The organism is Nitrobacter vulgaris, from assembly GCF_031453995.1.
GTDB classification, from domain to species: domain Bacteria; phylum Pseudomonadota; class Alphaproteobacteria; order Rhizobiales; family Xanthobacteraceae; genus Nitrobacter; species Nitrobacter vulgaris.
This window is the reverse complement of record NZ_JAVDPZ010000003.1, coordinates 56,340-112,531: the sequence shown is the minus strand read 5'-3', so window position 1 is coordinate 112,531 and position 56,192 is coordinate 56,340. Positions and strand designations below refer to the sequence as shown.

The window sequence follows — 56,192 nt, the reverse complement described above, 5'->3', positions numbered from 1 at the left end:
GCCGGACACGCCGAAGCACGTCTTCGTCGATGGTCGCGACAGAATCGAGATCGCCTGCGAGTGCGAGCCGGTGATCGGCGGCGACGGGCTCGTGCTGTCGATTGCCGCCGCCTCGATCGTTGCCAAGGTCACGCGCGACCGGCTGATGTGCAAGCTGGCGCAGGACTGCCCCGGCTACGGCTTCGAGACACATAAGGGTTACGCGGTTCCCGGGCATCTCGAAGCGCTCGGCCGTCTCGGGCCAAGCCCTCATCATCGCAGCTTCTTTGCGCCGGTTGTTGCGGCGCGCGAACGTCACCGCGCGTCACCCACCGGGGAAAGCGTCTCCGCGAGCGAAACGTCGACCCGAGGAGCGGTCGAGGCGGCAATCTGACCTGGTAAGATCTGACGTGGTAGATCTGACTTGGCAGGCTGGTTGCTTCGCCGGCTCATGCGCCGTATCACTCGCAGCCGCCTCACTCCCGCGCACTTCGGAGCCCGGTTCAACTGTGTTGAATCGGACTCTGGCCTTAACTTTTTGATCGAGCATGATCTTATCCGAAAACCGGTTTCCACTTTTCGGGATCATGCTCTAAGAACTCCGCAAGACCCGCCGCCATCAGGTCCTTCATGCGCTTCACATCGCTGGTCGTCGAACTGATCCGCGCCAGACCGCTTTTGGTATTCTGGATCGTGGTGCTGTTTCAGGCAGCGATGTGGCTGCTGGTGCCCTTGCTGCTGTATCCGGCTCCGCCAGGTGATCTTGCGACTGCGCTGGCGTTTGGCCGGGAATATCTGGTCGGAACGGATCTCGGGCCGCCTCTCGCGTTCTGGCTCGCGGACATCGCCTATCGCGCAGCCGGCAACCACATTTTCGGCGTCTACTTGCTGTCGCAGCTTTGCTTCATCGTTGCATTCCGGGTTCTGTTCGAACTGGCCCGGACTATCGTCGGTAGCCAGCAGGCTGTTCTGGCGGTTTTGCTGACCGTGACGGTCACCGCGTACGGGGCGCCCGGCCTGACGTTCGGTCCGTCGGTGCTCGCTCTGCCGCTGTGGTCGCTGTTGTTGCTGCATGGTTGGCGGATCGTCGGGCAAGGCCGCAATGCATGGTTCGCGCTATCGATCGAAGCCGGTCTGCTGCTGCTGACCACGCCGGCTGCCGCCGGGTTGTTGCTGGCCCTCACCGTGTTCGCCTTGGCGACGGAACGGGGCCGAAATGCCCTGGGTTCGGTCGATCCGCTGTTTGCGCTGCTGGTGATCGCGGTGCTCGCGTTGCCCTACCTGATCTGGCTGGTGCGCGCGGACGCACTCGGCGCGCCGCCTTGGCCCGATATTTTCGAACTGCATTTGCGGCTGTTGCGCTGGAGCGAACTGCTCCTCGCGCTCGTGTTCGCGACGGCTGGCCTTTTGCTGCTGGTTGTCCTCAATTCCAGTTTCGTCAATCGGAAGCCTGAGGACGCGCCGGTGATCGTGCGGCCGCCAGTGGATCCGTTGGCGCAGACATTCGTCTATGCCTTCGCCCTCGCGCCGGCCCTCGGCGGAAGTCTGGTGGCGGCCCTGTTCGGGGTCGATCACGTCATCGGCGGCGCACCGATTGCGCTGTCGATGTCTGGTCTGGCGGTTGTCCTGCTTTCCGGCGATCTCATCCATCTACGCCGCCTGCGTGTACTTCGCGTGGCGTGGCTCGCCGTCGTCGTGGCTCCGGCGCTGGCTGTGATTGCGACTGTCATCGTTCAGCCGTGGTTCGCCAACACCGAGGTTGCGACATCTATCCCGGCATCTGCCATCGGCGCTTTCTTTGGCGAGAATTTCGAGCGTCGCACCAATCGCCCGCTGCCGGCTGTCGCGGGCGATCCGCTGCTTGCGGCCCTCGTCGCGCTCGGTCCCTCGCGACCCCATCTCCTGCTCGATGCGAGTCCCGAGCGCACGCCGTGGATAACGCCGGCAAAGTTCAACGAACTCGGCGGGGTCGTGGTCTGGCGAGCGTCCGACACCGCGGGTACGCCGCCCGAAGCCATTGCCAAGCGGTTTCCGGGCATTGTGCCGGAGATTCCGCGCACGTTTGGGCGTCTCGTCAACGGCCGGCTGCCTTTATTGCGGATCGGTTGGGCCATCGTCCGGCCGAAAGCGCTGTAACGCCTTCCTTCAGGTGGATGCCGATTGCTCCGGCGTCTTATCTTCCAGTGCCCCGGCGACGGCGCATAAGTCCAGCCACGCCATCCGCTTGTAGGACGGTGAGCGCAGGAGGTATGCCGGATGGAACGTCGCCATCGCACGGATTGTTCGCATACCGGTGTCGTAGTCGAACCATTTGCCGCGGGTTCTCATGATTCCCTCACGGGTCTGCAGGAGCGTCTGCGTTGAGGGATTGCCGAGGGTGACCAGAACGTCAGGGTTCACCAGTTCGATCTGACGTCGGATGAACGGCAGGCAAATCTGAGTTTCCTGCGGCGTCGGCGTCCGGTTGCCGGGCGGGCGCCATGGAATGACGTTGGCGATGTAGACGTCGCTGCGCTTGAGGCCGATCGCTCCTATCATCCGGTTGAGAAGTTGCCCTGAGCGGCCGACGAACGGCAAGCCCTCGATGTCCTCGTCGCGCCCCGGCGCCTCGCCGACGAACATCAGCCGCGCCTGCGGGTTGCCGTCGGCGAAGACCAGTCGCGAAGCGGTGAATTTCAGCGCGCAGCCCTCGAAGCTCTCGAGCAGGGCGCGCAGAGCGTCGAGTGAGGGGGCGGTGCGGGCGGCCTCGCGCGCGGATTCGATCGCAATGTCTGGCGGCGGGGCAATTCCGGCGCGAGGTGCTGCCGTGGCGGTCTGGCGAGGCGGCTGCCGTGCCGCGACGGGAGCGGTTCCCGCCTCAGCGGCGGCTGGCCGGTCGGGAGGTGTCAGATCAGGCGTGGAGAGGCGGTCGATCGGTTCATCCCCCAGCGCACAGTCGACCCCCGCTTCGAGATAGAAGGTCAGGAGTTCCCGCACAGTGGTCGCTTGATCTGATGTCATGTGGGATCCACGATTTGCCGGACACTAACCTGCAAGGGGGTCTGCGTGGAACGCAGGTGCTTTCCCTGGTTGTTCTCGAGTAAAAAATCGGAAACAACAAGCCGCAGAAGCATTACAAACGCGAAGGTCGCCGGTTGCGGAAGCAGAACATGAGCAGCGACGAATTGCCACCGCGCGAGTCGATGGATTTCGATGTCGTTATCGTTGGCGCGGGACCATCCGGCCTGTCGGCGGCGATCCGGCTCAAGCAGCTCGATTCCGATCTTAGTATCGTCATCGTTGAAAAAGGGTCGGAGGTCGGCGCCCATATCCTGTCCGGCGCGGTGATCGATCCTGCCGGGCTCGACAAGCTGGTGCCGGACTGGCGGAACGATCTCGATTGCCCCCTCAAGACGCAGGTCAAAGACGACCGGTTCTATTGGATGACGCGGGGTAGCGCGATCCGGCTTCCCGGCTTCCTCATGCCGCCGCTGATGAACAATCATCACTGCTACATCGGCTCGCTCGGCAACGTCTGCCGCTGGCTTGCGCGGAAAGCGGAAGCGCTCGGTATCGAAATCTATCCCGGCTTCGCGGCAACGGAAGTGCTCTACAACGACGATGGCGCGGTGCGCGGCATTGCGACCGGCGACATGGGCGTCGCACGGGACGGCTCGCGAAAGAGTTCCTACACACGCGGCATGGAACTGCTCGGCAAGTATACGCTGTTCGCGGAAGGCGCCCGGGGCAGCTTGTCCAAGCAGTTGAATGCGAGATTTGCGCTCGACAAGACCAGTGAACCGCCAGAATTCGGTATCGGCTTCAAGGAGGTCTGGCAGGTCGACCCCGCCCGGCACCGCAACGGGCTGATCCAGCACTCATTCGGTTGGCCGCTGAACAATTCCACCGGCGGCGGCTCGTTTCTCTATCACTATGACGACGATCGCGTCGCCGTCGGATTCGTGGTTCACCTCAACTATGACGATCCGTACCTGTCACCGTTCGATGAGTTCCAGCAGTTCAAGACCCATCCCGCGATCCGGAGCGTGTTCGAAGGCGGCAAACGGCTTGCCTACGGTGCGCGCGCCATCACCGAGGGCGGCTACCAGTCGGTGCCGCGCCTAACCTTTCCGGGCGGCGCGCTGATCGGCTGCGCGGCGGGATTCGTTAACGTTCCGCGCATCAAGGGCATTCACAACGCAATGGGCAGCGGAATGCTGGCTGCGGAGCACGTCGCTGCGGCGCTCGGCAGCGGGCGCGCCAACGACGAGATCGCCGAGTACGAGAATGCCTGGCGCGGTTCCGCGGTCGGCAGGGATCTGTTCAAGGTCCGTAACGTCAAGCCGTTATGGTCGAAGTTCGGCACCCTTGCCGGGGTGGCGTTGGGCGGCCTTGACATGTGGACCAACACTTTGTTTGGGTTCTCGTTGTTGGGAACTTGGCCGCACGCAAAGCCGGACGGTCAGACGCTCGACCCAGCCAGAGCCCATGTGCGGATCGTCTATCCGAAGCCGGACGGCAAACTGACCTTCGACAAACTTTCGTCGGTGTTCCTCTCCAACACCAATCACGAGGAGGATCAGCCGGTTCATTTGAAGGTCGCCGATATGACCCTGCAGAAGACCTCGGAACACGACGTGTATGCTGGTCCGTCGAGCCGTTATTGTCCTGCCGGCGTTTATGAATGGGTGGAGGAAGGCTCGACCGTGCGTTATCAGATCAACGCGCAGAACTGCGTCCACTGCAAAACCTGTGATGTGAAAGACCCAAATGGCAACATCACCTGGGTGCCGCCAGAAGGGGGCGGTGGACCCAACTACGAGGCGATGTGATCTGCGGATGCCTGCGATTATGAGCACGGCCCTGATAACGCCATACTTGGCGATGCAAGCGGTTGGGTCGCCGCCGATCCTTGCCGCGGGAGGTCAAACGCGCCATTGTCGCGCGGCTGGTTGAGGTCAGTGGTGAATACCAGACAACAAATGTCAATCCAGCCCCGATCCGGGCTTGCGAGCGTTCCTTGATTCGCATTTGCAAAGACACTCGCTGAAACGCGGCGCAAATGTTAGAAGCGGATCATGCAATGGTGCCGGCCGGGTTGCATATTGAAAACCCTGATGTTCGTGCCGTGAAATCTGGAGCTACGCGAATCCCGATGTTGTCCATTCGTCTCAATCGCCTGGCGATGATTGTCGCTGCTGCGACATTGTTGGCTCCGTCCGGTCCGGTAGCGGCTCAGACGCCGGACCATCCGACCGAAACCGCGCAATTTCCGAGTGCCAAGGATCTGCGCACCATGACGACGTCGGGCAGCTATCTCGCTGCGCGCCATGCCAGCGTTGAGCGCGACGCCATGTCTGCGGCGACGTTCTATCGTTCGGCGTTGCGTACCGATCCAAAAAACAACGAGCTTCTGGATCGCGCGTTCATTTCGTCGCTGGCCGAAGGCGATATCGCCATCGCCGTGAAGCTGGCCGACCGCATTCTCGCTATCGATAAATCCAACCGGGTCGCGCGGCTGGTTGTCGGCGTCCATAATCTGAAGTTGAAGAAGTACGCGGTCGCCCAAAAAAATATCAAACAGTCCATCCGTGGACCGATCACCGATCTCGTGGCGACTCTGCTGGCGGGCTGGGCCGACTATGGCGCGGACGACACTAAACAGGCCGTCGCCAACATTGACGCGCTGACCGGTCCGGAATGGTACCCGATCTTCAAGGATCTGCATTTGGGGATGTTGCTCGATCTTGCGGGCCGGAACAAAGAAGCCGGCGCTCGTCTCGAGCGCGCTTACAAACTCGACGATTCGGCGCTCCGCGTGGCCGATGCCTATGCGCGGTGGCTGTCGCGCAACAAGGACGGCGCTGCGGCGTTGGCCGTGTATGAGGCGTTCGACAAAAAGCTGGCGCGGCATCCGTTGATTCAGGAAGGCATCAAAGAGATCAAGGCCGGCAAGAAGCTGCCGCAACTCGTCAGCTCGCCGCAAACCGGCGCCGCCGAAGCCCTTTACGGCATCGGCGCGTCTCTGACCCGGCGCGGCGGCGAGGACCTGGCTCTGGTCTATTTGCAGCTCGCACTTTATCTCTCGCCCGATCATTCAATGGCGCTGTTGTCACTCGCCGATCTCTATGAATCAGTGAAGAAGCCGGAGATGGCGATCGGCGTCTATCAGCGTGTACCGGTCGATTCCCCGCTGAAGCGCAATGCCCAGATTCAACTTGCTACTAATCTCGATGCCGTTGATCGCAGCGACGAGGCGATCAAAATTCTCAGGGGTGTCACGGAGCAGGATTCGAGCGACCTGGAAGCCATCATGGCGCTCGGCAACGTCGAGCGGGGCCGCAAGAAGTTTGCCGATTGCGCAAAGACCTACGGCAAAGGCATCGACGTCATCGCCGAGACCAAGGGCAAGCCGAATTGGGTCTACTACTATTTCCGCGGTATCTGCGAAGAACGGTCAAAGAACTGGGGCAAGGCGGAAGCCGACATGAAGAAGGCGCTCGAGATTCAGCCCGAGCAGCCGCATGTGCTGAATTATCTCGGTTACTCCTGGATCGACCGCGGCCTCAATCTCGATGAAGCCATGAAGATGATCAAGCACGCCGTCGATCAGCGGCCGGACGACGGCTATATCGTCGACAGCCTCGGCTGGGCCTATTACCGCATCGGCAATTACGAGGAGGCGGTCAAGACGCTGGAGCGCGCCATCAACCTCAAGCCCGAGGATCCGACGGTGAACGATCACCTTGGCGACGCTTACTGGCGCGTCGGCCGGACCCTGGAAGCAAGATTTCAGTGGGCGCACGCGCGCGACCTGAAGCCGGAAGCCGAAGAGTTGCCGAAAATCGAGGCGAAGATCGAAAAAGGCTTGCCGGCGGACGAAACTCCGTCAGCCGCCTCGGCGGACAAAAAGAAGGATGACGGCAAGGGCGGCTAAGAAGGGCGGCGGCGCACCCCGGCCATCGTGGCGGCGTCGCTTGCGAAAGTTACACCTCCGTCGCGAACCACGCCCGCCGCAATCGCAAAAATCATTTGATTCATGTGCCGTTTTTGGATTTGACATCCGCTATGATCGTCACCGGCGCTACGGATCTGGAAACGGCCACACCGGCGCTGAGCGAGACGGCGCGCGCCAAGGTCAATCTGACGCTGCGGGTCGTAGGCCGGCGCGCCGACGGTTTTCACGATCTCGAAAGCGTGGTGGCATTTGCCGACTGCGTCGATCGTCTCACGCTGACACAGGGCGCGGATCTATCGCTGGTTGCTGGCGGCCCGCGGGCGCAGGAGTGCGGCCAGACAGCCGATAATCTCATTCTTAAGGCGGCGCGGCTATTCAGCGAACGGGTCGCAAATCTGAAGGCAGGCGCCTTCGCGCTGGACAAGCATTTGCCGGTCGCAGCCGGTATCGGCGGCGGATCAGCTGATGCGGCTGCGGCGTTGCGGCTTCTGGCGAGGGTCAACGGCATTGCGATGGGCGATCCGCGATTGCTGGAGACGGCGCGACTGACCGGCGCCGACGTGCCGGTTTGTGTCCGCTCGGCAAGCTGCGTCATGACGGGCGTCGGCGAATCGTTGTTGCCGCTGGATCTGCCGGCGATGCCCGCTGTCCTGGTCAACCCCCGCGTTCCCGTCGCCACAAAGGAGGTCTTCGCCGCACTCGGCCTTCGCAAAGGTGAACTGAATGTCGGCGTCAACGATGTGATCGAGGCTATCGTGTGGCCAAAGGCCGGTGCTCCGATGGACGATTGGCTCACTATGCTGTCGGACGGCACCAATGATCTCGAAGCACCGGCGATCCGCATTCAGCCGGTGATCGGTGAGGTGCTGGCGAGGTTGCGGGCAACCGGCGCGCGGCTGTCACGGATGTCGGGCTCGGGCGCGACGTGCTTTGCGATCTTCAGCGACGAGGCGGATGCGCATCACGCCGCGCAGACGATCCGGCTCGATCGCCCGCAATGGTGGGTTCATGTGGGGATGCTGGGCGGCGGCTCGTGACGGAGCTTGACGGTTCTCATTCCGCGGCACGGGCGGACATCATCGCTCCGGATCGTCAGTGCGACCGTGCCAGGCAGAACGCGACGACTTGTTCCAGCGCGCTCTTCATCGGCGATGGCGGAAACAGCGCTAGCGCATCGACCGCCATCGCGCCGTAGTGCTGAGCGCGATTGAGGGTATCCTCCAGCGCGCGATGCTTGGTCATCAGCCCGATGGCGTAATTGAGGTCGGAGTCGCCTATCTTGCCTTCCTCGAGCGCCCGCACCCAGAATTCGCGCTCGACATCGTTGCCGCGCCGGAACGCCAGCACGACCGGCAAGGTGATCTTGCCTTCGCGGAAATCATCGCCGACATTCTTGCCGAGCTTCGCCGACTTTCCTCCGTAATCAAGCACGTCATCGACAAGCTGGAAGGCGATGCCGAGGTTCATGCCGAAGCTTGCAGCCGCCGTTTCCTCAGCCTTTGGACGGCCGCCGAGCACCGGACCGACCTCGCAGGCGGCGGCGAATAGCTCGGCTGTCTTGCCGCGGATGACCGCGAGGTATTCGTCCTCCGTTGTGGCGGTATTCTTCGCCGCCGCAAGCTGCATGACTTCTCCCTCGGCGATGGTGGCTGCCGCCGAAGACAGGATGTCGAGCGCGCGTAGCGAGCCGACCTCGACCATCATTCGGAACGCCTGCCCAAGCAGGAAATCGCCGACGAGAACGCTGGCCTCGTTGCCCCACACCATGCGGGCCGAGAGCTTGCCGCGGCGCAGCTCGCTTTCGTCGACCACGTCGTCGTGCAGCAGTGTCGCGGTGTGCATGAATTCCACCGAAGCCGCGAGCTTGACGTGACCTTCACCGGAATAACCGGCGAGATTGGCCATCGCCAGCGTTAGCATCGGGCGCAGCCGCTTGCCGCCAGACGAGATCAGGTGGGTGGCGACATCGGGGATCATCGTGACTTCGGACCCGGTCCGCGACAGGATGGTGGCGTTGACGCGCTCCATGTCGGCGGCGACGAGTTCGACGAGTTGGTCAATGGAGCCTGTCGAGTGACTTTCGAAGGGGACGATGACCGCCAAGCATGGATCTCCGGTTTGCGAAATTCGTCTCATTCCAACCGCTGCACCATAGAAAGTGCCGGTCGACCCGGCAAGCGCAGGTAGTGGTTGACATGGAGGTGTTGACATGGGCCACAGGGGCGTGAAGCTGGTTACGCCGGAGAACGTGACGTTGCGGGAATTGGTTCGAACCAACGATCTGGTGTTGGTGTCGGCGATCGGCGCGTTGCTGGACGGCGCCGGGATTTTTCACCTGGTGCTGGATCAGAACATGAGCGTGATCGAGGGGTCGCTCGGGGTGCTGCCCCGCCGCATTCTGGTGAATGAGGATGACAATCGCGCGGCGCGACAGCTTCTCACCGAGGCCGGGCTTGCTCACGAGTTACGCCCCGATGACCGACAATCGACCTGACGTCGGAGAGGATGCGTTTCTCGGCGGACGGCTGCGGTTGTATCAGCCTTCGTCCGGCCATCGCGCCGGCCACGACGCCATGCTGCTCGCCGCCGCCACGCCGGGCAGGCCCGGCGATCGTATCGTCGATTTCGGAGCGGGCGTGGGTGCTGCCGGGCTCGCGGTGGCAACGCGGATCGACAACGTCGATCTGGTGCTGGTTGAGCGCGACGAAACCCTTGCCGTTCTGGCGCGCCGAAACGCGGTTCTCAACAGCCTCGCGGCGCGCGTCTGCACCCTCGATATCACAGCGGAGGCGGAGACGTTCGCACGTGTCGGTCTTGGTCCCGACACCGCCGATGTGGTATTGATGAATCCTCCCTTCAACGATGCCGTACGGCACCGGCCGTCGCCGGACCAGGGTCGTCGCGCGGCACATGTCGCGGAACCGTCGGGTCTGGACATCTGGACTCACGCGGCGCGGCGTATGCTGAAATCCGGGGGCGTGCTCAGCCTGATCTGGCGCAGCGACGGTCTGGCCGAGGTGCTTAGCGCGCTTGATCGCGGCTTCGGCGATATCGCGATCCGGCCCGTGCATCCGGACCCCCGCAAGCCCGCGATCCGCGTTCTGGTTCGCGCGGTCAAGGGGAGCCGGGCGCCGCTCAGACTTTGCCCGGATTTGATGCTCAGCGATGAGATGGGCCGTCCCACCAGAGAGGCTCAGGTTGTTCTCGTGGGCGGTCAGGCTCTTGCGTCCACGGGGCTCCGGTGAAACGGCGGTGCCGAAGGCGCGGTGTCCCTCCGCCCGTCCATTGCAGAGGAGCGCTGGCTGCCTCGCGCGGACTTGACGCGAATTGTCGCAAGAAGGCTACCGGTGAGTGCCTCGGGTAGATAGATGCTATCTTCATCTTAATCAGGCGATTGGATGATGACGAATTGCCGAGGGAAACGCCATGAGCGGACGGATAAAAGCAGCGCTGATAAAACTGGTTCCCAAGCGATGGCAGCGCGGGGCGGTGGTGCCGGTGGTGCGGTTGTCCGGCGTGATCGGCGCGGTCACGCCGCTCAAGCCTGGCATGACGCTCGCCGGCGTCGCCAAAACGCTGGAGCGGGCGTTTGCGGTGGACAACGCCAAAGCGGTGGCGCTGGTGGTCAATTCGCCGGGCGGTTCGCCGGTTCAGTCGCGCCAGATTTACCTGCGTATCCGGCAGCTCGCGCAGGAGAAAGAGCTTCCGGTGCTGGTCTTCGTCGAGGACGTCGCCGCCTCGGGCGGTTACATGATCGCCTGTGCGGGGGACGAGATTTTTTGCGATCCCTCTTCGATCCTGGGTTCGATCGGTGTGGTCGGCAGCAGCTTCGGCTTCACCGAACTGATCAGGAAAATCGGGGTTGAGCGAAGGCTGTATACGGCAGGCGAACACAAGGCGACGCTCGATCCCTTTCTTCCGGAAAACCCCGACGACGTGGGGCGGCTGAAGGCGATCCAGCGCGAGATCCACGCGACCTTCATCGAACTGGTGAAGGCAAGCCGCGGGGAGCGGCTGAAGGGAACGGACGACCTTTTGTTCACCGGAGAATACTGGGCCGGCGAGCGATCGGTCGCGCTCGGCCTTGCGGATGCGGTCGGCGATCTCCGCTCGACGCTGCGGGATCGGTTCGGCGATAAGGTCAGCACGCCGCTGATAGCGCCTTCGACCGGTCTGCTATCGGGGCTGTTTGGCCGCAAGGCGGGAGCTGGAACGACGACCTCGTTTGATGGCATCGCGGGGCTGCCGGACGGGTTGATTTCCGCCCTCGAGACCCGGGCAATCTGGGCTAGGTTCGGATTTTAGGCCGCCGGAGGGCATGCCGAACTCCGGTGTCATCAATTTGAAAACATCGATTGCGGGAACGATCAGGTTGCGCAAGAATATGGGCAATTGGGGGCCGACAACGAAGGAAGAGGATCGACCGATGCCGCCGCTGATTGCACTTGCAGCTACTCTGGGTGGACTAGTTGTGGTCCGCTGGTTCTACAACACCGCCAAGCGGATCAATCAGGAGCTCGAGGAAGCACGGATGACTCGCGTGGCCGAGCCCGTGCGCCGCGATATCCCGACGCTGCGGCGCGATCACACCGGCGCCTATCGGCCTGACTAGGATTCTGCGACACCCCTGGAGGTCGCCGGACTCGTGCCGGTCGCGGGTGGATCCCGTTAACCCTCAGCGGTAAGTGCTCGTCGTCGCCTTGATTTGAGGAACGCGCGCCGATACGGTCGCGTCGCGTAGACCCATTTCGCGAATTCCCAAAAAGACGATGGACTCCTTGCCTCCGCATATGCGCCCGGAACGCTCGTTCCAGGGCCTGATCCTGACCTTGCAACGCTATTGGGCGGACCACGGTTGCGTCATCCTGCAGCCCTACGACATGGAAGTGGGGGCGGGCACCTTTCATCCGGCGACCACGCTTCGCGCGCTGGGTCCGAAGCGCTGGAACGCGGCCTATGTGCAGCCCTCGCGCCGCCCCAAGGACGGCCGCTACGGCGAGAATCCCAACCGCCTGCAGCACTATTATCAGTTTCAGGTCATCCTCAAGCCGTCGCCGTCTGACATCCAGGACCTCTACCTGAAATCGCTCGCCGCGATCGGTGTCGACAGCGCGCTGCACGACATTCGCTTTGTCGAGGACGACTGGGAAAGCCCGACGCTGGGGGCGTGGGGGCTCGGCTGGGAGTGCTGGTGCGACGGCATGGAAGTCAGTCAGTTCACCTATTTCCAGCAGGTGGCCGGCGTCGAATGCGCGCCGGTGGCGGGCGAACTCACCTACGGGCTTGAACGGCTGGCGATGTACGTGCAAGGCGTCGACCGCGTCTACGATCTCAATTTCAATGGCCGCGAGGGCGCGGAGAAAGTCACTTACGGCGACGTATTCCTTCAGGCCGAGCAGGAATATTCGCGGCACAATTTCGAGCATTCCGATGCCGAGATGTTGTTCAAGCAATTCTCGATGGCGGAAGAGGCTTGCAAGAAATATCTCGACGCGGGCTGGCAGGATGATCCAAAGCAGCCCGGCAAGCGCGAAGCGCATCTGATGGCGCTGCCCGCCTATGACCAGTGCATCAAGGCGAGCCATGTCTTCAATCTGCTCGACGCGCGCGGCGTGATCTCGGTGACCGAGCGGCAAAGCTATATCCTGCGCGTACGCGAACTGGCGAAAGCCTGCGGCGAGGCGTGGCTGCATACCGAAGCTGGCGGCGTCTGAACAATGCCTGATCTTCTGCTCGAACTTTTCTCCGAGGAAATTCCCGCGCGCATGCAGGCGAAGGCGGCGGACGATCTGCGCAGGATGGTCACCGACAAGCTCGTGGCCGAGGGCCTCGTCTATGAGGGCGCGAAAGCCTTCGTCACGCCGCGTCGCCTCGCACTCACCGTGCACGGCATTCCGGCGCGCCAGCCCGATCTTAAGGACGAGCGCAAGGGGCCGAAGGTCGGTGCGCCCGACGCCGCCGTGCAGGGATTTCTGAAAGCCGCTGGGCTGAAATCGCTCGAGGAAGCCAAAATCCAGCGCGATCCGAAGAAGGGCGATTTCTACGTCGCGCTGATCGAAAAGCCGGGACGACCTGCGATCGATGTGCTGGCGGAATTCCTGCCCGTGATCGTGCGCACCTTCCCGTGGCCGAAGCAGATGCGCTGGGGCGAGCGTTCGGCGAAACCCGGCGCGCTGACCTGGGTTCGGCCGCTGCATTCCATCATCGCGACCTTCGGCATGGAGACCGAAGAGCCCGACATCGTGCGGTTCGACGTGGCCGGCATCGAAGCTGGACAGACCACGCGCGGTCACAGATTCATGGCGCCGGGCGAATTCGGCGTGCGCCGCTTCGACGATTACGAGGCGAAGCTGCACGATGCGAAGGTCGTGCTCGATCCGCAGCGCCGCAAGGACATTATCCTCGCCGACGCGAAAGAACTGGCGTTCGCGCAAGGCTATGAGCTGGTCGAGGATCAGGTGTTGCTCGATGAGGTGTCCGGCCTTGTCGAATGGCCTGTGGTGCTGATGGGCTCGTTCGATAAGGAATTCTTGTCGATACCGGGCGAAGTGATCCGCGCCACCATCCGCAACAACCAGAAGTGCTTTGTCGTCAACGATCCCAAAACGGGAAATCTCGCTAACAAGTTCATTCTCGTCGCCAACATCGAGGCCTCGGACGGCGGCAAGGCCATCGTCGCCGGTAATGAGCGCGTGATCCGCGCGCGGCTGGCGGATGCGAAATTCTTCTACGAGACCGACCTGAAAACGAAGCTTGAAGACCGGCTGCCGAAGTTCGATCAGATTGTGTTTCACGAAAAGCTAGGCACGCAGGCGGAGCGCATCGCGCGCATCGAGCGGCTGGCGGCCGAGATCGCGCCGCTTGTCGTGCCAACCGCGCAAAGCGCGGAAAAAGAAAAGCTCGTTGAGAAGGCGAAGCGCGCCGCGCGACTGTGCAAGACCGATTTGCTCACCGAGGTCGTTGGCGAATTTCCCGAGCTGCAGGGCCTGATGGGGAAATACTACGCGCAGGCCGCTGGCGAGGATGCTTCGGTCGCTGCCGCGTGCGAGGAGCACTACAAACCGCAGGGTCCGGCCGACCGGGTGCCTAGTGATTCTGTATCGATTGCGGTGGCGCTCGCCGACAAGATCGACACGCTGGTCGGCTTCTGGGCGATCGACGAAAAGCCGACGGGATCGAAAGACCCCTATGCGTTGCGAAGAGCAGCGTTGGGGGCAACTCGCATTTTGTTGCAAAACAACATTAGGCTCAACTTAAAGAAGGCCATTGACGTCGCATACAATCATCTGGACAAGAATTTTCGTGGCCCCTCTGAAATTCTAAGTGTTGACGACACGAGAGAAGACCTTGTTGAATTTTTTGCTGACCGCCTGTCCGGTGTTTTGAAAGAACAAGGCGCGCGACATGATCTCGTTAGTGCAGCACTGCATGTTGGCGTCAGATTTATCGCTGCAAATGAGCCAGTATATGAACAGGACGATCTTCTGATGGTCGTTCGCCGCGTCGAAGCGCTCGGAAAATTCCTCGATACCGACGACGGCAAGAACCTGCTCGCGGGCACCAAGCGCGCGTCAAATATTCTGGCCATCGAGGAGAAGAAGGACAAGCGCAGCTTCGACGGCGCGCCGGATGCCTCGCTCTACAAGCTCGAAGAAGAGAAGGCGCTTGCCGCGGCCATCAACGATGTGAAACGTGAGGCGAGCGCTGCTGTTGCGAACGAAGACTTTGCCGCCGCCATGTCCGCGATGGCGAAACTGCGGCCCGCGGTCGATGCCTTCTTCGAGAAGGTGAAGGTCAACGACGACGACGCGAAGATCCGTGAGAACCGCCTCAAGCTGCTCAACGAGATTCGCGCGGCCACGCGTACGGTCGCGGATTTCTCGAAGATACAGGATTGACGCGCAGCATTCGGCCGTCACGATAAACCGAAGGCCCGTCCCAGGGTACCGGACGGGCCTTCGACCGCGTGACCTCGAAATCGTCGTTGTCGCGCGGACCGATACCCGCGCGACGCACTTTTCGTTATCTGCTTAGCGGATTAATCGATCACCTGCATGATGCGCCGCGTGCGCGGCTCGATCAGCACGGTTTCGCCATTCACCACGGTGTAGCGATAAGGCGTTGCGCCGAAACGCTGCGGTACGTCGTAAAGGGTCACGCCTTCTTCGGCCAGGACCGTGCCGACTGCGATGCGTTGGGAAACGGTATAAGATGGCACGCGCTCGGTTACGACGTATTCGCGAAACGCCGGGCGTTGCTCGATTGTAATTCCCCCGTCGGCGCTCACTTCGACCGGCTGGGTGACGACCACATCAGTCGAGGGTGCCGCGCCGATCGTGGTGCCTTGCGCATGAGCGCTGTATCCTGCGCCGAGCGCAGTTATCAGCGTGGCAAAAGCCACAGCGGTATTCCGCATGGTAGCCTCCATTGAGGTCGGACGCGCTTTTTTACGCCGTCCGTTCGACGTCATGCCAATTCAGTTCGCCAGCGATCGTTCCGCGCGCAAGTTTGGCATTTCGGGGGCGGGTTTGTGGCGCGGCAAAAGACGAAAGTGAGGTGAAACTCGCCGGAATCTCAGACCATGCTGTCAAGAAGCGCCAGCGGCGGATAGAGTTTCTGCGATTCGCAAACAGCATCGGTGGAGGTTTCTTAATGGTCATCACGGCAGCGCATATCCAGCCTATCGTGGCGTTGGTCGCGGGCGTCTTGATCCTGCTGATGCCGCGTTTTCTCAATCTGCTCGTTGCCATCTATCTCATCTTCGTCGGCCTTTCCGGCCTCGGCGTGTTCAAGATGCTGCATTTCTAACTTCTTCGAATACCCACCCGATTGATGCCCTTCGCTGCGGTGAACGCGCGCAATCGTCGCCACGTCAGCGACGTTGAGGTCGGCCGGCTGCGAAGGTGAAAGGCTTTGAGGGGAGGCTGTACAGATGCCGATTGATGCGGCGCGCCGCAGAGCCAGCACGCTCTCTGTATCGCCGAACAGAGCCCAAAGCGATCACGGCGCTCCCGAAGGGCTTATCGTACAAAGCCGCTTGCCTTGCCTTCTGAATGGGTGTTCAGTTTTTCAGCGAGCATGTTCGCGGACTTCGTAGCGGTTTGAAGATGCTGATCTCGCGCCGCTCTTGATTGCGGGGCGAGGGGACTTGGAACCCGCATGGTGTATCGGCGGACTCAGCAGGTCATGAAGCGTCTCGCGGCGCGCCGCCGCGCTATTCTGACGGCCGCGCGGGATATAGCCAGCACTGGGGGAATGGCGGCGGTGCAGATCGCGCCGGTCGCGCTGCGTGCCGATGTCGCCGCCGGGACGGTCTATCGTTACTTTCCGTCGAAGGCCGATCTGATTTCCGAACTGATCGTGGAGATAGCGCAGGATGAGCTGACGGCAATACGCGGTGCCGCTGATGCCGCGCCGGGGCCATCCTCGGCGCTTGCGGCTGCCATCGCCACCGTCGCCGTGCATATGGTCTCACACAGGAAGCTCGCCTGGGGCATTCTGGCTGAACCGGTCGATGTAGATGTATCCGCGACCCAGTTGGCTAGCCGCCGCGAAATCGCTGGCGAGATTGAAGCGCGCATCATAGCTGCGGTGAGTGCCGGACATCTGCCGCAGCAAGATACGTCGCTCGCGGCGACCGCGCTGCTTGGTGCGCTGCATGAAGCCCTGGTGGGTCCGCTCGCGCCGGATAACTTCGATGATCAGGCGACGCTGCGTGATGTGGTGCAGACTGCGACCTTGCTGGCGCTGCGTGCGGTCGGTGTGGCGGATGCGCGCGCGCGGGGTCTTGTGGTGCAGGCAGCCCTGCCGGCAAGAATGCCGGCAGGGGAGTAAGGCGGACTGAAGTCTGCGTTACTTCGCCTTGACCTTGCCATCCTTGTCGAACTGCGACACGTAGGCCCAGAGGTTGTCGAGTTCGCTTTCCTTCTTGATGCCGGCAAACGTCATCTTGGTGCCCGGAACCTTGGCCTTCGGGTCCTTGATGTACTCCTTGAACTGCGCCTCATTCCAGGTGATGCCAGAATTCTTGTTGGCATCCGAATAGGCATAGCCTTCAACGGAGCCGGAATGGCGCCCGTCCAGGCCGTTGAGTTCCGGACCGACCTTGTTCTTTGCACCTTCGCCAATGGCATGACATGCCATGCACTTGTTGAAGGCTGCCTTTCCGGCTTCCACGTCTCCAGCGGACGAGGTGCCCACGCTTGCAAGCGTAATGCCGAGAACAGTCAGTGCGGAGATGGCGAAGGTTTTCATGGAGACCTCTTGAGTCCTTGTGGGGGCTTCAGGCTGAAGCTGATGGGGATTGGCCGCCTCCCTGAAAGGGAAGGGGTGTTGATGGCTCTGTGGCTTCGCAGATCATTAAACCTATGATTACGAGCCGCAGAACCGGACGATAACACCGATCTTAGAACGATTCGAGTATGATTTGGTTCCAAACGTGCTTCGAGTGCCACAGCCTGCCTATAACGCGATGGTACCATCTGCTTCGGTCGAGGTTTGAGTTAGCCTACACAACACGGGCAAAATATGGTTGATTTAGAAGGTCTTGTGGCGATCGGCGCAACCCGGTCGCGCGATAGCGGAGCGCCTGCCGATGACCATCATGATGCCCGCCCCGGATCAGATGGTGCTCGATCGCCGCGACGCCATTGTCCGGGATTTCCGTGAAATCGTGCCGGGCGAGGGCGTCATTTCCAGCGCGGCGGAAATGTTGCCGTATGAATCGGATGCTTTGACCGCTTATCGTCAGCCGCCGATGGTGGTGGTATTGCCGGAAACCACGGCGCAGGTGTCGCGCGTTCTGAAATACTGCTTCGATCACGGCATCAAGGTGGTGCCGCGCGGCTCCGGCACCTCGCTGTCGGGTGGAGCGTTGCCGTTGGCCGACGCGGTGCTCCTCGGCCTCAGCAAGTTCAAGCGCATCCGTGAGATCGATTTCGACAACCGTGTTGTCGTCACCGAGCCCGGCGTCACCAACCTCGCGATCAGCCAAGCGGTGGCCCATGCCGGGTTCTACTACGCGCCGGATCCCTCATCGCAGATCGCCTGCTCGATCGGTGGCAACATCGCGGAAAATTCCGGCGGTGTTCACTGTCTGAAGTACGGCATGACAACCAACAACGTGCTCGGCTGCGAGCTTGTGCTGATGTCTGGCGAAGTCCTGCGCATCGGCGGCAAGACGCCCGAGCAGGCGGGTTATGATCTGATGGGCATCATCACCGGGTCCGAAGGTTTGCTCGGCGTCGTCACCGAGGTCACCGTCCGCATTCTGCGGAAGCCGGAAACCGCGCGGGCGCTGATGGTCGGATTCTCGCAGGTGGAAGCGGCGGGTGAATGCGTGGCGCGGGTCATCGGCGCCGGCATCATTCCCGGCGGCATGGAGATGATGGACAGGCCGGCGATCCACGCCGCCGAAGCCTTCGTCAACGCCGGTTATCCGCTCGACGTCGAGGCGCTGCTGATCATCGAGCTTGACGGTTCTTCAATCGAGGTTGACGAACTCATCAGGCGCGTTGAGGCCATCGCGCTCGGCTGCGGATCGACGACCTGCCGGATTTCCGGTTCGGAAGCGGAGCGCGACCTGTTCTGGGCCGGCCGCAAGGCGGCGTTTCCGGCAGTAGGCCGCATCTCGCCCGACTATCTCTGCATGGACGGCACCATTCCGCGCGGAGCGCTGCCGCGGGCGCTGGCGCGCATTCGCGATCTCGGCGAGAAGTACGGCCTCGGCGTGGCCAACGTCTTCCATGCCGGCGACGGCAATCTTCATCCGCTCATCCTGTACGATGCCAACAAGCCCGGTGAGATGGACAAGGCGGAGGCGTTCGGCGCAGACATTCTGCGCTGCTGCGTCGAACTCGGCGGCGTTCTGACCGGCGAGCATGGCGTCGGCATCGAGAAGCGAGACCTGATGCCGCACATGTTCAGCGAAGTCGATCTCAACCAGCAGCAGCGGCTGAAATGCGCGTTCGACGCCCAGGGTCTTCTCAATCCAGGCAAGGTGTTTCCGACGCTGCACCGCTGCGCCGAACTCGGCCGCGTTCATGTGCACGGCGGCAAGCTGCCGTTTCCGGATCTGCCGAGATTTTGATGATAAGGCGACGTCCTATCCGCATGCTCCGTCATGCCCGGCACTCGGGTCTGGCTTCGCCGGCCCGAGCACAGGCCCATTGCGCCGGGCATCCACGTTTTACTGCGGACCAAGACGGGGATGGCCGGGAGGAGCCCGGGCATGCCGGCCATGACAGCTCCGCCGCATTGAGGCAGCCGTGAACATCCTGCACATACGCGACGCCGCAGACGTTGAGGCCGCGGTGCGTACCGCCCTCGCGGGCGAACAGCCGCTTGAGATTATCGGGCACGGATCGAAGCGGTCGATCGGCCATGTGATGATGACCAACGCGGTGCTCGATGTGTCGGCGCTGAATGCGGTGACCTGCTACGAGCCGAGCGAACTCATCATTACGGTGCAGGCCGGCGCACCGTTGGATGAGGTGCTGTCGCTGCTCGATTCCAAGAATCAGGAGTTTGCGTTTGAGCCGATGAATACTGCCGTGTTGTTAGACTCCCGGTCTGGACGAGGGACCATCGGCGGCATGATTGGCGCCGGGTTAGCCGGACCGCGCCGTATCAAGGCCGGTGGCGTGCGGGACCATCTGCTCGGCGCTCACGCGGTTTCCGGCTTCGGCGACAGTTTCAAGGCCGGGGGCAGGGTGGTGAAGAACGTCACCGGCTATGATCTCTGTAAGTTGCTGGCCGGATCGTGGGGCACGCTGGCGATCATGACCGAGGTGACGCTCAAGGTGATGCCGAAGGCGGAGGCCGAGCGCACGTTGGTGTTGCGCGGGCTTGATGACCTCGCCGCCAACCGAGCAATGACGGCCGCGCTGGGTTCTCCCTACGACGTTTCGGGGGCGGCGCACGCGCCGTACTCAGCTCTCAAGGCATCGCGAGGCGCGCTGGCCGGTCTTGCATCCATGGGACAGGCTGCGACGTTGTTGCGGCTGGAGGGCATCGCCGCCTCCGTCGTTCATCGCGGAGCGGCGCTTGCAGCTGACCTTGCGTCTTTCGGCGCGGCCGAATTTGTTGAGAACGCTGAATCGGCGGCGCTGTGGCGCGAGATTCGGGACGTTGCGCCCTTCGCGGCTGATGGCCCACTGGGCGCTTGGCCGGTGTGGAGGATCGTCTGTCCTCCGGCATCCGGGGGAGTCTTCGGACAGACGCTGACGCGTGAGACCGGCGGCGAGGTGATCTACGACTGGGCTGGCGGATTGCTCTGGGCGGCGCTGCCGCCGTCGGTCGATGCACATGCCGCATCGCTGCGTCGTCGGCTCGCTCCGCTCGGCGGGCACGCGACCCTGCTGCGGGCCGACGAGGGATTGCGCCGAACTGTCGATGTGTTTCATCCGCAGGCAAAAGGCGTCGCAGCGCTGGCCGAGCGGGTGCGGCAGAGCTTCGACCCCAAAAGCATTTTTAATCGCGGCAGGCTGACGCGGACGCCGATCTGATGAAAACCGAATTCACGCCCGCTCAACTGAGCGATTCTGACATTGCCGAGGCGGACAAGATCCTCCGTAAGTGCGTCCATTGCGGATTCTGCACGGCGACGTGCCCGACCTATGTGTTGCTCGGCGACGAACTCGATAGCCCACGCGGCCGGATTTACCTGATCAAGCAGATGCTCGAAAAGAACGAGCCACCAACGGCTGAGGTCGTCAAACACATCGATCGCTGTCTATCGTGTCTTGCCTGCATGACGACCTGCCCCTCCGGGGTCAATTACATGCACCTGGTGGATCAGGCGCGTGTCAAAATCGAGAAGGAGTATGCGCGCCCGGTTTCCGAACGGCTGCTTCGAGCCGTTCTCGCTTTCGTGCTGCCGCGGCCGAGAATCTTTCGGGTCAGCATGACCCTTGCGCGCTTCGGGCGGCCATTCGCAGCCCTGCTGCCGGGCTCGAAGGGGGGCGTGACGCCGACGTTGCTGCACAGGATCAAGGCGATGTTGGCGCTCGCGCCCGCGTCGCTGCCCTCTCCCGGAGCGGCTGCGGGAAGTGTGTTTCCAGCGACGGGTATGAGGCGTGGCCGCGTCGCTCTGCTGCAAGGCTGCGCCCAGCAGGTGCTGGCGCCGCGCATCAACGAGGCCGCGATCCGCCTGTTAACCCGTCACGGCGTCGAAGTGGTGCTGGTGGCGGACGAGCAGTGTTGTGGCGCGCTGACACATCACATGGGCGACGATCGGGACGCCCTGGCGCGTGCGCGGGCCAACATCAGAGCCTGGACCCGCGAAGCGGAACGGGATGGTCTCGATGCCATCCTGGTCACGACCTCTGGCTGCGGCACCGTCATCAAGGATTACGGTTACCTGCTGCGGGAGGACCGCGACTTCGCCGGGCCTGCCGCGAAGGTCTCAGGCTTGGCCAAGGATATCACAGAGTATGTCGCCAGCCTCGACCTGCCGCCGCCGCCGAGCCGCAGCGAGCTTGTCATCGCTTATCACTCCGCCTGTTCGCTTCAGCATGGCCAGAAAATCACGCAGCTTCCGAAAGATTTGCTTTTCAAGAATGGATTCGTAGTGAAAGATATACCCGAGGGTCATTTGTGTTGCGGTTCGGCGGGGACATACAACATTCTCCAGCCTGACATTGCGGGCCGACTGCGCGACCGAAAGGTCGCCAACATCGCAAGCGTCAAGCCGGACATGATTGCCGCCGGAAACATCGGGTGCATGATTCAGATTGCCGGCGGAACGTCGGTCCCTGTTGTTCACACGATTGAACTTCTCGATTGGGCGACGGGCGGCCCCCGGCCAGGACTGAATTGATCGGCGGCAACAGGAGGATCACGATGGCTAAGAAAGCTAAGAAATCCAGCAAGGCGAAGGGCGTTAAGGCCAAGAAGAGCAAGAAGAAGGCCGTAGCGGCGAACAAGAAATCCACGAAGAAGTCCGCAAAGAAGTCTGGCAAGAAGGCGGCGAAGACGGCTTCAAAAAAGAAGTCCGTGAAGAAGAAGTCGGCAAAGAAATCAGCGAAAAAATCCGCCAGAAAATCTCCAGGGAAATCCACCAAAAAATCCGCCAAGAAGTCAGCCAAGCGATCCACCGGTAAATCCGCAAGGAAGCCGGCGGCGAAGCGCAGGGCCTCGACGAAAAAGGCAGTGGCCAAGCGCGCCGCGCCAAAGCCCACCCCTGTGCCGGACACGAGCTGGGCGATGGCTGAGCCTGCGGCTCCGTCCTATGGCCATACGGATCAAACCCCCGGGTCGGGAGAGGACGGCACTTAAAGCAGATGAGGTTGGTTGAACCGACCGCCTCGTCATTGCGAGCCGGGGACCGATTAATTGGTTTGCGCCGGTTTGCGCGTCAAGCGAGACAATCCAGAGGTTGAAGAAAAAGCTGGGTTGCTTCGTTGGCGTTGGGATGCCGCCACACGTCGCCATCGGCCGGCTCGCAATGACGTTGATCAAGCCTCAACGCACTATAGCATTTTCGAGCGAAGTGGATGCCGGCTCGTGTGAAGAAAACGCGTCAAAAAGCTCTTAGCATGATCCCAACCCGAAGAGCCGAGCAAAGTGGAAATCGGTTTCGAGAAGATCGCGCTCGATCCCAAAGATGACGAGAGGCTGATTCCAGTCCGTTCAACTTGTAGAACGGCGACTGGTTCTATCAGTCTCAGCTCGTTCAATGAGGGCAGATGGCTGCAAGGTTTGGGTTCGTGTTGGGTGTGGTCCTGGTCGCGCTGGGAGCCGCCGGCGCGTGGCCGGCGTCGGCGCAGGATGGATTTCCGTTCGGTTTCGAGATGACGCTGGATGCATCGCCGCAGCCCGGTTCGAAGCGGGTGCCATCGCTGGACATTGACGACAGTGGCGGGGTCAAGCTCGAATTGTGGTGCAAAGGCGGGAGAGGCCAGTTTTCGGTTGCCGGCAACACCGTCATCTTCGCGGCCGGTCCGCTGGAGGATCGCTCCTGTCCGCCGGAGAAAGCTCAGGCCGATGACGATTTGACTGCGGCGCTTTCCGCTGCCGTGACCTGGGAGCGACAGGACGATGAGATCTCGTTTGTCGGACCGACCACGCTGCGCTTTCATCTCAATACAAACTAGAGCGTTTTCAAGCGAAGTGGATCCGGTTCGCGTGAAGAAAACGCGTCACAAAGGTAGAGTCCTTGCACCGTTTCCGTGAAGCGGTGGAGGACTCTAGATTGTGAGTTATGCCGTGCGTGTACGGATCGCGATTCCTTTGCCGCGAAGACCGGATACCCGCTATTTCCAGGCCGATTTGTCGACGTCCCAGCGCTGGGCTTTGAACTGTTTCGCCAGCGCATCCAGCGTGCCGCTGTCATTGGTCTCGTTACTCTCGCCGTCGTCCGCTGACAGATCGTCGGTAAGACCGAGCCTCGGCCCATCGGTTTCGTCCGCAGTGCTAGTCGAGGGAGCGCCGACCCAGAGCATGATATGATCGGATTCATCGGGCCTGTCAGGGCCTGGCAATGCTGTCACTTTGATGGTGTCGGTCAACCCGAGCGCCGGAACCAGCACGCTGGGGCGTTTGAACGTCAACGTCAGTTTGCCGGTGTTGTCACTCCATTTTGCTGACGCCGGCTTTGCATTCAAAGCTTTTTCCAGCACACCGGAGATAGCGGTCGCAAGCTTGTCGCGATTGAGTTTGCCCTTGTCACGCCATTCTGCGGCCGGAAACCGGATGGTGCGCTCCATATCGAACATCCCGGCGCTCCAGCCCGCGGCGACCACGCCGGGCGTTGCTTTCAACCGAGCGAGAAGGGAGGGGGCGCGCTCAGGATCGACGTTGATGTCGATGACCTGCGCTCCCGCCCGCAGCGCCTCGCAAGTCACCTCGAGGCTGTTCAGCAGCACCTCGACATTTTGTTCTCTCAAACTTTTGAGCAGGTCGATCGCTGCGTCGATCTTCACTTTCACGGCGATTGCTTCGGGAGATACCTCGGTGAAATCCTTCGGCGATGCGCTGATGCCGTCATCGGTCATCCGGGCATCGTTGAACTCAGCCTCGCTGAGGTCGGAATTGTCTGTCGAGGTCACGTCGGTAACTTTTTGGCCGACGCTGATCCTGCCCCCGAACTCGAAGGTATCGCCTGTGGGCTTGCGTGTGAGCTTCACCGTGACCGGCAGCTTGTCGGCGATGCTTTGTGTGCTGCCGGTCAGGGTCGAACCGTTCACCGCGAGGTTGGCGACGAAGCGGTCCTTGCGGCTCGAGCCTTTCTCCGCAGGGTAACACACATCGAGAACGGCGCCCGTGACCGTCTTGCCCTGGCGGGTCTCTTTAAGGATAACGTCCGCATTGCCCTCCATCAGTCCGTCGATGGAGGTGAAGTATCTCACCTCCGCGCCGGGCGTAGCTTTGGGAAGCGGCCGGTCTTGCGCCCGCAGAGGTCCCGGTAAAGCCATCGTTAGACTGATCAGGCACAGCCGCAGCGCGCGCATGGAGAATCCCCGCTTGTCGAATCGGCCCTTACCCTAAAACCCACTTCGCGAAAAAAGAAGGCCGCCCGGAGGCGGCCTTCTGACGAAGTCGTGCCGTTGAAGGAACTCAAAAGCCCATGCCGCCCATACCACCCATTCCGCCGCCGCCCGGTGGCATAGCCGGAGGCTCTTCCCTGGGCAGTTCGGCGACCATGGCTTCGGTGGTCACGAGCAGCCCTGCGATCGACGAGGCATCCTGCAAGGCGGTGCGCACGACCTTGGCGGGATCGACGATGCCCTTGGCGATCATGTCGACATATTCTTCCTTTTGGGCGTCGAAGCCGAAGGTCTCGGTCTTGTTTTCGAGAACCTTGCCCACCACGATGGAGCCCTCGACGCCGGCGTTTTCCGCGATCTGACGGATCGGCGCTTCCAGCGCCTTCAGTACGATGTTGATGCCGGCCTGCACGTCCGGGTTGTCGTTGTTGATGCGGCCGACCGCCTTCTTGGCCCGCAGCAGCGCCGTGCCGCCGCCGGGCACGATGCCTTCCTCCACCGCGGCGCGCGTGGCGTTGAGCGCATCCTCGACGCGATCCTTCTTTTCCTTGACCTCGACCTCGGTCGCGCCTCCGACACGGATTACCGCAACGCCGCCGGCGAGCTTGGCCAGACGTTCTTGCAGCTTCTCGCGGTCATAGTCGGAGGTGGTCTCCTCTATCTGCGCCTTGATTTGTCCGACCCGTGCCTCGATGTCCTTTTTCTTGCCGGCGCCGTTGACGATGGTGGTGTTCTCTTTGTCGATCAGCACTTTCTTGGCGCGGCCCAGCATATTAACGGTGACGTTCTCGAGTTTCATGCCGAGCTCGTCGGAAATGAGCTGGCTGTTGGTCAGGATGGCGATGTCCTCCAGCATGGCCTTGCGGCGATCACCGAAGCCCGGTGCCTTCACTGCGGCCACTTTCAGGCCGCCACGAAGCCGATTGACCACCAGCGCGGCCAGCGCTTCGCCTTCGACATCTTCCGCGATGATCAGCAGCGGCTTGCCGGATTTCACGACCGCCTCGAGCACCGGCAGCAAAGTTTGGAGGCCGGTCAGCTTCTTCTCGTGCAGCAGGATGTAGGCGTCGTTCAGCTCGGCCGCCATTTTCTCCGCATTGGTGATGAAGTAGGGGCTAAGATAGCCGCGATCGAACTTCATGCCCTCCACGATATCGACGTCGGTTTCGAGCGACTTGTTCTCCTCGACGGTGATGACGCCATCATTGCCGACCTTCTGCATCGCCTGCGCGATCATCTTGCCGATCGAGGCGTCGCCATTGGACGAGATGGTGCCGACCTGAGCGACTTCGGCCGAGGACGCCACCGCCTTCGCGCGCTTCCCGATGTCCTTCACCACGGCGGCGACGGCGATGTCGATGCCGCGCTTGAGATCCATGGGATTCATGCCGGCGGCAACTGCTTTCGCGCCCTCGCGGACGATGGCCTGTGCCAGCACCGTGGCGGTCGTGGTGCCGTCGCCGGCGAGATCGTTGGTCTTGGAGGCGACCTCGCGCACCATCTGAGCGCCCATGTTCTCGAACTTGTCCTCGAGTTCGATCTCCTTGGCAACGGTGACGCCGTCTTTGGTAATGCGGGGCGCGCCAAAGCTCTTTTCGATCACGACATTGCGGCCTTTCGGGCCGAGGGTCACCTTCACAGCGTCGGCGAGGATATCGACGCCGCGCAGCATGCGTTGGCGCGCGTCGCCGGAAAACTTGACGTCTTTGGCGGCCATTGAATGTTACTCCTGGTTTGTTGTGTGCCGCTTCCCTTGGGCGTCTTTGCCGAGCATAGCCGTTCGAAGAACGGCGTCGCTTCGCGCCTATGCCGGCATCCATCGTTTTGAAAGATGGATGCCCCGATCATGTCCGGGCATGACGCTTCAATCGAAGCGGTTGATTGCGGAGGGACGCTAGCCGACGATGCCCATGAGGTCGGATTCCTTCATGACGAGGAGATCCTGGCCGTCGAGCTTGATCTCGGTGCCCGACCACTTGCCGAACAGCACCTTGTCGCCGACCTTGACATCGATCGGCGTGAGCTTTCCGGTTTCGTCGCGTCCGCCGGGACCAACGGCCACGACCTCGCCCTGGGAGGGCTTTTCCTTTGCCGTGTCGGGAATGACGATGCCGCCTTTAGTCTTTTCCTCGGCATCAATCCGTTTGACCACAACACGGTCATGCAGCGGACGAAATTTGGTCTTAGCCATAACGCTCCTCCGGGGGTTCGCAGGACTCTGAATTGCCATCGATGGATGCATGCGCTCTGATTCACGACGGCCGAGCGATTCGTATCTTTTTGGCAATCATATTCCGAGAGTGCTATTCGTGGGCGGGGATATGGCTTGGCAGCCATGCTGTCAAGCAAGCCTCTTAAGCCGTTGGTGAGGGCGTGTAGGATAGACGCAAGCATGTCGTAGCTTCTCCGCCTTGGCGAGTGCGGGTGCTGCGATCTCATTTTTTAGGTCCGGCTGCTGGGGGCACAGCGGTCGGAAATTCGGTCAGGGTGTTTACAATGGTCAAATCAGACGGCGGACGCGCGGCTTTGAACCTTGGGGCGGCCGCGGCCCTGGCGGTGTTTCTCGGCGGATGCGGGTCGTTCGGCTCGATCGGACTGTCGCCGCAGCCGGCGCCCCCGCCGCCCGTCGAGCCCGAGATCCCGGCCACGGTCCGTGCCGAGGAACTGGTCGGACGGTGGGGTCTTGCGTCCTATCAAAATCCGAACGACCGGTCTCGGACCGAGGCCGCGGCCAGGGCGCAGTGCAAAAATCCTTACGTGATCAGCGCAGGCGGCAATGGCGGCGTCATCATGCATCTTGCCGACGAGGCGACGCCGCAGGAGTTGCGGCTTAAGGGTAGCCAGAGTGGCAAGAACTACATCGGGCCGGAAGGCCCCCCCGGCGGTCCAAAAGATCGCGAGATCGTCTCCTTCGACGGCCACGTGCTCATCACGCGCTTCATCGACCCGGATGCGGCGACCCGCTACGGCAACATGGTTTATATCCGCTGTACGCCTGCGGCCGCGTCGGCCCCCCGCCACACGGCGGCAAAGCCACAGGCCCATTAGCTGGGCTACGCGCGATCGATTCAAACCAAATGCCCGGCGCCGACGGCCGGGCATTCTCAATGAGGGATGTGACGCTTCCTGAGGCTAACCGAACAGCGCGTCGATGTCGTCCTGGGAAGCGTGTCCCTCGTCGCCTTCGAGCTTCGGACCGTTCAGCAGCTTCGCATCGCCGACGCGATCGTCGACGATCGGTGGAGCATGGGCACGGATGGCGTCCACACCGCCCCAGATATCCATCATGACATTGATATGATGCTCGATGAACTTCATCGTGCTCATCACCTTGGCAATGCGCTGGCCCGTGAGATCCTGGAAATTGCATGCCTCGAAAATCGAGATCACGCGCTCCTGGATTTCCTCACTCAGCAACCGAGCCTGCTCCGGCGACGCCGCCTTCGACAGCGCGCTGGCCGACTGATCGATCGCTTCAGCCGCCTCCAGGATGTGTTGGGTCGCTTGCTCGGTACCTCCTACCACGGCGCCAAGCTCGTCGGTCACCTTCGCCATCTCGTCGCCGCTGAAACTCTTGCCATGTAGAACCGCGATTTCCTGCTTGGTGCGGCTGATGGCGTCGTAGATCAGATCAAGTTCGGTCTTGAGCTTTTCGCATTGCTCGATTTGTGCGCGATAGGTTTGCAGCAGCATTTGTGCTTCGGCGACCTCGCGGCTGGTGGTCCCGTCATTGGCCGCTCCGGCCGCTTCGTCCGGGCCGTCGAGGCTCGGAGCTCCCATCTGTTGGCGGATCGCCCGCAACTCCGCCATGATTTCACGATGCACCGGCATTGGCGCATCGTCGACGACGGCTGTAATAACCGGCGTGCCGCCGTTCAGGATTTCCTCGACGCGGAAGCGCTTGCGTTGAACAGCCATCATATTCCCCGGCTTTTGGACTCGATTGCCTTTTACACCGGCGTGTTTTAACGCCCGGTTCATGCGGGAACTGTTCGCGACGAATCCGCACGAATCCGCAGCGCGCAGAGCGTTTTCGTTCATGGAAAATAAACGCTACGGGAAAGAACCCCGTCATATCGACGGCGTGGTGAATCAAGCCGCCGTTCCGTTTACCAAACCGACGCGGTTTTAATTCTTAATCGCTGTGCGGGAGGGATGCGCCATTGACGCGACTCCCAGCGACCATCCACGGCAAAACAGTGCAGAGTACGTCGATGTTCAGACACATATCCTTCGCGCTCCTTGCGGGCGTGTCGCTTGCCGGCCTCGGGATCCAGCAGGCTTTTGCAAGAGACCCACAGGCCAGGTTCTTCACCCAGCCGACCGCCGTCTACGCCGATCAATCCACGCCGCAGCCGTCCGAGCAGCGCCTTGCATATGCCGAGCGGCCCAACATGGGCGGCGGCTTCATCGAGTCGCTGTTTGGAGATGTCCAGCAACAGGGATCGCATTATCCGCAACAGCGCTATGATTCGCGCCCGCTCTATGCGCCGCAACCGCAGCAGATCATGCTGCAGCAGGACGCGAGCGAGGCCGCTCATCCCGCATTCGATCCGAAATTCGAGAGGCAGCTCGTCGAATATCACGGCAAGGAAGCCGCCGGCACCATCATCATCGATACGTCGAGCAAGTTCCTTTACCTTGTGCAAGGCGGCGGCACGGCGCTTCGCTACGGAGTTGGCGTCGGCAAGCCCGGTTTTCTGTGGGCGGGCGTCAAGACGGTATCGGCGAAGAAGGAATGGCCCGCCTGGACTCCGCCTGCAGAGATGCTGAAGCGCCGCCCCGATCTTCCTCGCCACATGGAGGGCGGCCCCCAGAACCCGCTTGGCGCTCGCGCGATGTATCTCGGCTCATCGCTCTACCGCATCCACGGTTCCAACGAGCCGTGGACAATCGGCACCAACGTATCGTCCGGCTGCATCCGGATGCGCAACCAGGACGTCATCGATCTCTATGATCGGGTTCGCATTGGCGTCAGAGTGGTTGTGATCTGACGCCCGATCATCTTCCCAGATGACAACGGCCGCCTAGAGCCCCGTTTCTGACGGAATCAGAAGCGGGGCTCTCAGATTTGATCTGACGCGTTTTCTTCACACGAACCGGTATCCACTTCGCTCGAAAACGCTTCAGCCGTTGTGCTGTTGAGGACCGGAGACGTCAGGTGTCCTCTCCTTCGTCGAAGTCATCGAAATCGTCGAAGTCTTCGGCATCGATATCGTCCTGATCATGATCATGATCATGGTCATGGTCGAGTGAGCCAGTCTGCGATGGGTTGCCGTGCCGTTGCGATCCGAGGTCGTTCACACCGGCATCGCGTGCCAGATTGCTTCCTGATTGATCGCCGGCGCCGCCCGACGGGTTGGACGACCTGCCGAGGCTGCCGGAATCGCCGAAGCTGCTGGCACGGGCTTCGCCGCCGCCCATCATGGAGCGGATGCTATTGAGAAGCAGACCGCCGCCCACGGCTCCCGCGGCGGCGGCCGCCGCCGTTCCGAGAAACGAGCCGCCGCCTGCTTGCGGAGGCGGGGTGCCATAGGGCGAATGGCCGGCTCCCTGATCAAAGCGTCCGGCTTGTCCGGTTTGCTGCAACGCCTCACCGGTATTCCAGGCCGGGCGGCCAGAAGGCGCTGGGGGGACATTCGGGACCGAGCCGCGCGGCGCGGGGCCGCCGAATAAAGTCTCGCGCATCTGGTCGAGAAATCCGCCCCCCGAGACAGCCTGATTGCCGGCTCCGCTGGCCTCAAGCTGCTGAATGCGCTCGTCGGCGCGCTTCAGGGCTTCGTCCTGCACCAAAACCGTTTGCACCAGCGTGTAAAGCGCGTTAGGCGCGCGCCGCAGGCCCTCGGCGATAGCTGCCGCGGCGGCGGGATCGCGCGGCGTGTTTTCGACGCTGGCGAGGCGGGTGAAGAGGTCGTCAACCAACTGTCGTTCTTCCGGCGTCATGGCGCTCTCCCAAAAAGATGGCTGTTGGGATGTAGTGGTATTCTGTGTCGCAAGTAGTGCCGCCGGAGAATATTTTCGCGGCGGACAGATCAGCCCAATGTCACCCGGTTGGCAATCAGCATGTCCCCGAAGCTATCTCCGGCCAGGAATTCGTACTCCCGCTCGCGCTGGTCGGTGAGGGGATCGAGCGCGAGCAAGATTTCATCGACGAAGCCGGGGTGGCACATGATCAGACCGCCATCCGGCAAACCGTTCAGAAATCCCTGCATCAGCGCGGCGAAGTCAGACTGCGCGAAGTCATAGGCGCCGGCGAAGGCCGGATTGAAGCGGATGCCGGCGCGCGCGGCATGGCGACGAAATCCGGCGCTTAAGAGATCCAGGAGCAACGCCTTCGGCGCGGCGAGTTGTTGCGTCAGCGGGTGTCGGCTGCGGCCACACTGCCGCACCCATGCGTCGGGTGCGGCTGTCTTGACGGCGGTCAGGAAGGCGCCCCGCACCTGAGGAAAAATCTGCACATGCTGATGGCCGTCGACATACTCGGGCGCGCGGCCGAATCGTTCCACAAACGCCCCGATCTGCGCCGTCACCTCGTCGAAAATCATCTCGGGCTCGAGCCGGCGCGACAGGCTGGCGCGCAGCATCTTCGAGAGCGGGAGAAACAACCCGCCATCCAGAGGCCGGTAATGCAGGGTGAGCGGATGAAACGGCGCGGTTAAAGTGAGGTGCAGGCCGATCGCGCAATGCGGATGGCGCGCGCACGCCACCTTCAGCGCCTCCACCTCATCGCGTCCCGCGGCGGGGCCGACCACCATCACCGACGTCGCGTTGATACGCTCCCGTTCGATGAGATCGCGGATCGCGCGGTTGACGCCCGGACTGATTCCGTAATCGTCTGCGCACAGCCGAATCCGACGTTGCGGTTCATCGCCGCTCATTCGGCGACGGTCCGATGCGGCCCGCCGTCGGCCGGCTCGGGTTCGGCCTGCTTCATGCTTTGCTCGGCGACGACATAGATCGGCCGTGCCTTCAGTTCCGAGAGAATTTTTCCGATGTATTCGCCGACGATGCCGATCATCAGGAGCTGCACGCCGCCAATCGTCATCATGCCGACAAACAATGACGGATAGCCGGGAACCGACTCGCCGTCGACCCAGGTTTCCCAGAGGATAGACAAACCGAACAGGAAGGCTGCGAGCGCCAGCAGCAGGCCGAGCAGGCTGGCCAGTCGCAGCGGCGCCACCGAAAATGATGTTAGCCCCTCGATCGACAGACCGAGCAGCCGCGCGGCATTGAAGGTGGTCATGCCGTGAGTCCGAATGTCGGGCTCGTAGTCGACGCGGAACTGACGGAAACCGATCCAGCTCGCGAGGCCCTTGAAGAAGCGGTTTCGCTCCGGCATCCGGCGCAGCGCTGAAGCGGCACGAGGCGACAACAGGCGAAAATCGCCGGCGTCTTCGGGAATCCGCTGGCGCGCGCCCCAGTTGATGATCGCATAAAAGCTGTGCACGCCGATCCGCCGCAGCAACGACTCGTTCGTCCGGTGCGCCTTCGCGGTGTAGATGACATCGTAGCCGTCGTTGATCCAGTGATCCACCAGCCGTTCCACGAGATCGGGCGAATGCTGGCCGTCGCCGTCCATGAACAGCAGCGCGCCGCGCTGCGCGTGATCCAGGCCCGCCATCAAGGCGGCTTCCTTGCCGAAATTGCGCGACAGCGAAACCACCTGCACGTCCAGCGCGGTGGCGGGAAGCGCGCGGGCGAGGTCGAGCGTGTCATCGGCGCTGCCGTCATCGACATAAACGACTTCGCAGGCGAGGCCGAAGCGCTGCCTCAGCTTTACCGCAAGCGCACTGAGACGTTCGTGCAATTGCTGGAGCCCGGCGGCTTCGTTGTAAACGGGGACGACGATCGACAGACCTTGCGCGGACGCGGTGGCCTTATCTGCAGGCAGACCTGGAAGGCTGGTAGCTGGAGTCATCGGTCGGTTCCGACGGGGTCAATTCATTCCAGTTTGTAGGGTAGTAAGTGACAGCGTGCGCTTCAACGGGCGGAATGCACGATTCTACGTCCGCAGGAACGCTTCCAGCTTCGCGAAAAGCGGGTTCTCGCGATCGAACACATAGTCAAGCGAGGCGATCGACACCGTTTCAGCGCCGTGTTGCCTTAGAAAACCGGCGAGCGCGTAAAGCCGGTCCGGCGGGCAATGCAGCGTAACCATCCCGGAGGATGTTGGTCCTCCGAACGGGGAGACTACGCCGAAGCGATCATGTGCCTCTGTGAAGAGTGCAGTATCGCAGCCGGTGAAGCGGGTTCGCACCTCGCGGTATTGGCTCGCGCGGGCGCGGGCGGCGATGTGGTCGAGAATGATCCGCGTCGTTTCACGTGCACCGCTGGACCAGTCCGCGTCGCGTGACGCGACCAGATTGGCCTGGCTGCGCAGGATCACGCCGTCGTCCAGCACCCTGAGGCCGTTGGCGGTGAGCGTTGCCCCGGTCGTCGTGATATCGACGATCATCTCGGCGGTGCCGACCGCGGGCGCGCCTTCGGTGGCGCCAGCGCTCTCGACGATGCGGTAATCAACCACGCCGTGCGAAGCGAAGAAAGCGCGGGTCAGGTTGATATATTTGGTTGCGATCCGCATCCTTCGGTTGTGCTGGGCGCGAAACCCGGTCGTCACGTCGTCGAGGTCGGCCATGGTACGCACATCGATCCAGGACTGCGGCACGGCGACAACCACGTTGGCGCTGCCGAACCCGAGGCCGTTGATCAGCGCCACGCGTTTGTCGGCGTCGACGATGCTTTCGCGGATCAGATCTTCGCCGGTGACGCCGAGATGCACCAGGCCGCGCGCGAGTTGTGACGCGATTTCGCTCGCAGAGAGATAGGCGATTTCGACGTTATCGAGCTCGGCGATAGTGCCGCGATAGTCACGTACGCCCCGCGGTTTCGAGAGCGTCAGCCCGGCGCGGGCGAAAAACGCTTCGGCATTTTCCTGCAAACGGCCCTTCGAAGGCACGGCTAGAACGAGTGGCGTGGTCATTGCGCGCTCCCGCCGATCCGGCTCGCGGAAGATACGTCTGCGGACCGCGTCAACGCCTCGATCCAGACCGCGAAGCCGACCGCCGGGATCGGTGCGGCTGCCCCAAGTCGCGTCATAAGGTCGTCGTAGCGCCCGCCCGCAACCAGTGGCTCGTCGTCCTGGTCCTTGCGCTGCAGTTCGAATTCAAAACCGGTGTAGTAGTCGACGCCGCGGCCGAAGGCGGTAGCGAAGCTGATACTATCAGTTTCTACGCCTCGCGCGGCCATGAAGCCCGTACGGCTTTCGACTTGATCGATCGCACGGTGAATATCGAGCCCGGCGTCTGAGGCGAGTGCGCGCAATTGGCCGAGCGCGTCATCCGGATCGCCCGATATCGCAAGAAACCGCTTGATGATCGTCAACGCCTCGTGCGGCAGCGCGCCGCTCTTCAGGGTGGATTGTTCGAGGAAGCGGTCGGCGATCTCATCCAAAGAGCGGCCGCCGACAATGGTCGCGCCTGCGATCGACATCATGTCGGTCACCAGCGCTAAGGCCGCTTTGCGATCGGAGCCTGCGAGAGCCGCCAGCACGCCTTCGTATTCCTTGTGCCCCGGTCCGGACGCCAGCGTCAGTCGTTCAATATCCAGCGCGAGGCTGACCTTGCGGTTGAAATCCTTCATCAGCCGACGCCGCCATACCGGATAAAGGTCGAGCGAATCGATTAACGCGGTGAACAGCGCAACGTCGCCTGTACGGATGTCGACGTCGGCGATGCCGAAAGCTGCAACGGCTTCCAGACCGAGCGCGAGCATTTCGGCGTCGGCGGCGGCGCGGTCCTGGCGGCCGAATGATTCGATGCCGGCCTGCGGGAATTCGCTTGAGCGGCCGCCACGATAGCGAAACACGGGTCCGAGATAGCAGAAGCCGGCCGGCTTGCCGGCCTTGCTGGACGCGAGATAGTCGCGCGCGACGGGGATGGTGAGGTCAGGACGAAGGCACAGTTCCTCGCCTCCCGAATCGGATGTGAGGTAAAGGCTCTTGCGGATATCCTCGCCCGAGAGGTCCAAAAACGGCTCGGCCGGTTGAAGGATGGCTGGTTCCGCCTTGATATAGCCAGCCTGTATGAACGACGACAGCAGGGCTGCTGCCCGGGCGGCGGTTCCGGTCACCCCAACGGCTTGCGTGTCGGTCATGATATCGTCCAAGCTTGCGCGCCGCCCACGGGTGTCGCGCCCCCTGCCTAACATATTGAAATTCGATGTATATCGATGGCACGGCGAAGTCGCCGCGTCGCCGGTCAACATCATTTGCGGCAGCCCATAGCACGGCGGGCGGTGAGTTTCGACCTCGTTCCGCCGGCTATTTGCCGAGAAGGTTGACGGCGACGGACGGCGCCTTGCGTCAGAATTTCATCGACGCGAACAGGCGCACGTTGCGGCCGGGCTGCAATACCTCGTCCTTTTTGTAGGACTGGTGGAAGCGGATGTCGTCGTTGAGCAGGTTCTCGCCCTTTAGGCCGACGGTGAGCGTCACCGGCCAGTCGCCGTTCGGCAACGTCGTCGTGTGATTAATTTCGGCGTTCAGAAGGTTATAGCCCGGCGTCGGCGTTTCAAACGCGCCGAGGTTGTTTTGGGCGAAAGCGTGCAGCAAGTTGACGCGTGCCGTCCAGCTTGCGTCGCGATAATAGACCCCGCCACCGAGCCGCTGCGGCGGAATTTTCGGCACGAAACTGCCGTCGAGGAATACCGCGTGGACGATGTCGTATTGCGCCTCGACCCCGAACACGCCGTTCCACACTCGCGCCACGTCATGCTCGATCTGGATTTCGCCGCCGGTGAAGCGGGCGTCGCGCTGCGAATAGATGATCTGGTCGTAGGTCGCGCCCGGCGTGCCGCAGGAAGCGAAACTCTCGCTACAGCGGACGCCGGTGAAGTTCTTGAAGATGAAGTTCTGATAGCGGGTGTGATAGATCGACAGTTCGAAACGGTTATCGCCACGTGCGCGCTTGAGACCGAGTTCGACGGTGTTCGCCTTTTCCAATGTCATGGTCGGATCGCCGATCTCGAACGTGCGCGGCGTATCGTGCGGTCCCTTGTAGAACAGCTCGATGGGATCGGGCGCGCGCTCGACATGCTGCAACGTGGCGCGCGCGACGATGTCGTGCGGTAGATCGTAGAGCAGCCCCGCGCTGGCGCTGATTGGCATGAAGCGGCGATCGACCGGAAACACCGTGGGTTGATTCGGCGGTGGCAGGAACGTCGCTGGAAACCGTGCGCCGGTGCCGTCGGTTTCGGTCTGCTCGATACGAAATGCCGCCTGTGTTCGCAGATTTTGCGTGATCCGCAGTTCCTCGAACAAGAAGGCGGCGAGATTGGCATTCTGCGCCGGTGCGAGCAGGGGATCGGTCGCGCCGGCGACCGATAAATTGCGCCGGCTCCATTGCACGCCACCGGAGCCACGCAATTCGCCCAGCATGGTGGCGAACGGCAGGTGCGTGACCTCGACGCGGGATTCCAACTCCTGGTTCTTGAATCGCGAACCGATCAGCGCGGCGGCGCCGACGCCGTTGATCTCGTTGTGCTTGTAATCGGAGTAGCCGAGCCAATAGCGCACCGTATCGATGCCGCTTTCTCCCACGCGCCACTCGCCGCGGCTCGCCCATTTCTGCTGGTGCAGGTCGATGTGGTTCTTCACCCTGGCGGAATCGATGCCGGGGATGAAGTAGGTCATCGCCGTATCCTGAAATGACATGCCGACGAAACCACGATCGAAAATGTAGGAGCCGCCGACCGCATGGCCATCGGAGCGATAGCTGGAATTGGCCTGAATGCCGCCGGGGATACGATAGTCGTTGGCCTGCCGGGCGTATGCGTCGGCATGGATAGCGACGTTGCTGCCGCCGGCATCGAGTTGTACCGCGCCGTCGCGGCCGGTGCTGACACTGTTGAGGCCGCCGCGTGCCTCGAATGCGATGCCGTTCTTCGGAATTGTCGTTGGGATGCGGTTGTTGCTGGCGCTGACCACGCCGCCTGTCGCCTGCGAGCCAAAGCGCAACGTGCCGGGACCGCGAATGACCTCGACGTTCTGTGCCGATAGCGGATCAATCGTCACGGCGTGGTCTTCCCCGAGATTGGCCATGTCGCCGGAGCCGATGCCGTTTTCCTGGGTTCGCACCCGGAAACCGCCGAGGCCTCGGATCACCGGGCGGCTCGCCACCGGCGAGAACGACGTTGCCGAGACGCCGGGCGTGGTCCCGAGCGTGTCGCCGAGCGAAGCGGCGCCGCGCCCCAGCACCTGCTTCGCCGTGAGCAGGCTTGCTGAGGCGAGGGGCACGTCGGCGCGAGGTTGTTCCGGCACGGCGGGGAGCGGCGTCGGCGCCTGCACTGGCCTCCGCGTTCGAGTGACGCGCCGAACGGCGACGCGGACGCGGCGTTTGGCGCGCTTCGGCGCGTCGACGGTGATTCCGGGCAGCAGCTGCCCTTGTGCCCGCGCCTCCATGGTTGGGGAGCCGATCAGGCACACCATCCCCGCGACCACACCCAAAACTACCCCACGCATACTTTTACTTTTTCCTGCGATTAATTTGCAATTGCATATAAGATGCAGATGCAATTCACTTGCAAGTGGAAAAAATGGTCGGAAGCCGAGAGAGGCAGGAATACGTCATGGCAGGGGCTTGCTCCGACCATCGGCGGGACTGTCGAGTCGGAAAAGCCGAAATAGGCCGACCATTACGGGCGGCGGCCGAAACAATCTGACTTTGTCTTTTGAGATGATCTGTCGCGCGAGCCTGACCCGGTGCTTCCGCTATTCTGGCTGCCAGTCCCCCAGCACGGTCTGGACAAGAGCGAGGACGGCAACCGCGGCGGTATCCGCCCGCAGGATGCGCGGTCCGAGCGACAGGCGCAGGGTATGAGGTTGGTTGAGCAGGCTTTCCCGCTCGTCTTCAGCGAAGCCGCCTTCGGGACCGACCAGAACGTCGATGCCTTGCGCGACGCCGCGCATGGGCTCCAGCGTCCGCGCCGGACTTGCCGTCAAAGCGGCCTCGTCGCAGAATACCAGCAGGCGTTCGGGGGCGCGCCGGCCGAGCCAACCATCCAGGGACACCGGCTCCTCCACCGCAGCCAGGCTGAGGATGCCGCATTGCTCGGCGGCTTCGATGACATTGGCGCGCATCCGATCGCCGTTGACGCGCCCGACCTGCGTGAAGCGGGTCAGGAGGGGCTGCAGTGCGCAGACCCCCATCTCCACAGCTTTCTGAACCATGTAGTCGAGCCGGGCATGTTTCAGCGGCGCGAACGCGTAGCGCACGTCTGGCAGGTGGTCCTGTTTCCTCGTCACGGCGACGATTTCAAGATTTTCCGGACGCTTGCGGCCTGAAATTGCTGCGCGCCACTCGCCGTCGTGGCCGTTGAAGACCAGAACGTTTGTCCCGGTCCCAAGGCGCAGGACGTTACCAAGATAGTTGCCCTGATTGCGGTTGAGCGGGATTCTGTTGCCCGCAGCAAGCGGTGCATCGACATAGAGCCGGGGACTGCGAAAGTCGGTATGAGGCATGAATGAATCCTGCGCGAGCACTTTACTAGAGCAGGGCGAGGAAAATTGCGTAGCGATTTCCGTTCCCATCAAACCCGATGAACAATTTGCCTTGAACAATGCGGGCTGCGGCATCATTCCGATGGAAAATGTGGGATATTGGGGACGTTGCTGATTGCGGCGCGACCAAGCGTCGCGCTCTCGCCCAATTCGTCGGGTTGTTAGGAATCGGCCGCGATCGTACAAATCGGACATCAAGGCAGGTCGTTTGTTGATAAAGGTTGGCTTGGGCGTTTGACCCTGCCGGAGGAATGCTGTGATCATTCTGCGCATGATCGTTCCGTTGACGCTCGCGGTTTTCGCTATCGGCACCACGGGCGCGCTCGGTCAAACACCGTTTCCGGCGCCATTGCCTAATAGCTCAACCGGAACGGTCAACGATCCGGCGTTTCCGCCGGTCAACGGGGCGCCCACGCAGAACGCTGCTGCGCCTCAGGACTCGCCGTTTCCCCCCGTCAACGGAACCTCTGCGACGGCAGGCGCGCCCGCTTCGTTTCCGTCCGGAGGCGCAGCGCCGGTGGGTAGTTTCGGAGCGCCTGCGCGCCAGCAGGCGGGCCCGCCCGGTGGCGAAGATTGCATGAAGGAATTTATGCCGCTGCGTGAGGTGGCTGAGAAACGGGGCAAGTTGATCCAGACCGCCAGCGCCCGTAAAGCGCCGCCCGACGAAGCTTGCAAATTGATCGGGCAGTATTCGCAGGCGGAAGCCAAGATGATCAAATTCATCGATACGAATTCCCGGAGATGTGGAATTCCCGATAATGTCGGGACGCAGATGCGCAACAACCACAAGGCGACCGAGACGATGGAGCAGAAGGTTTGCGACGTGGCGAAGCAGGCGCAGATGCGCGGCCCGGCCGGCCCGAGCCTCAGCGAGGCTCTTGGGTCGGCATCCGGCGGATTGCCTGAGGCAACCACGCCGAAGAAGGGCGGCAGCACGTTCGATACCTTGAGCGGCAACGCTCTCACACGATGACGGGATTTTGATGAGCGATGCGGCTGCGCGCGTCGCGGACTCGGTCGGCAATTGGGTCGATAGCCGCGCGCCGCTGTGGGCGCGCCCCTATCTCAGGCTGTCGCGGCTGGACCGCCCGATCGGGTCGTGGCTGCTGTTGATACCGTGCCTATGGTCGACGGCGCTGGCTTCGCACCTCGCCCGTGACGTGAGCCAGCTTCCTCTCACGATTGCGCTGTTTCTCATCGGCGCGTTTGCGATGCGCGGCGCTGGCTGCACCTGGAACGATATCACTGACCGCGATCTCGATGCGCGCGTGGAGCGTACGCAGTCGCGCCCTATTCCGGCGGGACAGGTTACGGTGACACAGGCGCTCGTGTTTCTCGTTGTGCAGGCGCTGGTCGGGCTGGTGGTGCTGCTGCAGTTCAACCACTTTGCCATTGCAACGGGAATTGCCTCGCTCCTCATTGTTGCGGCCTATCCTTTCATGAAGCGCATCACCTATTGGCCGCAGGTCGTACTCGGCCTCGCGTTCTCCTGGGGCGCGCTGATGGGATTCGCAGTTGTGCTGGGCCGCATCGATGCGGCCGCGCTGGCGCTGTATGCGGGGACGGTCGCATGGGTGATCGGCTATGACACGATCTATGCACATCAGGACGCAGACGACGACGCGTTCATAGGCATCAAGTCCACCGCACTGCTGTTTGGTGAGCGCACGCGCTTAGCGCTGGCGATCTTCTACGGGCTGGCCGTCGTCCTGATCGGCGTTGCCGTGCATCTTGGGGGCGCGCACTGGCCGGCATGGATCGGCCTTGCGGCCTTTGCCGCGCATCTCGCCTGGCAGATCGTCCGGATCGAGATCGGCGACTCCCGGCTCTGCCTGTGGATTTTCAAGTCAAACCGCGATGCAGGACTGTTGTTGTTCGCAGGGTTGCTGGCCAGCGCGTGGCTATAGCCGGGACATAATCCCGAAACGGTTCTAACGCCCTGCAATGAACGAATAGAACGAATAGCCGAGGATGCTTTCTCGAACGTTTAGTGTCGCGCGATGATCTCGCGTTCGCCCCGATAGATTGCTGCGGGGTTGAGCAGATCACCGCCGCGCCGCCGCATCAGGAAGGTCGGGCGTCGCCCGCTGATGGTATTGCTCCGTCGCCGACGTGGCGCAGGATCGCGCCTGTCGTCGGCAAGCTGAGGAAGCGCGAGGATCTCGCTCCAGGCTTGCCACGCTACGGCACGTTCATCGGCGTCCTCGGTCACAAGAAGGGGAATGACAAGCGACGGATCGCGGTGAAGCAGCACGAGCGCTCGACCGTCGGCAGTCTCGCGCACGGTGACGCCGATGAATTCGCTGACGCGTACGCTGATTGTCATTTTCATGCCGCGCACCGCGCGGTGCAGCGTCACGCACTCGCGATGAAGTTCGATCTGCCGGATGCCGCCGTCGGCTCGGCTGTCGCGCGCGGCGAAACTGACAGGCAGTGAAAGAGGGTCGAGCCGCAGGCTACGGCTCGACCCAGCGGGATTGATCCCGCCTGTTGCTGTTTGACGCCTCACGGCTTCACTCTCCCCGCCGGAATTATGTTTCCGGTCGATGGGCGAGAGCTTGCCAGAGCGCGGTCCGGATTTGCTTAAAAAGGCTGGTTAATCGAAGGTAGCCCGCCTACCATTCGCGCGCATGATTGACAGACCGTTGGTCGACATGCTTGACGGGTTCTTGCCGGGGCGCGGATAATCTTTAATACCCGCTTCATTGAATGCTTGAAGTCCGCGTAGAACAAGCACATCTCATGACGGACCCGCTTGCGCGCCGGTCTTGTCGAAGACCCGGGGTTTTATTCGTGATATCTTCACCAAATTCATCGACGGAATCCATCGTATCCGAGCTGTTCGATCAATCCGCCCTCAGTGAACTTGCCGGGCGGCTGGTCGAGGCGGCGAAGCGCGCAGGCGCTGATGATGCGGATGCGGTTGCCGTGCGGGGCGTCTCACAAGGTGTCGAGGTTCGCGACGGCCGCGTCGAGGAATCGGAGCGGTCGGAGGGCGATGACGTTGGACTGCGTGTGCTGGTTGGCAGGCGGCAGGCCACCGTCTCGACCAACGATGTCGGCGGCGACAATGTTGCGAAGCTTGCCGAACGCGCGGTCGCGATGGCGCGCGTCGCGCCTGAGGATCGCTATGTCGGACTCGCCGACCCGTCATTGCTGGCACAAAATTTCCCCGATCTCGATCTGCTCGATCGTGTGATGCCGTCGACGGCGGAACTCGAGCGCAGAGCGGTCGAAGCTGAGGCGGCAGGTCTTGCGGTCAAGGGCGTGACCAAATCCGGCGGCGCGTCGGCGTCCACCGGCATCAGCGGCATGGTATTGGTGACGAGCACCGGTTTCCACGGAAGCTATCTGCGTTCGAGCCAGGGCATCTCGATGATGGCGATCGTCGGCGACGGCACCGGCATGGAACGCGATTACGATTTCAGTTCCGCGCTTCATGGATCTGATCTCATGTCTCCGGCCAGCATCGGCCGCAGCGCGGGCGAACGCGCGGTAGCGCGCGCCAATCCGCGCAAGGTTGCGACCTGCAAGGTGCCGGTGGTGTTCGATCCTCGCGTCGCGGGCTCGCTGGTCGGCCATGTCGTGAGCGCTGCCAATGGTGCGGCGATCGCGCGCAAGACCAGTTTCCTGAAAGATCGGCTTGGCCAGCAGTTGTTCGCGAAAGGAATCCGGATCGTCGACGATCCATTGCGGATGCGTGGTTTGCGCTCGCAATCCTTCGACGCCGAAGGGGTCGCGACCAAGAAGCTCGCGGTGATCGACGACGGCGTTCTGACGTCATGGCTATTGGATTCGGCGACCGCGCGGGAGCTTGGACTAACCACGACCGGTCACGCCCACCGTGGCGTTTCATCGTCGCCATCGCCGGGATCGTATAACCTGCATCTTGAGGCGGGAGAACTGACGCCGCGCGAATTGATCGCGGACGTCGAACAGGGTTTCTACGTTACCGACCTGATCGGCTCCGGCGTCAACGGCGTGACCGGCGACTATAGTCGCGGCGCTTCCGGATTCTGGATCGAGAACGGCGAGATCACCTATCCAGTCAGTGAGATCACCATTGCCGGGCATCTGATCGAGATGTTCAAATCGCTGACACCTGCCAACGATCTCGCGTTTCGCTACGGCACCAACGCACCGACCGTCCGCATCGAAGGGTTGACTGTTGGTGGGCTCTAAGGGGTCCGATTCTAAACATTCGCATCGCGTTTCAGTGAGCGTTCTTGCGAATGTTGGAGTCAGAGAACCGCTAGAAATTATAAGGTTCGAGCAGGGTTCTGAATTTGACATTCGTATCGGGAGATTGCGGTTCAGGTGAGTAGCGAGTGTCAAATCCACTCCACTAGCGCCGACGGCCGCGCCGACATTTTAGCGCGGGACCGCGCCTTACTGATCGAAACGGTGCGCGAGGCGGGATTGCTGGCGCTTGCGATGCGCCGCACCCAGCTGCGAACCTGGACCAAGGGAGTGTCGTCCCCGGTTTCGGAAGCGGACATCGCCGTTAATGATCTTATTGCCAGCAAGCTGCGCGCGCTTCCGGATTACGGCTGGTTGTCCGAGGAAAGCGCCGACGATCTCTTGCGGCTCGGCAAGAGGAGGGTGTGGATCGTCGATCCGATCGACGGCACGCGGGGCTATCTCGCCGGCCATGACGAATGGTGCGTCAGCGTCGCTCTGGTGGAGAATGTCTCGCCGCTGCTCGCGGCTGTGTTCGCGCCGGCTACGGACGAGTTTTTTCTTGCTGAGCGCGGGCAGGGCACGACCTGCAACGGTCTTCCGGTCGGGGCGACCCACGGCGACGATCTGGATTTTTCAAGAATCGCAGGGCCGAAGCCGCTTCTGGAAAAACTGGACCTGCGGCCGAACGATGCCGCCCTTTGTCCGAGGGTCAGTTCGCTGGCGTTACGACTATGCCGCGTGGCGAACGGCAGAATCGACGCGGCGTTTGCCGGCGGCCAGAGCCACGATTGGGATCTCGCCGCGGCCGATTTGATCGTGAATGAGGCGAATGGTAAAATGACCTCGCTCGGGGGCGAGCCGATCCTCTATAATCGTGCCGAGGTGACGCACGGCGTGTTGGTCGCGGCTGGCCATTCTCGCCACGCGCGCATTCTCGCGCATGTTCGGGATCGTCCGCTGGCATAGGTTGGCTGCTGACTTTGATGGTATTTGCCTGACGGCCGGCGACATAGTAGGACAACGGGCAATGCAGCCAGGCAGTCCGCCCCAGCAGTTGCTCCATCTCGTGATCGGAGGCGAACTGACCGATCTCGCGCATACGACCTTCAAGGACCTCGACGAGGTCGAGATCGTCGGCCTTTATCCGAACTACGCATCGGCCCATGCCGTCTGGAAGGCGAAGGCGCAGCAGACGGTTGATAACGCCCACATGCGGTATTTCATCGTGCACCTCCATCGGCTGCTCGATCCTGGTCAAGATACGAAGCCCGCCCGTTGAGAAAACTGCTTCGCAATTTGCTGCGCTCCCGCGGGTTTCAGCAGTTCGCAGGCCTTCTGGCCGCGGGCTTTTTATGGCTGGTTTGGCAAACCAACAGGTTCAGCTATGATCCCGAGGATGTTTACGACATAGTCGAGCCGCAGATGCCGGTGATCCTCGCGTTCTGGCATGGACAGCATTTCATGACGCCGTTCATCAAGCGGGCGGAGCATCGCGGCAAAGTTCTGATCTCGCGCCACCGCGACGGCGAGTTTAACGCGCTCGCCGCGGAGAGGCTGGGGATTGAGACCATTCGCGGCTCCGGCGACCACGGCTCCGCATTCAATCGCAAGGGTGGCGTCGGGGCCTTCAAGGAAATGGTCCGTGCACTCGAGGAGGGCTACAACATGGCCCTGACCGCCGACGTGCCGAAGCGCTCGCGGATCGCCGGTCTCGGCATTATCATGCTGGCGCGTGAATCGGGGCGGACCATCATGCCATTTGCAATGGCGACGAGCCGCTTCATCCGCCTGAATAACTGGGATCGCACGACGATCAACCTGCCGTTCGGACGCGGCGTCCTGGTTGGCGGGGAGCCGATTGCGGTTCCTGCCGACGCCGATGCGCAGATGATGGAGATGCTGAGGGTGCGGCTGGAGGCGACATTGAACGATGCGACGCGACGCGCTTACACGAAAGTCGGCCGGCCCGAACTCGAGGCTGGTCCCGAATACGAGGCGGGTCATGCCTAGAGCATGATCCCGAAAAGTGGAATCCGGTTTTCGGATGAGATCATGCTCAATCAAAGGGGTAGGGTTAGATTCTGGTTCAACACAGTTGAATCAGAATCTAGTACCGCCGATTTGAAATTCCTGCACCCCTTGCAGCGGGGTCATCTTCGGGAATTTCAAATCGAAAGCGGTACTAGAATCATAAAGTTGCTGGTACCCTTTGCTTTCCGAGGTTCGTTAAGGGGGTGTTGTGATGTCTCACGAACTTCGGAAAGCGGGTACCAGCCTGCCGGCGACGCTGCGCTTCTATCGCAGACTGTCCGCCGCTGCCGGGCCGCTGACGCCCATTCTTCTGAAGCGGCGTTTGAAACAGGGCAAGGAAGACCCGGCGCGCATCAATGAGCGTCGTGGCATCGCCCGACAGCCCCGCCCCGGAGGCCCGCTGGTCTGGATCCACGGGGCCAGCGTTGGCGAAGTGCTGGCGGCAGCGGCGTTGATTGAGCGGCTGCGCGCGCTCGGAATGGGCATTTTGGTCACGTCGGGCACGGTCACGTCGGCGGCCGTCGCCGCGAAGCGGTTCCCGCCGGATATCATTCACCAGTATATCCCCTACGACTCGCCCCGCTTCGTGGAGCGTTTTCTCGATCACTGGCAACCCGGCCTTGCGCTCTTTATCGAATCAGACTTGTGGCCCAATCTGATTCTGGCTGGTGCTAGGCGCCATATACCGATTGTGCTGATCAACGGGCGGATGTCGCGCCGCTCGTTCCCGCGCTGGCGGCGGGCGTCCCGAACAATCGCTGCGCTGTTGAGCCGGTTCGATATCTGCTTGGTCCAGTCCGAAATCGACGCGGAGCGTTTCACAACACTCGGGGCGCGCAACGTCGTCATCACCGGCAATCTCAAGCTCGACGTACAGGCGCCGCCGGCCGACGAGGCCAAGCTGGAGCGACTGCTATTCGTCACCCGCGGCCGTCCGGTGGTAGTGGCGGCCTCGACCCATCCGGGCGAGGAAGAGATGCTGCTCACCGCGCATCGAACGTTGGCCAATCATTTTCCATCGCTGCTGACGGTGATCGTTCCACGCCACCCGGATCGGGGCGAGGCCATCGCCCGGATGGTGGTGGCGTCCGGCGCGCAAGGGACGCGGCGCTCGCTGGAACAATTGCCGACGGCGAGAACGGACATCTATATCGCCGATACCATCGGCGAACTGGGATTGTTCTACCGGCTGGCGCCAATCGTTTTCATGGGGGGGTCGCTGGTGCCGCATGGCGGACAGAATCCGATTGAGGCAGTCAAGCTCAATGCATCCATTGTGCATGGGCCGCACGTCTTCAACTTCCCAGATGTTTATTACGCGCTCGACCGCGCGGGTGGCGCATGGCGGGTTGACGACGGCGATGCGCTGACGAAGCAGTTTGGCTACCTTCTCAACGATTCCGCGGCCCGCGATGCCGCGGCGGCGGCCGCGGCTCAGGTGGTGGAAAGGCTCGGCGGGGCGCTGGATCGCACGCTGACCGCGCTCGAGCCGTATCTCCTGCAGTTGCAATTTGAACGACGGGCGGCCGATGCGTGAGCCGGCCTTTTGGCACAGGCAATCATCGTTGCTTTCGCGGTTGCTCATGCCTGTTGGCGCGCTTTACGGCGCGATCGCCGCGCGGCGGCTGACACGGACGGGTCTGCGCGCGGGGGTGCCGGTGATCTGTGTCGGAAACTATCATGTCGGCGGCGCGGGCAAGACGCCGACCGTGATGGCGCTGGCTGGCATTCTCCGCTCGCTCGGTGAAACGCCGGTAGTGCTCAGCCGTGGCTATGGCGGACGGCTGCAGGGCCCAGTGCGCGTCGATCCGCACCGGCATGCGGCTGCCGATGTCGGCGATGAGCCGTTGATGTTGGCACGGACGATCCCTGTGATCGTGTCACGGCAACGGAGGGCGGGCGTCGCGCCGGCCCGCGCGCTGGCGGCCAGCGTGATCTTGATGGACGATGGCTTTCAGAACCCGGCGCTCGCGAAGGATATCTCGCTGATCGTGATCGATGGGGATCGCGGCCTCGGTAACGGCCAGGTTTTTCCGGCCGGACCGCTGCGGGCGCCGCTGCCGCCCCAACTGGCCCGCACCGATGTGCTGGTGATCGTCGGCTTTGGTGCTGCCGCGGACAAAGTTGCAGCACGTGTGAAGGCGCGGGGAGGACCTGTATTACGGGCGCGGGTTGTCCCGGATGACGCTTCGGTTGCGGCCCTTTGCGGCAGACGTGTCCTAGCCTTTGCTGGAATCGGCGATCCCTCGCGGTTCTTCCGCAGTCTGCGGGCCTGCGGCGTCGATGTGGTGGCAGAGCGCGTATTCGCGGACCATCATCCGTTTTCGCAACGCGACCTGGCCGAGCTACAAGCCGCTGGCGAGCAGCATGGGTTAACGTTGGTGACGACGGAAAAAGATCTGGCGCGGCTGCGCAATAGTGCAAGTCTGGCCGCGTTTGCGCAGACCGTCGTGCCCTTCGCAGTCGGGCTTGCCTTTGACGATGAACCGGTGTTGCGGTCGTTCCTGACCGACAGGCTCAACCGTGCGCGGCGATAGAGCGTTTTCGAGCGAAGCGGATACCGGTTCGCGTGAAGAAAACGCGTCGAACGCAAATCATAGAGTCCGCTACTGATTCCATCAGAAGCGGGTTCTATGGTTATGAGGACGTCTTGAATGCGCCCGGGTAATGGCGCTGCAAGACTGCGCTCGGGAGAGCGTAGGCTTCCTGCAGGTCGACACTCCAGTATTTTAGCTCGTCGAGTGGAATGCGAGCGTCGGTGACAGCGCAACGGACGTAGGTTCCCGGCGAAATCACCCGGAAATCGCCATCGAGATACTGCACACGCGCTTCGCTCTGACTGGATTGGCCAAATTTATTCAGCACTGCTTCTCTCCAGGATCACAATATTTCATTGCTATCCGGCCGCCTTTCGGAGTTCGGTCCCATCAGTAGCATATTGGACCATGCGGCAACATACACCAGCCTGCTGCCGGCGCTCACGCTTCAATTTGGCGAATGATCCTTTTAGAAAAGATTTCCTTGATCGGCAGGCTTGGTTGCGCGCCTGCCGGATGCCGGTCTGGGCTGGCTCTTGGGGCTCGACCCTGGACTGGATGATGTCGCTGCGGTTCGATCGGCGTCGGAGGTTGCGTTCACCTGTCCGTCAGCGAATTCCAGCGTGAGTCGTGCGCCGGAACCGACCGCCGCTGCGGACCGCAGGGCGCGTCCGGCGTCGTCGCGAACCAGTGCGAAGCCCCGCGCGAGCACGCCCCGATAGGAGACCGCCGCCAGCAACTTGGCCGAATGCGTCATGCGCGTCTCATGCTGCTGTAGCAAGGTGACGAGCGCTCGTCGCGCGCGCTCGAAAAGCTGCTGGGTGCGCTCGTCGTCGCGCGTGATCCGATCGCGCTGCGCTTGGGCGTTGGCGAATCTTGACGTCCTGAGCCGGATGGCCAGTCCCGCGAAGCGGTCGCGGCGGTGACGCAGCCCGACCTGCGTGCAGTGTGAGAGCCTCGAGCCGGTTGCGGCGACGGATTGTTTTGCGTGGGCGACCTGAGCGCGCAGCACGCGTAGCGTGAGTCCGCCGGAAATCCGCGTGAAGCGGCGATGATGCACGTTCGTGCTTGCGCGCAAGGCGCGCGGTAGCGCTGCCGCGGCGCTGTCAACCTTCTGGCGGGGAATGGCGAGCAGCTCGCTCGCTCCTGGTAGCGCGCGGGCGGCGGAGCGCAATTCGGTCCGCCGGTCGTCGTGACCTCGTTTCCACGCGACGAGGGCGCGGGCCGCGAGGCCAGAGACTTCGACCACCAGATCAGACCGGACCGGCACTGCCATTTCGGCGGCCGCAGTCGGTGTTGGCGCCCGCTGATCGGCGGCGAAGTCGATCAGCGTCACGTCGGTCTCGTGACCCACCGCCGAGATCAGCGGGATCATGCTGCCGGCTGCGGCGCGGACCACGATTTCCTCGTTGAACGACCAGAGGTCTTCGAGCGAGCCGCCGCCACGCGCGACGATCAGGAGATCGGGGCGCGGAATGTGTCCGCCGTCCGGCAGCGCATTGAATCCGTCGATGGCGGCGGCAATCTGTTCCGCCGAGCCTTCGCCCTGCACCCGCACCGGCCATACCAGCACCCGGCGAGGAAAACGATCCTCCAGTCGATGCAGGATGTCGCGGATCACTGCGCCGGTCGGGGAGGTCACCACGCCAATGACCTCAGGCAGCCAGGGAAGCAACTGCTTGCGGGCTTCATCGAATAGTCCTTCCGCCGCGAGCTTCTTCTTGCGCTCCTCCATCAGCGCCATCAGCGCGCCGATTCCGGCAGGCTCGATCGCCTCGATCACGATCTGGTATTTCGACGAGCCCGGATAGGTGGTCAGCTTGCCGGTGGCGATGACTTCGAGGCCCTCCTGCGGCTTGAACCGCATTCGGCCGTGGACACCTTTCCAGATCACCGCCTCGATCTTGGCGCTTTCGTCCTTCAGCGCGAAATAGCAATGGCCCGAAGCGTGCGGCCCGCGAAAGCCGGATATCTCACCGCGAACCCGCACATGGCCGTAAGTGTCCTCCACGGTGCGTTTCAGCGCCGAGGACAACTCGGAGACGGTATATTCCGGCGAGTTCGCCAAAAGCTGTGCTGGGTTTGCGGGCATCAGGCTCACTTCTGTTGCTCGTCCGCATTACCATGCTAAACCGCTTGGAAACCACACGAAAGGCTGGATCGGCGGTCGTTCATGAACATTCTTCTGCTTGGTTCCGGCGGCCGCGAACATGCGCTGGCCTGGAAAATCGCCGGTTCGCCGCTGCTGACGAAACTCTGGTGCGCGCCGGGGAATGCCGGGATCGCGCGCGAGGCCGAATGCGTGGTGCTCGATATCGCGGACCATGCCGCGGTGATCGCGTTCTGCAAAGCCAACAAGGTTGATCTGGTGGTGGTCGGTCCGGAAGCGCCGCTCGCCGCAGGTATTGTCGACGATCTCGCGACTGCGGGCATCAAGGCGTTCGGCCCCTGCAAAGCCGCCGCGCAGCTCGAAAGCTCGAAGGGCTTCACCAAGGATATCTGCAACGCCAACAGCATTCCGACAGCGGCCTATGGACGCTTCGACGATGCCGCGGCGGCGAAGAGCTATATCCACGCGCAGGGCGCACCGGTCGTCATCAAGGCCGACGGGCTTGCAGCCGGTAAGGGTGTCGTGGTCGCGACGACGCTGGACGAGGCGCTGGCCGCGATCGACATGATGTTCGAGGGCGGCTTCGGCGCCGCTGGCGCCCAGATCGTGGTCGAGGAGTTCCTGCGTGGCGAGGAGGCTTCGTTCTTCGCGCTGTGCGACGGCGAACACGCGCTGGCGCTGGCGACGGCGCAGGACCACAAGCGTGCGTTCGATGGCGACCAAGGGCCGAACACCGGCGGGATGGGCGCTTATTCGCCGGCGACCGTGATGACCACCGAGATGTGCCGCCGCACCATGGATGAGATCATCGTTCCAACATTGCGCGCCATGCGGGAAAAAGGCGCGCCCTTCAAGGGCGTGCTGTTTGCCGGCCTGATGATCACGGAACAGGGACCGAAACTGATCGAGTACAACGTCCGTTTCGGCGATCCGGAATGCCAGGTGCTGATGCTGCGGATGATGTCGGACATCGTGCCGGCGCTATTCGCGGTCTGTGACGGACAGTTGAAGCATTTCGATCTGCGCTGGTTTCCCGATCCGGCATTGACGGTGGTGATGGCGGCGAAGGGTTATCCCGGCAATTACGCGAAGGGGACGCGCATTGAGGGACTCGACGATGCCGCCAAGGTTGAGGGCGTGGAGATTTTTCATGCAGGAACCAGGGAAGAGGACGGGCAGATTCTCGCGGGTGGCGGTCGCGTCCTGAACGTCTGCGCGTCAGGCAAGACCGTCGCGGAGGCGCAAGCCCACGCTTATGAGGCGGTCGATCGCATCAAATGGCCTGAGGGTTTCTGCCGCCGTGACATCGGCCTTCGGGCGGTGGCGCGGGAGAGGGGCTGATAGATGCGAATCGTTACCGCCGCGCCTTAAAAAAATCCCGCAGCAGCGCCGCCGCCTGGTTTTCGCCGACGGACGGATACACCTCCGGGCGGTGATGGCAGGTCGGCGCGGCAAAGAATCGGACGCCGGATTCCACCGCGCCGCCTTTTGGGTCTCCTGCGCCGTAATAGAGCCGCCGAATCCGCGCGAACGAGATCGCCGCCGCGCACATCGTGCAGGGTTCCAGCGTCACATAGAGATCGCAGTCCGTCAGTCGTTCGCTGCCGAGAATGCGCGCGGCGGCCCGGAGGGCCAGAACTTCGGCATGGGCGGTGGGGTCGCGATCGATCAGGGTGCGGTTTCCTGCCGATGCAATGACTTCATTTCCCCGCACGATCACGCAGCCGATCGGCACTTCCCCTGCTTTGCCCGCCTTTTCGGCGGCTCCGAGCGCCATGTCCATGAAAGATGGTGCGGTCATGCCTCGTATCCCGCCGCGAACCCTGTTAAGAGGCGCTCTCACTCAGTCGGACCTTGTGCCCGTAGCGAGATCATTCATGCCCCGCGATAACGATAAAGACAATGCGCGCCCGCGCGGCCGGCGTGATCGGCCCTCCGGCGGCAAGGACAAGCCCAAGAGCCGATCCGGCGTGGCGCGCGGTCCGGAAAAGAAGCTCGCCAAGCGCGGCTTGGCTGGCAAGTCCGACAGAGGCGAAGGTGACAAGCGGCCCTATGCCGGCAAATCCGATGGCGCGAAGCCTTCTGGCAAGAAGCCCTATGCCAGGAAGCCGTATGCGGGCGCGGGCAAGCGTGAGGATGGTGAGACCGCGCGGCCTCGGTTCAATCGCGACGACGGCGGCGCGAAGCGTTCCTACACGCCGCGCGGGGATTCACCTCGCGGCGAGCGCTCAGCCTTCAAACGTGACGATCGCGCGCGTGACAGTGGCGACACACGTCCTGCAGGCCGTTTTGCCGATAAGAAATTTGGCGAGAAGCGTCCCTACACCCCACGCGGCGAGGGTTTTCGGAAAGACGGCGACCGTCCGCAGCGTGCGCGGCCGCAAGGTGATCGGCCTTATAGCGCGCGTCCGCCGCGCGAGGGTGGCGGCGAGAAACGTCCGTATACGCCGCGCGGAGATCGCCCCTTCGGCGACAAGAAGTTTTCACGCGGGACACCCGACCGCGGCTCGCGTGGACCGCGCAAAGAGTTTGGTGACCGTGAGGGCCGCGACAGGGGTGACGAAAAGCCGTGGCAGAAGCGCGACGCCGGCCCGCGCGATGATCGCGGCGGCGCAGGGCGTCCACGATTTTCGAAACCACGCGAGGATCGCCCTGAGCGCGCTGCGGGTGCCGATCGCGGTCCTCGCAAGTTTGACCGTCCTCAAGGCGATCGTCCGCGTTATGATCGCCACTCCGATGATCGTCCTCGCTTCGATCGCCCGCGGCAGGATCGTCCCGACGGCGACCGTCCTCGTGGTGCCCGCAATGCCTGGCAGGAGCGGCCACGTCGCGACGATGGCGAGGGTCGTCCCCGTCGCAGTGATCGCGACGATCGCCCGCGTCGTGACAATGAGGACGACAGCAAGGTTTTCGCAAAACGTCCGGCGTTCGGGGGACGCGGCGCCTATCGCGAACGCAAGCCTGACGACGAGCGGCGCGGCACACGGCCCGAGCCGAAGCCGAAGAAGACCGGCGAGCGCATCGCCAAGGTGATCTCGCGCGTGGGCCTCGCCTCGCGTCGCGACGCCGAGGAATGGGTCACGCAAGGCCGCGTCGCCGTCAACGGCCGCATCATCAATTCGCCAGCGCTTGATGTGACCTCGCGCGATGTTATCACGGTTGATGGTCAGCCGTTGCCGGAGCGCGAGCGCACGCGGCTGTTCCTGTATCACAAGCCGCGTGGCCTGATGACGACCCACGCCGACCCCGAAGGTCGGCCGACCGTATTCGACAATCTGCCCGAAGGTCTGCCGCGTCTGATCAGTGTTGGCCGGCTCGATTTCAACACCGAAGGACTGCTACTGCTGACTAACGACGGCGGCCTGGCGCGCGCGTTGGAACTGCCCGACACCGGCTGGCTGCGGCGCTATCGCGTTCGTGCCCATGGTGACGTGACGCAGGCTCAGCTCGATCAGTTGAAAAACGGCGTCGAGGTCGACGGCGTCAAGTATGGTTCGATCGACGCCACGCTGGAACGCGATCAGGGCGCCAACGTGTGGCTGACCTTTGCGATCCGCGAGGGCAAGAATCGTGAAGTGCGCAACGTGATGGCGCATCTCGGGCTTGAAGTGAACCGACTGATCCGTATCTCCTACGGGCCGTTCCAGCTTGCCGAGATCGCGGAAGGTGAGGTCGAGGAGGTCAAGACCCGCGTGCTGCGTGAACAGCTTGGTGAGAAGATTGCCGCGCTCGCCAACGCGAATTTCGCAGGCGTGGCCGCCGAAGCCGACACCGAACCAAAGCTCGGCCGCGACGGTACACCGTTGCGCAGCAAGAAAGACAACAAGGCAAGAACCAAGCGCGCGGTGATCGCGGATCGCAAGGGCCGCAGCGTCGTGGTGCAGCGGACCGGCAGCGATGAGGCGCGGGCGCGCAACGAATCTGAGGCCAATGGCTACGGTCCGCCTCGCCGGCCGAAGCGTGGCTATCACGGCAAGCGCGATCTGACGCCGCGGGACTGATCGATGCGCGTCGTCGGCGGGCGGCTGAAAGGCCGCAATCTCGCATCGCCATCAACACAACAGATCCGGCCAACGGCCGATCGGCTGCGCGAGTCGCTGTTTAACATCATCGTTCATGCCTATGACGATCCGGTCGCGGATGCGCGCGTGCTTGATCTGTTTGCGGGCACCGGTGCGCTCGGCATCGAAGCGGCGTCGCGAGGAGCGAAGTTCACGCTGTTCGTTGATAACGGCGCCGAGGCGCGCGCGCTGCTCCGCAACAACGTCGAGGCGCTCGGGCTCGGTGGCGTGACGAAGGTCTATCGCCGCGATGCGACCAATCTCGGGCCTGCGCATCCCCTCACACCGTTCTCGCTGGTGTTTCTCGATCCCCCGTACCGGATGCAGCTTGCCGACAAGGCGCTCGCCTCGCTGCGCGATGGTGGCTGGCTGACCGACAAGGCGCTGCTCGTTGTCGAGGAGGCCAAAGCCGCGGGCTTCGCCGCGCCAGAGGGATTTGAGCAACTCGAGCGGCGCGCCTATGACGACACCGAGTTCGTGTTCCTGCGGAGCACATGACTGTTGCCCGAAGCGCAGGCTTGGTTGAGTGCGCAGTCCGCCCGCCGCATCGCTATGTTCTTATCGCCGCCCGAAAAGCTTCTCGATATCGGCGAGCTTCAGCTCCACATAGGTCGGGCGGCCGTGGTTGCACTGACCTGAATTTGGCGTGGCCTCCATCTCGCGCAGCAGCGCGTTCATTTCTTCCGGCTTGAGGATTCGTCCAGCGCGCACCGAACCGTGACAGGCCATCGTGGCCGCGACATGCATCAGCCGCCGTTCAAGTGGAAGCGTCTCATCCCATTCCGCCATGTGTTCGGCGAGGTCGCGCAGCAACGCGGCCGCATTAGTCTTGCCGAGCAGCGACGGCGTCTCGCGCACGGCAACCGCGCCGGGTCCGAAGGACTCGATGGCGAGCCCGAATTTTTTCAGCTCAGTTGCACGGTCGGTAAGCTTTTCGACGGTCGCCTCATCCAGTTCGATGATGTCGGGAATGAGAAGGATCTGCCGTTGCACGCCGTCCCGCTCCAGCGCTGCCTTCAGCCGCTCGTAAACGATGCGTTCGTGCGCGGCATGCTGGTCCACGACGATCAGGCCGTCGCGGGTTTGCGACACGATATAAGTTTCGTGAATCTGGGTGCGCGCCGCGCCGAGCGGCCGATCGATCAGATCCATCGGAAGATGAGCGTCAAAGCGCACGTCCGCGCTGGGCGCGCCCACGTCAAACGCGGTTTGGCCAGCCTCGGCGAAGGCGGTCGCAGGCGGTCCGCCCATCCATGGCCGCCCCCCGGCAGGCGAGGCAGGCGATTGTCGCCAATCCCAATCGGCAGGGCGCGGGGACGTCGCGGGACGAAAAGCCGTGAGCACCGCGCCGTCGCTGTTCGCGGCCGTGCGCCGTCCTTCGCGCGCCAGACCTTCCTTTAGCGCATGCACGATCAGCGCGCGCACCAGTCCTGCATTTCGGAATCTTACTTCCGTCTTCGCGGGATGGACATTGGCGTCGACCTCTTGCGGGTCTGTTGTGACGAACAACGCCACCACCGGATGACGGTCGCGCGGCAGGTAATCGGAATAGGCCGCGCGCACCGCGCCCAGAATCAGCTTGTCACGCACCGGACGGCCGTTGACGAACAGATATTGGCCGAGCGCATTCGCGCGGGTCAGCGACGGCGCGGCAGCGAACCCCTCGACGATTACGCGCTCGCGTTCGGCGCGCACCGCGATGGCAGCGGAACGGAAGTCTCCGCCGAGAATGTCGCCCAGTCGCGTCAACCGTCCCGCCGCTCCCGGCAGCGCGGCCGTCCAGGTCGCTGGCGCACGCCCTTCGCCTGCGAGGGTAAAACCGATATCAGGCCGCGCCATTGCCAGCCGCCGCACCACCTCGCGGATCGCCTCGGCTTCCGTCCGATCGGTCTTGAGGAATTTCAGCCGCGCGGGTGTGGCATAAAAGAGATCGGCGACTTCAACGCGCGTGCCTCGTGTCAGTGCGGCCGGCGTGATCGCGGATTTTCGTCCACCTTCGACGGTGAGCGACCACGCATGCGGCTCGCGGGCGTCGCGTGTGGTGATGCAGAGCCTGGCTACCGCTCCGATTGACGGCAGCGCCTCGCCACGAAAGCCCAGCGTATGGATGCGCAGCAAATCCTCGTCTTCCAGTTTCGAGGTGGCATGGCGATTGACCGCCAGCGCGAGGTCGCCCTTCGCCATGCCAGCGCCGTCGTCGGTGACGCCGATCCGTCGCTTCCCGCCGCCGTCGGTGAAGACGTCGATGCGGGCCGCGCCGGCGTCAATCGCGTTCTCAACCAACTCCTTGACGACGCTGGCCGGACGCTCGACCACTTCGCCTGCGGCGATGCGGTTGACGACAGTCTCGGGAAGCTGGCGGACGGGCATGGTGCGGCTCGGTTCTGGCTGCGAGCGAGTTTAGGCGTTCGCCGCGCCGATTGCATGGGGGCAAATCCGGATGTCCCGGGTTGATTGAGGGTCTGCGTTCGGAGCGCGGCGGTCGCGTGCAACGCGCGATACTCCGCTTCTCGCCGCATGGGATCGGCGGCACGTCCGCGCGAGATTAGTCCTCGGAAGACGTCCGTCCACGTCTCGCCTTTACATCGCCGCGGCGCTTCTTGCTCTCAAGCCGGCGTTGCTTCGAGCCGAGAGTTGGCTTGGTAGCGCGGCGCGGGGTCGGCCGAATCGCAGCCTCGCGCAGCAATTCGATCAGGCGGTCGGTGGCGTCCGCGCGGTTTCGCTCCTGGGTCCGAAAGCGCTGGGCATGGATCACGATCACGCCATCCTTGGTCAGACGCTGCCCGGCGAGCCGGACGAGCCGCGCGGCGATGTCGGGGGCGAGCGCCAAGCGGCGAGTGTCGTAGCGCAACTGCGCCGCAGTCGAGAGCTTGTTGACGTTTTGGCCGCCAGGGCCAGAAGCGCGAATGAAGCTGATCTCAACGTCGTTTTCGTCGATGGCGATATTGCGGGTGATCCGCAGCATGGCACTCACCTGGATTCGCCTGTCCGACGGCAGGAATCAGGCAGCGGCACCATACCTCGTTTGTTGCCTGCCTGCGCCGTCAATGCGCGGCAGGTTGAGGCGCGGGCTGAGCTGCAGTCGGCTGCGCCGCTGCGGGTTGCGCTTCCGTCTGAGGTGAGCGTCCCACGATCACGGTGAGAAGCCCCTGTCCCCACAGCCTCTTCGCGACTGCTCTCGCCTGGTCGAGGGTGACGGCATCGACGATGGAATTGCGCTTCTCAATGTAGTCGATCGGCAGATTATCCGTCTGATATTGCAACAGACCTGTAGCGAGCTTCGAAGAGGTATCGAGCTCCAGCATCTGCGA

The 56,192-nt window shown here is 62.5% G+C and carries 54 protein-coding genes (2 of these 54 cut by a window edge); 32 read left to right on the top strand and 22 right to left on the bottom strand.

What is annotated here, in order from left to right; genetic code table 11:
* Positions 1–373, top strand: partial view of a ribonuclease HII gene (gene rnhB / locus GGQ85_RS02660; RefSeq protein ID WP_309773257.1) — the 3' portion only. Its footprint begins 359 nt before the window's first position; 373 of the gene's 732 nt are visible here — the last part of the coding sequence; its start codon lies beyond the left edge, outside the window; its stop codon occupies positions 371–373.
* Between the two features lie 236 nt (positions 374–609).
* Positions 610–2,115: a glycosyltransferase family 39 protein gene (locus tag GGQ85_RS02655; protein WP_309773256.1), complete on the top strand. Its 1,506-nt coding sequence runs from the start codon at positions 610–612 to the stop codon at positions 2,113–2,115.
* A 9-nt stretch (positions 2,116–2,124) separates the two neighbouring features.
* On the opposite strand, the gene GGQ85_RS02650 is transcribed toward GGQ85_RS02655, so the two are convergent.
* Positions 2,125–2,979, bottom strand: coding sequence for a uracil-DNA glycosylase (locus tag GGQ85_RS02650; RefSeq protein ID WP_309773255.1), 855 nt, complete (start codon positions 2,977–2,979; stop codon positions 2,125–2,127).
* A gap of 149 nt (positions 2,980–3,128) precedes the next feature.
* On the opposite strand from GGQ85_RS02650, the gene GGQ85_RS02645 reads away from it, so the two are divergent.
* From GGQ85_RS02645 to GGQ85_RS02635, 3 genes are all read left to right on the top strand, one after another.
* Positions 3,129–4,790 carry an electron transfer flavoprotein-ubiquinone oxidoreductase gene (locus tag GGQ85_RS02645; protein ID WP_309773254.1) on the top strand — a complete coding sequence of 554 codons (1,662 nt, stop codon included), beginning with the start codon at positions 3,129–3,131 and terminating at the stop codon, positions 4,788–4,790.
* A gap of 323 nt (positions 4,791–5,113) precedes the next feature.
* Positions 5,114–6,895 carry a tetratricopeptide repeat protein gene (locus GGQ85_RS02640; RefSeq protein WP_309773253.1) on the top strand — a complete coding sequence of 594 codons (1,782 nt, stop codon included), beginning with the start codon at positions 5,114–5,116 and terminating at the stop codon, positions 6,893–6,895.
* 131 nt (positions 6,896–7,026) lie between these two features.
* On the top strand, positions 7,027–7,953 hold the full coding sequence (locus GGQ85_RS02635) for a 4-(cytidine 5'-diphospho)-2-C-methyl-D-erythritol kinase (RefSeq protein WP_309773252.1): 927 nt from the start codon (positions 7,027–7,029) through the stop codon (positions 7,951–7,953).
* A gap of 55 nt (positions 7,954–8,008) precedes the next feature.
* Here GGQ85_RS02635 and GGQ85_RS02630 read toward each other — a convergent pair whose 3' ends face one another.
* The gene (locus GGQ85_RS02630) at positions 8,009–9,019 is read right to left on the bottom strand and encodes a polyprenyl synthetase family protein (RefSeq protein WP_079447604.1); all 1,011 of its coding nucleotides are present in this window, start codon (positions 9,017–9,019) and stop codon (positions 8,009–8,011) included.
* Positions 9,020–9,170: 151 nt separating this feature from the next.
* On the opposite strand from GGQ85_RS02630, the gene GGQ85_RS02625 reads away from it, so the two are divergent.
* The 6 genes from GGQ85_RS02625 to glyS all read left to right on the top strand — a co-directional run bounded on the left by GGQ85_RS02625 (position 9,171) and on the right by glyS (position 14,814).
* Positions 9,171–9,410 (top strand): putative signal transducing protein, encoded by a 240-nt coding sequence (locus GGQ85_RS02625; protein ID WP_079447704.1) that lies wholly within the window; start codon positions 9,171–9,173, stop codon positions 9,408–9,410.
* On the top strand, positions 9,391–10,161 hold the full coding sequence (locus tag GGQ85_RS02620; protein ID WP_309773251.1) for a tRNA1(Val) (adenine(37)-N6)-methyltransferase: 771 nt from the start codon (positions 9,391–9,393) through the stop codon (positions 10,159–10,161). Before GGQ85_RS02625 ends, GGQ85_RS02620 begins: the two co-directional genes overlap by 20 nt.
* A gap of 181 nt (positions 10,162–10,342) precedes the next feature.
* Positions 10,343–11,221 carry a S49 family peptidase gene (locus GGQ85_RS02615; protein WP_309773250.1) on the top strand — a complete coding sequence of 293 codons (879 nt, stop codon included), beginning with the start codon at positions 10,343–10,345 and terminating at the stop codon, positions 11,219–11,221.
* A gap of 121 nt (positions 11,222–11,342) precedes the next feature.
* On the top strand, positions 11,343–11,528 hold the full coding sequence (locus tag GGQ85_RS02610) for a hypothetical protein (RefSeq protein WP_079447703.1): 186 nt from the start codon (positions 11,343–11,345) through the stop codon (positions 11,526–11,528).
* A gap of 157 nt (positions 11,529–11,685) precedes the next feature.
* Positions 11,686–12,630 (top strand): glycine--tRNA ligase subunit alpha, encoded by a 945-nt coding sequence (locus tag GGQ85_RS02605; protein ID WP_309773249.1) that lies wholly within the window; start codon positions 11,686–11,688, stop codon positions 12,628–12,630.
* A 3-nt stretch (positions 12,631–12,633) separates the two neighbouring features.
* Positions 12,634–14,814 (top strand): glycine--tRNA ligase subunit beta, encoded by a 2,181-nt coding sequence (gene glyS / locus GGQ85_RS02600; protein WP_309773248.1) that lies wholly within the window; start codon positions 12,634–12,636, stop codon positions 14,812–14,814.
* A gap of 140 nt (positions 14,815–14,954) precedes the next feature.
* Here glyS and GGQ85_RS02595 read toward each other — a convergent pair whose 3' ends face one another.
* Entirely contained in the window at positions 14,955–15,332 is a 378-nt protein-coding gene (locus tag GGQ85_RS02595) for a DUF1236 domain-containing protein (protein ID WP_309773247.1), read from the bottom strand.
* 236 nt (positions 15,333–15,568) lie between these two features.
* On the opposite strand from GGQ85_RS02595, the gene GGQ85_RS02590 reads away from it, so the two are divergent.
* Both GGQ85_RS02590 and GGQ85_RS02585 read left to right on the top strand, forming a co-directional pair.
* Positions 15,569–15,724, top strand: coding sequence for a DUF3096 domain-containing protein (locus GGQ85_RS02590; RefSeq protein ID WP_079447701.1), 156 nt, complete (start codon positions 15,569–15,571; stop codon positions 15,722–15,724).
* A gap of 351 nt (positions 15,725–16,075) precedes the next feature.
* Positions 16,076–16,750, top strand: coding sequence for a TetR/AcrR family transcriptional regulator (locus GGQ85_RS02585; protein WP_309773246.1), 675 nt, complete (start codon positions 16,076–16,078; stop codon positions 16,748–16,750).
* Between the two features lie 18 nt (positions 16,751–16,768).
* On the opposite strand, the gene cycA is transcribed toward GGQ85_RS02585, so the two are convergent.
* Complete coding sequence (gene cycA / locus GGQ85_RS02580) at positions 16,769–17,170, bottom strand: cytochrome c-550 CycA (protein WP_079447598.1); 402 nt, start codon at positions 17,168–17,170, stop codon at positions 16,769–16,771.
* Positions 17,171–17,510: 340 nt separating this feature from the next.
* Here cycA and GGQ85_RS02575 point away from each other — a divergent pair, with 340 nt between their 5' ends.
* The 5 genes from GGQ85_RS02575 to GGQ85_RS02555 all read left to right on the top strand — a co-directional run bounded on the left by GGQ85_RS02575 (position 17,511) and on the right by GGQ85_RS02555 (position 23,010).
* Positions 17,511–19,004 carry an FAD-linked oxidase C-terminal domain-containing protein gene (locus GGQ85_RS02575; protein WP_309773245.1) on the top strand — a complete coding sequence of 498 codons (1,494 nt, stop codon included), beginning with the start codon at positions 17,511–17,513 and terminating at the stop codon, positions 19,002–19,004.
* 178 nt (positions 19,005–19,182) lie between these two features.
* On the top strand, positions 19,183–20,421 hold the full coding sequence (locus GGQ85_RS02570; protein ID WP_309773244.1) for an FAD-binding protein: 1,239 nt from the start codon (positions 19,183–19,185) through the stop codon (positions 20,419–20,421).
* Positions 20,421–21,734, top strand: a complete 1,314-nt coding sequence (gene glcF, locus GGQ85_RS02565) for a glycolate oxidase subunit GlcF (protein WP_079447596.1) — start codon at positions 20,421–20,423, stop codon at positions 21,732–21,734. The genes GGQ85_RS02570 and glcF overlap by 1 nt, the downstream gene beginning before the upstream one ends.
* 23 nt (positions 21,735–21,757) lie before the next feature.
* Positions 21,758–22,192, top strand: a complete 435-nt coding sequence (locus GGQ85_RS02560; protein WP_309773243.1) for a hypothetical protein — start codon at positions 21,758–21,760, stop codon at positions 22,190–22,192.
* Between the two features lie 410 nt (positions 22,193–22,602).
* A complete protein-coding gene (locus tag GGQ85_RS02555; protein ID WP_309773242.1) occupies positions 22,603–23,010 on the top strand; it encodes an META domain-containing protein in 408 nt (135 codons plus the stop codon).
* A 159-nt stretch (positions 23,011–23,169) separates the two neighbouring features.
* On the opposite strand, the gene GGQ85_RS02550 is transcribed toward GGQ85_RS02555, so the two are convergent.
* The 3 genes from GGQ85_RS02550 to groES all read right to left on the bottom strand — a co-directional run bounded on the left by GGQ85_RS02550 (position 23,170) and on the right by groES (position 26,593).
* The gene (locus tag GGQ85_RS02550; RefSeq protein ID WP_309773241.1) at positions 23,170–24,366 is read right to left on the bottom strand and encodes a hypothetical protein; all 1,197 of its coding nucleotides are present in this window, start codon (positions 24,364–24,366) and stop codon (positions 23,170–23,172) included.
* A 106-nt stretch (positions 24,367–24,472) separates the two neighbouring features.
* On the bottom strand, positions 24,473–26,119 hold the full coding sequence (gene groL / locus GGQ85_RS02545; protein ID WP_309773240.1) for a chaperonin GroEL: 1,647 nt from the start codon (positions 26,117–26,119) through the stop codon (positions 24,473–24,475).
* 177 nt (positions 26,120–26,296) lie between these two features.
* Positions 26,297–26,593, bottom strand: coding sequence for a co-chaperone GroES (gene groES, locus GGQ85_RS02540; protein WP_309773239.1), 297 nt, complete (start codon positions 26,591–26,593; stop codon positions 26,297–26,299).
* A gap of 305 nt (positions 26,594–26,898) precedes the next feature.
* Between groES and GGQ85_RS02535 the strand changes: the two genes are divergently transcribed.
* Positions 26,899–27,450, top strand: coding sequence for a hypothetical protein (locus tag GGQ85_RS02535; RefSeq protein WP_079447591.1), 552 nt, complete (start codon positions 26,899–26,901; stop codon positions 27,448–27,450).
* An 84-nt stretch (positions 27,451–27,534) separates the two neighbouring features.
* Here the strand turns inward: GGQ85_RS02535 and GGQ85_RS02530 are convergent, their stop codons facing one another.
* A complete protein-coding gene (locus tag GGQ85_RS02530; RefSeq protein ID WP_079447698.1) occupies positions 27,535–28,320 on the bottom strand; it encodes a protein phosphatase CheZ in 786 nt (261 codons plus the stop codon).
* 296 nt (positions 28,321–28,616) lie between these two features.
* On the opposite strand from GGQ85_RS02530, the gene GGQ85_RS02525 reads away from it, so the two are divergent.
* On the top strand, positions 28,617–29,396 hold the full coding sequence (locus GGQ85_RS02525) for a L,D-transpeptidase (RefSeq protein ID WP_079447590.1): 780 nt from the start codon (positions 28,617–28,619) through the stop codon (positions 29,394–29,396).
* 163 nt (positions 29,397–29,559) lie between these two features.
* Here GGQ85_RS02525 and GGQ85_RS02520 read toward each other — a convergent pair whose 3' ends face one another.
* The 7 genes from GGQ85_RS02520 to GGQ85_RS02490 all read right to left on the bottom strand — a co-directional run bounded on the left by GGQ85_RS02520 (position 29,560) and on the right by GGQ85_RS02490 (position 37,921).
* Positions 29,560–30,345: a DUF2076 domain-containing protein gene (locus GGQ85_RS02520; protein ID WP_309773238.1), complete on the bottom strand. Its 786-nt coding sequence runs from the start codon at positions 30,343–30,345 to the stop codon at positions 29,560–29,562.
* A gap of 89 nt (positions 30,346–30,434) precedes the next feature.
* Positions 30,435–31,280, bottom strand: a complete 846-nt coding sequence (locus GGQ85_RS02515; protein ID WP_309773237.1) for a ChbG/HpnK family deacetylase — start codon at positions 31,278–31,280, stop codon at positions 30,435–30,437.
* Complete coding sequence (locus GGQ85_RS02510; RefSeq protein ID WP_309773236.1) at positions 31,277–32,323, bottom strand: glycosyltransferase family 2 protein; 1,047 nt, start codon at positions 32,321–32,323, stop codon at positions 31,277–31,279. Before GGQ85_RS02510 ends, GGQ85_RS02515 begins: the two co-directional genes overlap by 4 nt.
* An 84-nt stretch (positions 32,324–32,407) precedes the next feature.
* Positions 32,408–33,385, bottom strand: coding sequence for an ATP phosphoribosyltransferase (gene hisG / locus GGQ85_RS02505; protein WP_079447586.1), 978 nt, complete (start codon positions 33,383–33,385; stop codon positions 32,408–32,410).
* The gene (locus GGQ85_RS02500) at positions 33,382–34,557 is read right to left on the bottom strand and encodes an ATP phosphoribosyltransferase regulatory subunit (RefSeq protein ID WP_309773235.1); all 1,176 of its coding nucleotides are present in this window, start codon (positions 34,555–34,557) and stop codon (positions 33,382–33,384) included. The genes hisG and GGQ85_RS02500 overlap by 4 nt, the downstream gene beginning before the upstream one ends.
* A 208-nt stretch (positions 34,558–34,765) precedes the next feature.
* A complete protein-coding gene (locus GGQ85_RS02495) occupies positions 34,766–36,922 on the bottom strand; it encodes a TonB-dependent receptor (protein WP_309773234.1) in 2,157 nt (718 codons plus the stop codon).
* Between the two features lie 249 nt (positions 36,923–37,171).
* Complete coding sequence (locus GGQ85_RS02490; RefSeq protein ID WP_309773233.1) at positions 37,172–37,921, bottom strand: 16S rRNA (uracil(1498)-N(3))-methyltransferase; 750 nt, start codon at positions 37,919–37,921, stop codon at positions 37,172–37,174.
* On the opposite strand from GGQ85_RS02490, the gene GGQ85_RS02485 reads away from it, so the two are divergent.
* From GGQ85_RS02485 to ubiA, 3 genes are all read left to right on the top strand, one after another.
* Positions 37,920–38,075 carry a hypothetical protein gene (locus GGQ85_RS02485; protein WP_158081542.1) on the top strand — a complete coding sequence of 52 codons (156 nt, stop codon included), beginning with the start codon at positions 37,920–37,922 and terminating at the stop codon, positions 38,073–38,075. The genes GGQ85_RS02490 and GGQ85_RS02485 overlap by 2 nt on opposite strands.
* Before the next feature lie 144 nt (positions 38,076–38,219).
* Complete coding sequence (locus tag GGQ85_RS02480) at positions 38,220–38,933, top strand: hypothetical protein (RefSeq protein WP_309773330.1); 714 nt, start codon at positions 38,220–38,222, stop codon at positions 38,931–38,933.
* Positions 38,934–38,943: 10 nt separating this feature from the next.
* Positions 38,944–39,867 carry a 4-hydroxybenzoate octaprenyltransferase gene (ubiA, locus tag GGQ85_RS02475; protein ID WP_309773232.1) on the top strand — a complete coding sequence of 308 codons (924 nt, stop codon included), beginning with the start codon at positions 38,944–38,946 and terminating at the stop codon, positions 39,865–39,867.
* Between the two features lie 80 nt (positions 39,868–39,947).
* On the opposite strand, the gene GGQ85_RS02470 is transcribed toward ubiA, so the two are convergent.
* Positions 39,948–40,469: a DUF6101 family protein gene (locus GGQ85_RS02470; RefSeq protein WP_079447583.1), complete on the bottom strand. Its 522-nt coding sequence runs from the start codon at positions 40,467–40,469 to the stop codon at positions 39,948–39,950.
* Between the two features lie 284 nt (positions 40,470–40,753).
* On the opposite strand from GGQ85_RS02470, the gene GGQ85_RS02465 reads away from it, so the two are divergent.
* From GGQ85_RS02465 to lpxK, 6 genes are all read left to right on the top strand, one after another.
* On the top strand, positions 40,754–42,142 hold the full coding sequence (locus tag GGQ85_RS02465) for a TldD/PmbA family protein (RefSeq protein ID WP_309773231.1): 1,389 nt from the start codon (positions 40,754–40,756) through the stop codon (positions 42,140–42,142).
* Positions 42,143–42,277: 135 nt separating this feature from the next.
* Positions 42,278–43,108 carry a 3'(2'),5'-bisphosphate nucleotidase CysQ gene (locus GGQ85_RS02460; RefSeq protein WP_244553518.1) on the top strand — a complete coding sequence of 277 codons (831 nt, stop codon included), beginning with the start codon at positions 42,278–42,280 and terminating at the stop codon, positions 43,106–43,108.
* A gap of 61 nt (positions 43,109–43,169) precedes the next feature.
* Positions 43,170–43,421, top strand: a complete 252-nt coding sequence (locus GGQ85_RS02455; RefSeq protein ID WP_309773230.1) for a DUF4170 domain-containing protein — start codon at positions 43,170–43,172, stop codon at positions 43,419–43,421.
* On the top strand, positions 43,418–44,152 hold the full coding sequence (locus GGQ85_RS02450; protein WP_309773229.1) for a lysophospholipid acyltransferase family protein: 735 nt from the start codon (positions 43,418–43,420) through the stop codon (positions 44,150–44,152). Before GGQ85_RS02455 ends, GGQ85_RS02450 begins: the two co-directional genes overlap by 4 nt.
* Before the next feature lie 232 nt (positions 44,153–44,384).
* On the top strand, positions 44,385–45,710 hold the full coding sequence (locus GGQ85_RS02445; RefSeq protein WP_309773228.1) for a 3-deoxy-D-manno-octulosonic acid transferase: 1,326 nt from the start codon (positions 44,385–44,387) through the stop codon (positions 45,708–45,710).
* Positions 45,703–46,710 carry a tetraacyldisaccharide 4'-kinase gene (lpxK, locus tag GGQ85_RS02440; protein WP_309773227.1) on the top strand — a complete coding sequence of 336 codons (1,008 nt, stop codon included), beginning with the start codon at positions 45,703–45,705 and terminating at the stop codon, positions 46,708–46,710. Before GGQ85_RS02445 ends, lpxK begins: the two co-directional genes overlap by 8 nt.
* A gap of 100 nt (positions 46,711–46,810) precedes the next feature.
* Here lpxK and GGQ85_RS02435 read toward each other — a convergent pair whose 3' ends face one another.
* The gene (locus GGQ85_RS02435; RefSeq protein WP_079447577.1) at positions 46,811–47,038 is read right to left on the bottom strand and encodes a DUF2093 domain-containing protein; all 228 of its coding nucleotides are present in this window, start codon (positions 47,036–47,038) and stop codon (positions 46,811–46,813) included.
* A 141-nt stretch (positions 47,039–47,179) separates the two neighbouring features.
* The gene (gene xseA, locus GGQ85_RS02430) at positions 47,180–48,802 is read right to left on the bottom strand and encodes an exodeoxyribonuclease VII large subunit (protein WP_309773226.1); all 1,623 of its coding nucleotides are present in this window, start codon (positions 48,800–48,802) and stop codon (positions 47,180–47,182) included.
* Between the two features lie 81 nt (positions 48,803–48,883).
* Between xseA and purD the strand changes: the two genes are divergently transcribed.
* Positions 48,884–50,161: a phosphoribosylamine--glycine ligase gene (purD, locus tag GGQ85_RS02425; RefSeq protein ID WP_309773225.1), complete on the top strand. Its 1,278-nt coding sequence runs from the start codon at positions 48,884–48,886 to the stop codon at positions 50,159–50,161.
* A gap of 13 nt (positions 50,162–50,174) precedes the next feature.
* Here purD and GGQ85_RS02420 read toward each other — a convergent pair whose 3' ends face one another.
* Positions 50,175–50,621 (bottom strand): nucleoside deaminase, encoded by a 447-nt coding sequence (locus GGQ85_RS02420; RefSeq protein ID WP_079447575.1) that lies wholly within the window; start codon positions 50,619–50,621, stop codon positions 50,175–50,177.
* Positions 50,622–50,697: 76 nt separating this feature from the next.
* Between GGQ85_RS02420 and GGQ85_RS02415 the strand changes: the two genes are divergently transcribed.
* Complete coding sequence (locus GGQ85_RS02415) at positions 50,698–52,821, top strand: pseudouridine synthase (RefSeq protein ID WP_309773224.1); 2,124 nt, start codon at positions 50,698–50,700, stop codon at positions 52,819–52,821.
* Positions 52,822–52,824: 3 nt separating this feature from the next.
* Complete coding sequence (gene rsmD / locus GGQ85_RS02410) at positions 52,825–53,379, top strand: 16S rRNA (guanine(966)-N(2))-methyltransferase RsmD (RefSeq protein WP_309773223.1); 555 nt, start codon at positions 52,825–52,827, stop codon at positions 53,377–53,379.
* A gap of 60 nt (positions 53,380–53,439) precedes the next feature.
* On the opposite strand, the gene mutL is transcribed toward rsmD, so the two are convergent.
* From mutL to GGQ85_RS02395, 3 genes are all read right to left on the bottom strand, one after another.
* The gene (gene mutL, locus GGQ85_RS02405) at positions 53,440–55,251 is read right to left on the bottom strand and encodes a DNA mismatch repair endonuclease MutL (protein ID WP_309773222.1); all 1,812 of its coding nucleotides are present in this window, start codon (positions 55,249–55,251) and stop codon (positions 53,440–53,442) included.
* 175 nt (positions 55,252–55,426) lie between these two features.
* Positions 55,427–55,846 carry an alternative ribosome rescue aminoacyl-tRNA hydrolase ArfB gene (gene arfB, locus GGQ85_RS02400; RefSeq protein WP_309773329.1) on the bottom strand — a complete coding sequence of 140 codons (420 nt, stop codon included), beginning with the start codon at positions 55,844–55,846 and terminating at the stop codon, positions 55,427–55,429.
* A 79-nt stretch (positions 55,847–55,925) separates the two neighbouring features.
* Positions 55,926–56,192, bottom strand: the final stretch of a protein-coding gene (locus GGQ85_RS02395) for a M16 family metallopeptidase (RefSeq protein ID WP_374708838.1). The gene runs 1,128 nt beyond the window's last position; 267 of the gene's 1,395 nt are visible here — the last part of the coding sequence; its start codon lies beyond the right edge, outside the window; it ends in the stop codon at positions 55,926–55,928.

Bases quoted from the DNA above. Each gene is read 5' to 3' on its own strand.
- GGQ85_RS02550 (WP_309773241.1), bottom strand. From the start codon at position 24,366: ATGCGCGCGCTGCGGCTGTGCCTGATCAGTCTAACGATGGCTTTACCG.
- GGQ85_RS02525 (WP_079447590.1), top strand. From the start codon at position 28,617: ATGTTCAGACACATATCCTTCGCGCTCCTTGCGGGCGTGTCGCTTGCC.
- GGQ85_RS02595 (WP_309773247.1), bottom strand. From the start codon at position 15,332: ATGCGGAATACCGCTGTGGCTTTTGCCACGCTGATAACTGCGCTCGGC.
- GGQ85_RS02640 (WP_309773253.1), top strand. From the start codon at position 5,114: ATGTTGTCCATTCGTCTCAATCGCCTGGCGATGATTGTCGCTGCTGCG.
- GGQ85_RS02485 (WP_158081542.1), top strand. From the start codon at position 37,920: ATGAATGAATCCTGCGCGAGCACTTTACTAGAGCAGGGCGAGGAAAAT.
- GGQ85_RS02555 (WP_309773242.1), top strand. From the start codon at position 22,603: ATGGCTGCAAGGTTTGGGTTCGTGTTGGGTGTGGTCCTGGTCGCGCTG.
- xseA (WP_309773226.1), bottom strand. From the start codon at position 48,802: ATGCCCGCAAACCCAGCACAGCTTTTGGCGAACTCGCCGGAATATACC.
- GGQ85_RS02645 (WP_309773254.1), top strand. From the start codon at position 3,129: ATGAGCAGCGACGAATTGCCACCGCGCGAGTCGATGGATTTCGATGTC.
- GGQ85_RS02455 (WP_309773230.1), top strand. From the start codon at position 43,170: ATGCAGCCAGGCAGTCCGCCCCAGCAGTTGCTCCATCTCGTGATCGGA.
- GGQ85_RS02585 (WP_309773246.1), top strand. From the start codon at position 16,076: ATGGTGTATCGGCGGACTCAGCAGGTCATGAAGCGTCTCGCGGCGCGC.
- arfB (WP_309773329.1), bottom strand. From the start codon at position 55,846: ATGCTGCGGATCACCCGCAATATCGCCATCGACGAAAACGACGTTGAG.
- GGQ85_RS02610 (WP_079447703.1), top strand. From the start codon at position 11,343: ATGCCGCCGCTGATTGCACTTGCAGCTACTCTGGGTGGACTAGTTGTG.
- GGQ85_RS02605 (WP_309773249.1), top strand. From the start codon at position 11,686: ATGGACTCCTTGCCTCCGCATATGCGCCCGGAACGCTCGTTCCAGGGC.
- GGQ85_RS02620 (WP_309773251.1), top strand. From the start codon at position 9,391: ATGACCGACAATCGACCTGACGTCGGAGAGGATGCGTTTCTCGGCGGA.
- GGQ85_RS02575 (WP_309773245.1), top strand. From the start codon at position 17,511: ATGACCATCATGATGCCCGCCCCGGATCAGATGGTGCTCGATCGCCGC.
- GGQ85_RS02635 (WP_309773252.1), top strand. From the start codon at position 7,027: ATGATCGTCACCGGCGCTACGGATCTGGAAACGGCCACACCGGCGCTG.
- GGQ85_RS02510 (WP_309773236.1), bottom strand. From the start codon at position 32,323: ATGACTCCAGCTACCAGCCTTCCAGGTCTGCCTGCAGATAAGGCCACC.
- GGQ85_RS02615 (WP_309773250.1), top strand. From the start codon at position 10,343: ATGAGCGGACGGATAAAAGCAGCGCTGATAAAACTGGTTCCCAAGCGA.
- cycA (WP_079447598.1), bottom strand. From the start codon at position 17,170: ATGAAAACCTTCGCCATCTCCGCACTGACTGTTCTCGGCATTACGCTT.
- GGQ85_RS02535 (WP_079447591.1), top strand. From the start codon at position 26,899: ATGGTCAAATCAGACGGCGGACGCGCGGCTTTGAACCTTGGGGCGGCC.
- GGQ85_RS02515 (WP_309773237.1), bottom strand. From the start codon at position 31,280: ATGAGCGGCGATGAACCGCAACGTCGGATTCGGCTGTGCGCAGACGAT.
- rsmD (WP_309773223.1), top strand. From the start codon at position 52,825: ATGCGCGTCGTCGGCGGGCGGCTGAAAGGCCGCAATCTCGCATCGCCA.
- GGQ85_RS02445 (WP_309773228.1), top strand. From the start codon at position 44,385: ATGTCTCACGAACTTCGGAAAGCGGGTACCAGCCTGCCGGCGACGCTG.
- GGQ85_RS02560 (WP_309773243.1), top strand. From the start codon at position 21,758: ATGGCTAAGAAAGCTAAGAAATCCAGCAAGGCGAAGGGCGTTAAGGCC.
- GGQ85_RS02420 (WP_079447575.1), bottom strand. From the start codon at position 50,621: ATGACCGCACCATCTTTCATGGACATGGCGCTCGGAGCCGCCGAAAAG.
- mutL (WP_309773222.1), bottom strand. From the start codon at position 55,251: ATGCCCGTCCGCCAGCTTCCCGAGACTGTCGTCAACCGCATCGCCGCA.
- GGQ85_RS02415 (WP_309773224.1), top strand. From the start codon at position 50,698: ATGCCCCGCGATAACGATAAAGACAATGCGCGCCCGCGCGGCCGGCGT.
- GGQ85_RS02520 (WP_309773238.1), bottom strand. From the start codon at position 30,345: ATGACGCCGGAAGAACGACAGTTGGTTGACGACCTCTTCACCCGCCTC.
- groL (WP_309773240.1), bottom strand. From the start codon at position 26,119: ATGGCCGCCAAAGACGTCAAGTTTTCCGGCGACGCGCGCCAACGCATG.
- GGQ85_RS02530 (WP_079447698.1), bottom strand. From the start codon at position 28,320: ATGGCTGTTCAACGCAAGCGCTTCCGCGTCGAGGAAATCCTGAACGGC.
- glyS (WP_309773248.1), top strand. From the start codon at position 12,634: ATGCCTGATCTTCTGCTCGAACTTTTCTCCGAGGAAATTCCCGCGCGC.
- purD (WP_309773225.1), top strand. From the start codon at position 48,884: ATGAACATTCTTCTGCTTGGTTCCGGCGGCCGCGAACATGCGCTGGCC.
- glcF (WP_079447596.1), top strand. From the start codon at position 20,421: ATGAAAACCGAATTCACGCCCGCTCAACTGAGCGATTCTGACATTGCC.
- ubiA (WP_309773232.1), top strand. From the start codon at position 38,944: ATGAGCGATGCGGCTGCGCGCGTCGCGGACTCGGTCGGCAATTGGGTC.
- hisG (WP_079447586.1), bottom strand. From the start codon at position 33,385: ATGACCACGCCACTCGTTCTAGCCGTGCCTTCGAAGGGCCGTTTGCAG.
- GGQ85_RS02590 (WP_079447701.1), top strand. From the start codon at position 15,569: ATGGTCATCACGGCAGCGCATATCCAGCCTATCGTGGCGTTGGTCGCG.
- GGQ85_RS02500 (WP_309773235.1), bottom strand. From the start codon at position 34,557: ATGACCGACACGCAAGCCGTTGGGGTGACCGGAACCGCCGCCCGGGCA.
- groES (WP_309773239.1), bottom strand. From the start codon at position 26,593: ATGGCTAAGACCAAATTTCGTCCGCTGCATGACCGTGTTGTGGTCAAA.
- GGQ85_RS02650 (WP_309773255.1), bottom strand. From the start codon at position 2,979: ATGACATCAGATCAAGCGACCACTGTGCGGGAACTCCTGACCTTCTAT.
- GGQ85_RS02495 (WP_309773234.1), bottom strand. From the start codon at position 36,922: ATGCGTGGGGTAGTTTTGGGTGTGGTCGCGGGGATGGTGTGCCTGATC.
- lpxK (WP_309773227.1), top strand. From the start codon at position 45,703: ATGCGTGAGCCGGCCTTTTGGCACAGGCAATCATCGTTGCTTTCGCGG.
- GGQ85_RS02655 (WP_309773256.1), top strand. From the start codon at position 610: ATGCGCTTCACATCGCTGGTCGTCGAACTGATCCGCGCCAGACCGCTT.
- GGQ85_RS02490 (WP_309773233.1), bottom strand. From the start codon at position 37,921: ATGCCTCATACCGACTTTCGCAGTCCCCGGCTCTATGTCGATGCACCG.